The 57,671-nt window shown below is 61.4% G+C and carries 47 protein-coding genes; 23 read left to right on the plus strand and 24 right to left on the minus strand.

The features are described 5' to 3' along the window. The first annotated feature begins 62 nt into the window (after nt 1-62). Both D7241_RS05265 and D7241_RS05270 read left to right on the plus strand, forming a co-directional pair. Complete coding sequence (locus D7241_RS05265; protein WP_408100589.1) at nt 63-2,441, plus strand: TonB-dependent siderophore receptor; 2,379 nt, start codon at nt 63-65, stop codon at nt 2,439-2,441. Nucleotides 2,442-2,446: 5 nt separating this feature from the next. Continuing rightward, the gene (locus D7241_RS05270) at nt 2,447-3,283 is read left to right on the plus strand and encodes an alpha/beta hydrolase (RefSeq protein ID WP_408100590.1); all 837 of its coding nucleotides are present in this window, start codon (nt 2,447-2,449) and stop codon (nt 3,281-3,283) included. Nucleotides 3,284-3,331: 48 nt separating this feature from the next. Here D7241_RS05270 and D7241_RS05275 read toward each other — a convergent pair whose 3' ends face one another. From D7241_RS05275 to D7241_RS05285, 3 genes are read right to left on the minus strand one after another with little or no spacing between them, the layout of a single operon-like run. Further along, on the minus strand, nt 3,332-6,442 hold the full coding sequence (locus tag D7241_RS05275; protein WP_408100591.1) for an efflux RND transporter permease subunit: 3,111 nt from the start codon (nt 6,440-6,442) through the stop codon (nt 3,332-3,334). Beyond that, nucleotides 6,439-7,626, minus strand: coding sequence for an efflux RND transporter periplasmic adaptor subunit (locus D7241_RS05280; protein ID WP_408100592.1), 1,188 nt, complete (start codon nt 7,624-7,626; stop codon nt 6,439-6,441). Before D7241_RS05280 ends, D7241_RS05275 begins: the two co-directional genes overlap by 4 nt. Before the next feature lie 55 nt (nt 7,627-7,681). Beyond that, entirely contained in the window at nt 7,682-9,106 is a 1,425-nt protein-coding gene (locus D7241_RS05285; RefSeq protein ID WP_408100593.1) for an efflux transporter outer membrane subunit, read from the minus strand. 207 nt (nt 9,107-9,313) lie between these two features. On the opposite strand from D7241_RS05285, the gene D7241_RS05290 reads away from it, so the two are divergent. Genes D7241_RS05290 through D7241_RS05300 form a run of 3 tightly spaced genes read left to right on the plus strand, consistent with a single transcriptional unit; the run spans nt 9,314 to nt 12,193 of the window. After that, nucleotides 9,314-10,135, plus strand: coding sequence for a MipA/OmpV family protein (locus tag D7241_RS05290; RefSeq protein ID WP_408100594.1), 822 nt, complete (start codon nt 9,314-9,316; stop codon nt 10,133-10,135). Further along, nucleotides 10,135-10,821, plus strand: a complete 687-nt coding sequence (locus D7241_RS05295; protein ID WP_408100595.1) for a response regulator transcription factor — start codon at nt 10,135-10,137, stop codon at nt 10,819-10,821. The genes D7241_RS05290 and D7241_RS05295 overlap by 1 nt, the downstream gene beginning before the upstream one ends. Further along, a complete protein-coding gene (locus D7241_RS05300) occupies nt 10,790-12,193 on the plus strand; it encodes a sensor histidine kinase (RefSeq protein WP_408100596.1) in 1,404 nt (467 codons plus the stop codon). Before D7241_RS05295 ends, D7241_RS05300 begins: the two co-directional genes overlap by 32 nt. Before the next feature lie 109 nt (nt 12,194-12,302). On the opposite strand, the gene D7241_RS05305 is transcribed toward D7241_RS05300, so the two are convergent. After that, complete coding sequence (locus D7241_RS05305) at nt 12,303-13,709, minus strand: PLP-dependent aminotransferase family protein (RefSeq protein WP_408100597.1); 1,407 nt, start codon at nt 13,707-13,709, stop codon at nt 12,303-12,305. 266 nt (nt 13,710-13,975) lie between these two features. Here D7241_RS05305 and D7241_RS05310 point away from each other — a divergent pair, with 266 nt between their 5' ends. Both D7241_RS05310 and D7241_RS05315 read left to right on the plus strand, forming a co-directional pair. Further along, nucleotides 13,976-14,956 (plus strand): TlpA family protein disulfide reductase, encoded by a 981-nt coding sequence (locus tag D7241_RS05310; protein WP_408100598.1) that lies wholly within the window; start codon nt 13,976-13,978, stop codon nt 14,954-14,956. 79 nt (nt 14,957-15,035) lie between these two features. Continuing rightward, entirely contained in the window at nt 15,036-17,066 is a 2,031-nt protein-coding gene (locus tag D7241_RS05315) for a protein-disulfide reductase DsbD family protein (RefSeq protein ID WP_408100599.1), read from the plus strand. Nucleotides 17,067-17,094: 28 nt separating this feature from the next. Here the strand turns inward: D7241_RS05315 and D7241_RS05320 are convergent, their stop codons facing one another. Together D7241_RS05320 and D7241_RS05325 are read right to left on the minus strand one after the other, a co-directional pair. After that, nucleotides 17,095-17,715, minus strand: a complete 621-nt coding sequence (locus D7241_RS05320; RefSeq protein ID WP_408100600.1) for an FMN-dependent NADH-azoreductase — start codon at nt 17,713-17,715, stop codon at nt 17,095-17,097. Then, nucleotides 17,708-18,166 (minus strand): GNAT family N-acetyltransferase, encoded by a 459-nt coding sequence (locus D7241_RS05325; RefSeq protein ID WP_408100601.1) that lies wholly within the window; start codon nt 18,164-18,166, stop codon nt 17,708-17,710. Before D7241_RS05325 ends, D7241_RS05320 begins: the two co-directional genes overlap by 8 nt. Nucleotides 18,167-18,360: 194 nt before the next feature. On the opposite strand from D7241_RS05325, the gene D7241_RS05330 reads away from it, so the two are divergent. Continuing rightward, nucleotides 18,361-19,767, plus strand: a complete 1,407-nt coding sequence (locus D7241_RS05330; RefSeq protein WP_408100602.1) for a PLP-dependent aminotransferase family protein — start codon at nt 18,361-18,363, stop codon at nt 19,765-19,767. A 75-nt stretch (nt 19,768-19,842) separates the two neighbouring features. On the opposite strand, the gene D7241_RS05335 is transcribed toward D7241_RS05330, so the two are convergent. The 8 genes from D7241_RS05335 to D7241_RS05370 all read right to left on the minus strand — a co-directional run bounded on the left by D7241_RS05335 (nt 19,843) and on the right by D7241_RS05370 (nt 29,201). Continuing rightward, nucleotides 19,843-20,322 carry a carboxymuconolactone decarboxylase family protein gene (locus D7241_RS05335; protein WP_408100603.1) on the minus strand — a complete coding sequence of 160 codons (480 nt, stop codon included), beginning with the start codon at nt 20,320-20,322 and terminating at the stop codon, nt 19,843-19,845. A 184-nt stretch (nt 20,323-20,506) separates the two neighbouring features. After that, nucleotides 20,507-20,986: a VOC family protein gene (locus D7241_RS05340; protein ID WP_408100604.1), complete on the minus strand. Its 480-nt coding sequence runs from the start codon at nt 20,984-20,986 to the stop codon at nt 20,507-20,509. A gap of 168 nt (nt 20,987-21,154) precedes the next feature. After that, nucleotides 21,155-21,814, minus strand: coding sequence for a glutathione S-transferase family protein (locus D7241_RS05345; protein ID WP_408100605.1), 660 nt, complete (start codon nt 21,812-21,814; stop codon nt 21,155-21,157). 383 nt (nt 21,815-22,197) lie between these two features. After that, nucleotides 22,198-22,503, minus strand: a complete 306-nt coding sequence (locus tag D7241_RS05350; protein ID WP_408100606.1) for a DUF2149 domain-containing protein — start codon at nt 22,501-22,503, stop codon at nt 22,198-22,200. Further along, complete coding sequence (locus D7241_RS05355) at nt 22,503-22,979, minus strand: MotA/TolQ/ExbB proton channel family protein (RefSeq protein WP_408100607.1); 477 nt, start codon at nt 22,977-22,979, stop codon at nt 22,503-22,505. Before D7241_RS05355 ends, D7241_RS05350 begins: the two co-directional genes overlap by 1 nt. 22 nt (nt 22,980-23,001) lie before the next feature. Continuing rightward, nucleotides 23,002-26,883, minus strand: coding sequence for a cobaltochelatase subunit CobN (gene cobN / locus D7241_RS05360; RefSeq protein WP_408100608.1), 3,882 nt, complete (start codon nt 26,881-26,883; stop codon nt 23,002-23,004). A 1-nt stretch (nt 26,884) separates the two neighbouring features. After that, a complete protein-coding gene (locus D7241_RS05365) occupies nt 26,885-28,852 on the minus strand; it encodes a TonB-dependent receptor domain-containing protein (protein ID WP_408100609.1) in 1,968 nt (655 codons plus the stop codon). 91 nt (nt 28,853-28,943) lie between these two features. Next, nucleotides 28,944-29,201 carry a type B 50S ribosomal protein L31 gene (locus D7241_RS05370; protein ID WP_408100610.1) on the minus strand — a complete coding sequence of 86 codons (258 nt, stop codon included), beginning with the start codon at nt 29,199-29,201 and terminating at the stop codon, nt 28,944-28,946. A 691-nt stretch (nt 29,202-29,892) separates the two neighbouring features. Here D7241_RS05370 and D7241_RS05375 point away from each other — a divergent pair. Continuing rightward, the gene (locus D7241_RS05375) at nt 29,893-30,414 is read left to right on the plus strand and encodes a hypothetical protein (protein WP_408100611.1); all 522 of its coding nucleotides are present in this window, start codon (nt 29,893-29,895) and stop codon (nt 30,412-30,414) included. Between the two features lie 364 nt (nt 30,415-30,778). Here D7241_RS05375 and D7241_RS05380 read toward each other — a convergent pair whose 3' ends face one another. Beyond that, nucleotides 30,779-31,723: a DMT family transporter gene (locus D7241_RS05380; protein WP_408100612.1), complete on the minus strand. Its 945-nt coding sequence runs from the start codon at nt 31,721-31,723 to the stop codon at nt 30,779-30,781. Nucleotides 31,724-32,031: 308 nt separating this feature from the next. Then, nucleotides 32,032-32,805, minus strand: coding sequence for an IclR family transcriptional regulator (locus D7241_RS05385; RefSeq protein ID WP_408100613.1), 774 nt, complete (start codon nt 32,803-32,805; stop codon nt 32,032-32,034). A gap of 110 nt (nt 32,806-32,915) precedes the next feature. Between D7241_RS05385 and hmgA the strand changes: the two genes are divergently transcribed. Further along, nucleotides 32,916-34,220, plus strand: coding sequence for a homogentisate 1,2-dioxygenase (hmgA, locus tag D7241_RS05390; protein ID WP_408100614.1), 1,305 nt, complete (start codon nt 32,916-32,918; stop codon nt 34,218-34,220). Between the two features lies 1 nt (nt 34,221). Continuing rightward, a complete protein-coding gene (gene fahA / locus D7241_RS05395; RefSeq protein WP_408100615.1) occupies nt 34,222-35,538 on the plus strand; it encodes a fumarylacetoacetase in 1,317 nt (438 codons plus the stop codon). 58 nt (nt 35,539-35,596) lie between these two features. On the opposite strand, the gene D7241_RS05400 is transcribed toward fahA, so the two are convergent. From D7241_RS05400 to D7241_RS05415, 4 genes are read right to left on the minus strand one after another with little or no spacing between them, the layout of a single operon-like run. Then, nucleotides 35,597-36,664 carry a hypothetical protein gene (locus D7241_RS05400; RefSeq protein WP_408100616.1) on the minus strand — a complete coding sequence of 356 codons (1,068 nt, stop codon included), beginning with the start codon at nt 36,662-36,664 and terminating at the stop codon, nt 35,597-35,599. 2 nt (nt 36,665-36,666) lie between these two features. Then, nucleotides 36,667-36,915, minus strand: coding sequence for an acyl carrier protein (locus D7241_RS05405; protein WP_408100617.1), 249 nt, complete (start codon nt 36,913-36,915; stop codon nt 36,667-36,669). Further along, nucleotides 36,912-38,831, minus strand: coding sequence for an HAD-IIIC family phosphatase (locus D7241_RS05410; RefSeq protein ID WP_408100618.1), 1,920 nt, complete (start codon nt 38,829-38,831; stop codon nt 36,912-36,914). The genes D7241_RS05405 and D7241_RS05410 overlap by 4 nt, the downstream gene beginning before the upstream one ends. Before the next feature lie 50 nt (nt 38,832-38,881). Beyond that, nucleotides 38,882-40,420 (minus strand): MBOAT family O-acyltransferase, encoded by a 1,539-nt coding sequence (locus D7241_RS05415; RefSeq protein WP_408100619.1) that lies wholly within the window; start codon nt 40,418-40,420, stop codon nt 38,882-38,884. Nucleotides 40,421-41,056: 636 nt separating this feature from the next. Between D7241_RS05415 and D7241_RS05420 the strand changes: the two genes are divergently transcribed. From D7241_RS05420 to D7241_RS05465, 10 genes are all read left to right on the plus strand, one after another. Continuing rightward, nucleotides 41,057-41,572: a MaoC family dehydratase gene (locus D7241_RS05420; protein ID WP_255983721.1), complete on the plus strand. Its 516-nt coding sequence runs from the start codon at nt 41,057-41,059 to the stop codon at nt 41,570-41,572. Between the two features lie 100 nt (nt 41,573-41,672). Beyond that, nucleotides 41,673-42,674 (plus strand): TRAP transporter substrate-binding protein DctP, encoded by a 1,002-nt coding sequence (gene dctP / locus D7241_RS05425; protein WP_408100620.1) that lies wholly within the window; start codon nt 41,673-41,675, stop codon nt 42,672-42,674. After that, on the plus strand, nt 42,664-43,248 hold the full coding sequence (locus D7241_RS05430; RefSeq protein WP_255983723.1) for a TRAP transporter small permease: 585 nt from the start codon (nt 42,664-42,666) through the stop codon (nt 43,246-43,248). The genes dctP and D7241_RS05430 overlap by 11 nt, the downstream gene beginning before the upstream one ends. A gap of 9 nt (nt 43,249-43,257) precedes the next feature. Continuing rightward, the gene (locus D7241_RS05435) at nt 43,258-44,529 is read left to right on the plus strand and encodes a TRAP transporter large permease (protein ID WP_408100621.1); all 1,272 of its coding nucleotides are present in this window, start codon (nt 43,258-43,260) and stop codon (nt 44,527-44,529) included. Between the two features lie 8 nt (nt 44,530-44,537). Beyond that, nucleotides 44,538-45,947, plus strand: coding sequence for an MmgE/PrpD family protein (locus D7241_RS05440; protein ID WP_408100622.1), 1,410 nt, complete (start codon nt 44,538-44,540; stop codon nt 45,945-45,947). Nucleotides 45,948-45,967: 20 nt separating this feature from the next. Continuing rightward, a complete protein-coding gene (locus D7241_RS05445; RefSeq protein ID WP_408100623.1) occupies nt 45,968-47,119 on the plus strand; it encodes an acyl-CoA dehydrogenase family protein in 1,152 nt (383 codons plus the stop codon). Then, nucleotides 47,116-48,300, plus strand: coding sequence for a CaiB/BaiF CoA transferase family protein (locus D7241_RS05450; RefSeq protein WP_408100624.1), 1,185 nt, complete (start codon nt 47,116-47,118; stop codon nt 48,298-48,300). Before D7241_RS05445 ends, D7241_RS05450 begins: the two co-directional genes overlap by 4 nt. 1 nt (nt 48,301) lies before the next feature. Continuing rightward, complete coding sequence (locus tag D7241_RS05455) at nt 48,302-49,066, plus strand: GntR family transcriptional regulator (RefSeq protein ID WP_408100625.1); 765 nt, start codon at nt 48,302-48,304, stop codon at nt 49,064-49,066. After that, entirely contained in the window at nt 49,066-50,265 is a 1,200-nt protein-coding gene (locus D7241_RS05460) for an MFS transporter (protein WP_408100626.1), read from the plus strand. Before D7241_RS05455 ends, D7241_RS05460 begins: the two co-directional genes overlap by 1 nt. Nucleotides 50,266-50,290: 25 nt before the next feature. Beyond that, complete coding sequence (locus tag D7241_RS05465; protein ID WP_408100627.1) at nt 50,291-51,097, plus strand: HpcH/HpaI aldolase/citrate lyase family protein; 807 nt, start codon at nt 50,291-50,293, stop codon at nt 51,095-51,097. Between the two features lie 167 nt (nt 51,098-51,264). On the opposite strand, the gene D7241_RS05470 is transcribed toward D7241_RS05465, so the two are convergent. The 4 genes from D7241_RS05470 to D7241_RS05485 all read right to left on the minus strand — a co-directional run bounded on the left by D7241_RS05470 (nt 51,265) and on the right by D7241_RS05485 (nt 55,381). Then, nucleotides 51,265-52,605: a short-chain fatty acid transporter gene (locus tag D7241_RS05470; protein WP_408100628.1), complete on the minus strand. Its 1,341-nt coding sequence runs from the start codon at nt 52,603-52,605 to the stop codon at nt 51,265-51,267. Nucleotides 52,606-52,739: 134 nt separating this feature from the next. After that, entirely contained in the window at nt 52,740-53,921 is a 1,182-nt protein-coding gene (locus D7241_RS05475; protein ID WP_408100629.1) for an acetyl-CoA C-acetyltransferase, read from the minus strand. Nucleotides 53,922-53,997: 76 nt separating this feature from the next. Beyond that, nucleotides 53,998-54,657 carry a CoA transferase subunit B gene (locus tag D7241_RS05480; protein WP_408100630.1) on the minus strand — a complete coding sequence of 220 codons (660 nt, stop codon included), beginning with the start codon at nt 54,655-54,657 and terminating at the stop codon, nt 53,998-54,000. A 25-nt stretch (nt 54,658-54,682) separates the two neighbouring features. Continuing rightward, a complete protein-coding gene (locus tag D7241_RS05485; RefSeq protein ID WP_408100631.1) occupies nt 54,683-55,381 on the minus strand; it encodes a CoA transferase subunit A in 699 nt (232 codons plus the stop codon). 160 nt (nt 55,382-55,541) lie between these two features. Between D7241_RS05485 and D7241_RS05490 the strand changes: the two genes are divergently transcribed. After that, the gene (locus D7241_RS05490; protein ID WP_408100632.1) at nt 55,542-56,441 is read left to right on the plus strand and encodes a LysR family transcriptional regulator; all 900 of its coding nucleotides are present in this window, start codon (nt 55,542-55,544) and stop codon (nt 56,439-56,441) included. Nucleotides 56,442-56,671: 230 nt separating this feature from the next. Beyond that, entirely contained in the window at nt 56,672-57,625 is a 954-nt protein-coding gene (locus tag D7241_RS05495; protein ID WP_408100633.1) for an AraC family transcriptional regulator, read from the plus strand. Nucleotides 57,626-57,671 lie beyond the last annotated feature (46 nt).

A 57,671-nucleotide genomic window follows, 5' to 3' on the forward strand; every position in this document is an offset into this window, starting at 1 on the left:
AAGGCTGTCGGACTTTTTCGTCTCATCCGGTTAGGGGGCATATTCCCTTAATGGATACCCTCATGCGCTCTGCCAGATACTTGCCGTTTCAGCTTCAGCCACGCACCTTGTCAGGCGCCATCTGCCTGGCGCTGGCCTTGACCGGTGCCACAGCGAGCCTATCTTTGCAGGCCGCGCCGACGGCTGCCACCGCGGCGGCGCCAAGCATCCCGGCCGGGCCGCTGGAGCAGGCGCTGAATACTTTCGCCGAACAGGCTGGCATCACCTTGTCGTATTCGCCGGACGTGGTACGCGGCCTGAGCAGCCCTGGTCTGGCTGGAGGCGGCTCGCTAGAAGAGGGGCTGGCGACGTTGCTCGGTGGCAGCGGTTTGGCCGCCCACAAGACGCCGTCCGGTTACGTCGTGCTGCCGAGCGAGACCGACGCCAGACTTGAACTCGCCCCCATCAGCATCTACGCCACGGCGGCGCAGAATGCCTTCGCACCGGTCGAAGGCTATTTCGCCAGCAACGCCAGCAGTGCCAGCAAGACGGACAAGCCGATCCTGGAGACCGCGCAGAGCATCAGCGTGGTGACTGCCGAGCAGATCGCCGATCGTAAGGTGAACAGGGTCGAGGACGCCGTCGCCTATGCTGCCGGCGTGCGCGTCGGGGGCTCGGGCCTGGACCCGCGCTTCGACACCATCAACATCCGTGGTTTCGAAACCACGCAGTCCGCCGACTTCCTCGACGGCCTGCGCCAGGCGGGAAGTGGCTGGTTATCGTTACCGTCGCTGGAGGCTTACAGCCTGGAGCGCATCGAAGTGCTCAAGGGGCCGGCTTCCGTGCTCTACGGACAAATCAGCCCCGGCGGCATGGTCAATCGGGTGAGCAAGCGTCCGAGCCTGCTGGCGAAAAACCAGATTGAATTACAGGCCGGCAACTACGACCACAAGCAAGGGCAGTTCGACGTTGGCGGCAAGCTGGATGAAGACGGCGACGTGCTGTTCCGTACCGTCGGCGTCTACCGCGATGCCGAGTACTCCATCGAGCAGATGGACAACAACACGCGCCTGCTGGCGCCTTCATTGAGCTGGCAGATTGACCCCGATACAAGTCTGACGCTGCTGGCCCAGTATCAGGAGCGGCAAACCGCCGGCTCGCCGATGACCTATCAGGACGGCGACCGCCTGACCAACTTCTGGGTGGGTGACGAGCACTTCGACAAGCTCGAACAGCGCAAGTGGACAGTGGGCTATGAGTTCGAGCACACCTTCAACGACACTTTCAGCCTGCAACAAAACCTGCGTTACGGGCAGTTGGACACCACCAACCAGTACCTGAATTTTGCCCTCAGCGGTGATGGCCATACCTTCACTCGCTCGTCCGAGGGCAGCTATGAGGACATGTCGACGCTATCCACGGACACCCGCCTGGTGAGCCGCTTCGCCACCGGAAAACTGCAGCACACCCTAGTCAGCGGCTTCGACTACGCCTGGATCGACACCTCGCTGCTTTACGCCAGCGGCTCGGCGCCCTCCATTGATCGTGACGCGCCGGACTATCACCAACCGATCCCACGTCCGAACGTAATCGCCGTCGACAGGGACGGGCTCGAGTTTCGCAGCGGCGTTTATATGCACGATCAGATCGAACTCGACCGCTGGCGGTTGTCCGCTGGGCTGCGTCGTGATTGGGTACATGTGCGTTCCAATGGCTATGTGTTTGGCGACGACGTCAACGTCGGGACCCGCGATTCGGCCACCACCGGCTCGGTCGGGGCGCTTTATCTGTTCGACAACGGCTTGGCGCCCTATGCGAGCTACGCGACGTCGTTTCTGCCGCAGAGCGCCACTGACCCTTTGGGCAACCCTTACGAACCGACCGAGGGCGAACAGTACGAGGTAGGTCTTAAATATCAGCCGCCGGGCAGCAGCACCATGCTTACGGCCTCGCTCTATCACCTGACGCAAACCCATGTGCTTACCCAGGATTTGTCCAGGCCAGGCTTCAGCCTGGAGACGGGTGAACAGCAATCGCGTGGCCTGGAACTGGAAGCCGTTTCCGACCTGACCGATCGCTTGAGCATGACGGCAAGCTATAGCTTCAACGATCCCGAGGTCACCAAAAGCAACGACGGTAATGAAGGCAAGGAACCGATGAATGTACCGCGTCACCTGGCATCGCTGTGGGTGGACTACCGTCTGCCGTTCGGGCTGGGTCTGGCTGCTGGCGCGCGATACACCGGTACCAACTACGGCGATACCGCTAATACCGTGAAGAATGAGGACTACACCCTCATCGATGCGGGCGTGCACTACGACTTCCGTGGCGATATGGACGGCATACGTCTGGCCCTCAATGCCCGAAACTTGACCGACAAACGCTACATCAACTGCCAGAGCGGCTTCTGCTACCGCGGCGAAGCGCGCAGCGTCATCACCAGCCTGAGCTACAGCTGGTGATCGGCATGAACTGGCTGCGAACGGCAGCGACGCTACTTGGCGCCCTGTGGCTGGGCGCCGCCCAGGCCGAACCGGTAACCCTGGACGGTACCGAGCAATGGATGATGAAGAGTACCGAAGGACGCGACTACCGCATCATGATCAGCCTGCCGGAAGGCGATGTGCCTTATACCGGCGGCTATCCGGTGATCTATGTCGTCGATGGCAATGCCTTGTTTCCGGCCTTCCACGCCGCCAAGCGGGCGCAGGACCGCTTCAAGAAGTCGATCGTGGTCGCCATCGGCTACCCGAGCGACACGCCATACGACTTCAACCGCCGCGCCTTCGACCTTTCGCCACCGCAAACCGCCGAGCGCAACGACCCGCCACAGGGCGGGCAAGACCTGTTCCTCGATTTCATCGAGAAGCGCCTGATGCCCAGGGTCAACGAGCGTTTCAAGGTCGACCAGGACCAACGCAGCCTGGTCGGCTGGTCCTTCGGCGGCATGTTCGGCGTCTACACGCTGTTCACCCGACCGGCGCTATTCCAGCACGTGGTCGCGATCAGCCCGAGCCTGTGGTGGCGTGACCGCTACCTGCTGGAACATGAGCGAACTTTCACCGAACGGGCCCATGCCGGGAAATTGAATCTGACCCACAGCAGTCTGACGATGCTGGTCGGTGATCGCGAAATGCCCCAGGAAATCCAGGATGTGCGCGCCCTGCAAATACGCCTGGAAAACCTCTCGCAGTACGGCCTGCGCAGCGATTTCCAAGTTGAAGCGGGTGAGGATCACATGTCGATACCGTTCCGGGTTCCCGGGCGAGTGCTGAACGAGTTGCTCAGTACCCGGCGTTTCTGACTTCAGACAAGCTCCGGTCCTGCAAGCGGAAGCAGCCAGGGAGGATAGCTAGGAGGACGCGTCCACGGCTCCTTGCTCGAACGGGTGAGCACTGGAGCGGCGGCTGAGTTTGCGTACCCACCGCACAATGTCGTCCACGTAGGTGAATAACACCGGGATGACGAGCAAACTCAGCACGGTAGAGGTAATCAACCCGCCGATCACGACAATGGCCATCGGTGCGCGAAAACTTGGATCGGCGCCCAGGCCGAGAGCAACCGGCAACATCCCCGCGCCCATGGCGATCGTCGTCATGATGATGGGACGGGCGCGCTTGCTGCAGGCGTCGATGATCGCATCCCACCGCGACAGGCCATAGTCGCGGCGCGCGAGGATGATGTAATCGATCAGCAGAATCGAATTTTTGGTGGCGATGCCCATCAGCATGATCAGCCCAATCATCGATGGCATCGACATCGCGGTTCCCGTGACGAACAGGGCCACGAACGCGCCGGGAATTGACAGCATGGGTGCGGCCAGAATGGTCAGCGGCTGCATGAAATCCTTCAGCAGCAGGACCAGCACCATGTAGATACACACCACGCCCGTCAGCATTGCCAACCCGAAACCCATGGCAAGCTCACCCATCGCCTCGGCATCTCCGCTCGATGTCTGTACCACGCCTGCTGGCAGGCTTTGCAGACTGGGCAGCGCCAGCACCGCCTGTTCGATGTCACCCAGCGCTTCACCGTTCAGCTCGATCTCGAAATTGATGTTGCGCATGCGGTCGTAGCGCGTAATTTCTGAAGGGCCGCTGCCGATTTCCAGCGTTGCAACGTTCTCCAGCGGCACCGGGCCGCGCGCGCCGGGGACCGGGAGGCGCTTGAGCATGTCGAAGTCTCCGCGGGCGGCGTCGGTAAGCCGTACGACGACGGGCACCTGCCGCTCGCTGAAGCTCAGCTTGGCCAGTTCCTGATCGTAATCGCCCAGCGTGGCGACGCGCAGGGTGTCGGCGATCGCTGCCGAAGTGACGCCAAGATCGGCCGCGCGGGCGAAATCAGGCCGCACGATCAGCTCGGGGCGAACCAGGCTGGCGGTCGATGTGACGGCGCCCACGCCAGGGATAGTACGCAGCTCGCGCTCCACCTGCTGCGCGTGACGGGTCAGTATTCGACCATCCTCGCCTGCCAGCACCAGCACATAATTTTCCGATCCGCCCATGCCAACGCTGATGCGCACGCCGGGCAATACGGCAAGTGCGTCGCGCAGATGGCTTTCGATGTGCTGCTTGGTCAGCCCCGGGCGGTCATTGCGGTGCGTCATATTTAGTGTCAGCACCGCCTTGCGCACATCCGTGGCGGAGCTTCCGGGCGGTTCGACTGGATCGCCACTGGCCGTGCTTCCGCCGATGCTGGTGTACACCATCTTCACGTGTTGATGTTGCTCAACAAGCCTGCGCGCTCGCTCGGCGAGTACGAGGGTGTCGTCAAGTGTGCTGCCGGGAGCGAGCGTAAGCGTGACCTGGGTCTGCCAATTGTCATCGGGCGGGATGAAGGTACCGGGCAACGACGCCGCGAGTAGCAACCCGCCCACGAAAAATGCCGCCGCAGCCGCGACCGTCAGGATGCGATGGCGTAGGCCCCGTCGCGCCCAGGTCAGATACAGGTTCATCCAGCCAGGCGTTTTTTCCGCGTGCTGCTTCGGCGCTCGCAACAGGTAGGCCGCCATCATCGGCGTGAGCATGCGCGCGACGAGTAGCGAAAAGAACACTGCGATAGCTGCCGTCCAACCGAACTGGACGAAGAATTTGCCGACGGTACCGCTCATGAACGCGGTGGGCAGGAACACCGCGATAAGCGTGAAAGTGGTCGCGACAACCGCCAACCCAATCTCGTCAGCCGCCTCCATCGCCGCCTGGTAGGGCGTCTTGCCCATGCGCATATGGCGCGCGATGTTTTCGATCTCGACAATGGCGTCGTCCACCAGAATGCCGATTACCAGCGACAAGGACAGCAGCGTCACGGTGTTGAGCGTGAAGCCCATCCAGTACATCACCGCGAAGGTCGGGATCGCCGACAGCGGCAGTGCCACGGCGACAACAAAGGTCGCCCGCCAGTCGCGCAGAAAGAGAAACACGACCAGTACGGCAAGAGCTGCCCCTTCATAGAGCAGGTGCATAGAGCCGTCGTAATTCTCCACCACCAGATCAACAGTGTTGAACGCTTCGGTGACGCTGATTTCCGGATGCTTGGCCTTAAGCTCATCGAGCGCCGCGCGCACACCTTCACCGACATCCACTTCACCGGCCCCGCGCGCACGTACGACCTCGAAACCAACCACCGGCTCGCCATTCAAGAATGCGGCCGAGCGTGGCTCCGCTGCCGTGTCGGAGACCGTGGCGACTTGATCGAGCCTGACGCGCCGACCATCGCCAAGCGTGATTTCAAGCGTCGCGATCTCGTCGGCCGACTGTACGGTGGCGATGGTGCGCACCGTCTGTTCGCCACTGCCAATGTAGGCACGACCGCCGGAAGCTTCCTGTTGCACCTGACGCAGTTGGCGCGAGATATCCAGCGCAGTGGTATTCAGGGCGAGCAGTTGCGCCGGGTCCAACGCGATACGCACTTCGCGGGTGACGCCGCCGACCCGGGTGACCGTGCCAACACCGGGAACCGCGAGTAACGCCTTGCTGATGTCGTTATCAACGAACCAGGACAAGGCTTCATCATCCAGGCGCGCCGAGGCGACCGTGTACGTCAGGATCGGCGAGCCGGCGACTTCGAGCTTTTTTATCACTGGGTCGCGCAGGTCGGCAGGCAGGTCGGCACGTACGCGTGCAACCGCATCACGTACGTCATCAAGCGCTTCCTGGGTCGACTTTTCGAGGCGGAACTCGACTGCGATATCCGCGGTGCCGTCAGTCAAGGTGCTCTGGATGTGTTTGACGCCTTGCACCGTAGCGAGCGAGTCCTCGATCTTGCGGACGACATCGTTTTCCAATTGCCCAGGCGAGGCACCCGGCAACTCGGCCGTCACGGTTATTACCGGCAGATCAATGTCGGGAAATTCCTGGATTTTCATCATCCCGAAACCCATCAGGCCGGCGAACGTCAGGAGGATGAACAGCAGGATGGCCGGGACCGGATTGCGGATCGACCAGGACGAGACGTTGAGGCTCATTGCAGGCTCCCGCTCAATTGGTGGCTGGCGGGTGTGGCGTCGTACGTCACCTGGTCATCGCCAAAAGCGGGAGGGTCTTCAACGACGCGAACGAAATCGCCGTCGCCAAGGAAGCCGCCACCCGTCAGAACCACCTCGGCTGCGGCATCGATGCCGTCGGTTATCTCAATGCGCTGCGCTACTCGCCGCCCTACTGCCACCTTGGTTTGTACAACTGTGGAATCCGCCCCGACGCGCAGTACGTAGCTGAAGCCGTCGCGCAGCAGGACCGCACTTTGCGGCAGGGTCATCGCACGAGCGGTGCCGACCTCGAATTCGCCACGGGCGAACATCCCTGCGCGCGCCGGACTGTCCGTGGGCAAGTCGACATAGACCAAGCCGTTGCGGGTTTGCGTATCGACCATCGGGGCGATCATCCGCAGCTGGCCTTCCACCACCTGATCATTGACCAACCGCACCTGAGCCGTCTGGCCGGGTTGCAATCGCGCAAGGTCCGATGCTGCGACCTCGGCGCGCCATTCGAGCCGACGGCCGCGAATCAGGCGGAACAGCTCCTGCCCGGCCGGAAGAACGGCACCCAACGTGGCGCTTCGTGCCGAAATCACACCATCATCCGGCGCCAGTACACGGGTCTGGGCCAGGCGAAGACGCTGCGTTTGTTCGGTCGCTTTAGCAGCCTCAAGGCGGGCCTGCGCGGTGCGTTCTGCTATTACGTACTGATTGATTTGCTGCGCCGATAATGCGCCGGTGGTTTGCAGTTGCCGCGCGCGCTGCGCGTTGGCGTCGGCTTCGGCGAGCGCTGCCTCCGCCTCTGCGGTAGCCGCGCGGCTTTGTGCCAGCGCGGCAGTCACAGTGTCGGACGCAAAGGTGGCGAGCACCTGATTACGCCGCACCACGTCGCCGACATTGACCCTGACCTCGGCGAGACGCAGGCCATCCGCCTCGGTACCGATGCTGGCTTCCTGCCAGGGCATTATGTTGCCGTTCGCCTGTATCCGAATGGGCAGCGTGGTGGGCTGGAGTGTGGTGACGGCGACCGTGAGCGCGGGTTTCGTCGTAGCGACAGGCTCGGCGTTGAGCGGCGCCCGGTCAGGAGTCCACAAAGCCAGGGCTGTGATCACAATGGTAAACGCGGCGACCATCGTCGTGACAATGAAAGCAGTTTGGCGGGTAGTTCGTTTCATGGTGGTCGTATTCCTGGGCAGTGGCGCCGGATGTGCGAATGGCTTTATTGAGGCGTCACACGCCGCCGATTTCCTCCAACCCCGCAGCGGACCAGCCACCGCCGACAGCGCGGTACAGCGTGATCCAGCTGGCTACACGTTCGCGTTGCAATTCGATCAAGGTGACCTGAGCGGCGACCCTGCTGCGGCGCGCATCTTCGAGCTCGAACAAGCTGGCATTGCCAACTTGGTAACGGGATTCAACGGCGCGGTACGAGCGTTCGAAACCGTCGACTGCGCGCCGTGCATCGTCGCTGCGTGTCGCCGTGCTCTGCAGGGAGACGAGTGCCGTCTCCACTTCACGAATGGCATCGCGCAAACGGTCGGCATAAACAACCGTTGCGACCTCATAGCGCACCTGCGCTGCCTTGGCGTTCGCCCGGCGAGTACCGGCGTCGAACAGCGGCAGCGCCACCGCAACCGGGCCAACGCTCCAAACAGTGCCGTTGCTGCTGACGCCACTCTCGTCGGCGGCACGCGTACTGCCGATGTTTCCGCTCAAGGTAACGAGCGGCCAGCGCAGCGCCTGCGCCTGCACCGACTCGGCGCTCGCGACGACCACATCACGAGCGGCCGCATAAATATCGGGGCGCTGAACGAGCACCTGCGCCGGCACGCTCGCAACACGAAATTCGGCAGGCCGTGGCAACCGCGCATTCGCATCGTCAAGTTGGGCGCGCAGCTCCAGCTCGTCTCGTGCGGTCAGGGCGACCAGCGACTTGATCAGGTATTCACACTGCGCGCGCTGCTCGGCCAATGTCACTCGCCCTTGCGCTGCACTGGCGCGAGCAAGTTCCGCCTCGGCGGGCGCCTGAAAGCCGCTGTTCGCCATCAGATCGGTCAATCGCGCCGTTTCACTGCGTGACCGGGCGTCGAATTCGGCTTGTACGATCTGCGCCTCGCAGGCCCGTAGCTCGACGTAAGTCGTCGCGATCTCGGCTGCAATCGAAACGCGCGCGTCATGCCATCCGCCCAAGTCCGCTTCGAGCTGTGCCTGCGCGGCGCTGGCGCCCGCACGATTGGCGCCGAACAGGTCCAGCTCCCAGCTAGCCTGCAGGCTAGCCGATGACAGCGAGGCAACCGGGGCACCAACCTCGGATCGGCCCCGGCTGGCATTGAAGACGGTATCCAGCGAGGGCAGCAAAGCTGCCATACCGCCAACGCGTGCCGCGTGTGCATCGGCAATACGCGCGAATGCCTGAGCAAGCGTCGCGCTGGCGTGCTGCCCGTCGTCGATCAGGTCCAGCATCAGCGGGTCATCGAATTGCGCCCACCAGCGTGTCAGCTCATCGAGTGTGCCGTCATGAGGGAGTGGTGCATGCCACCGTGCAGCGACGGGCGCATCGACGCTGCCTGGCGCTGGTGCCGGCGCGATAGAGGCGCAGCCGGCGAGCACAGCAGCTGCCAGCATGACCCATGGCAGGCTCAATGATGAATTCAAAACGACGCTCTCCCTTTCTTCCGTGAGCAAAGCTGCACGTGATCACGCGACGGAACGGGCCGTCGGTTTTTCGGGAGTCACTATCGGTGGGCAAACCTTTCCAGATCCTTACCGGCCGGCGAAACAAATAATGATCAGCCAGTAAGTGTTCGGTAAGACGAAGCTCCTAAGTATTGGGGCGTCTTCATCCCTGCTCTGGAGAGCCCAATGCATCGTTTCCGCTTAACTGCTCCGAACATATCCAGTGCGCTCGCACGCACCATGGCGGTTTCAATCCTTGTCGTTGGCTTGGGTTCGTCGTTGACGGCCCGCGCGGCCGAACTGGATCCTGACGAAGAATCTTCGTCCTGGGGACTGGGTCTTGGCATAGCGAGTAGCCAGCAGCCCTACACCGATATCGACCGCGATAACGAGGTAATTCCGCTGATCTATTTTGAGAATGACTACGTGCAGATATTCGGCCCCAACGCTGAGATCAAGCTGCCCAGCCTGCATATAAGCGATTCTCAGCAATTCAACTTCAACGTTGTGGCCGAGTACGACTTCAGCGGCTATGAAGAAGGCGATGCGCGGATTCTCGATGGCATGGATGATCGCGACGGCGGCTTCTGGGCCGGAGCGAACGTGGGGTGGCAGAACGAGCTGGTCAACGTCAACGCCGAGTGGCTCGCTGATGTATCGGGCGACAGCGACGGGCAGCGCTTTACCCTGGGCCTGGAAAGAAGCTGGGAGTTCGGAGACCACATGATGCTCGCGCCGCGGCTGGCCGCCATCTGGCAGGACAAGGAATATGTCGACTACTATTTCGGCGTTCGCAGCGACGAAGTCCGTTTCGACCGCGCAGCCTATGAAGGGAAATCCACCATCAACACTGAATTTGGCGTGCGCGGAACCTACATGTTCGATAAACAGCAATCCGTATTTCTTGACGTGGAAGCAGTCCGTTTTGGTAGCGAGATCGAGGACAGCCCGCTGGTAGATACCTCCAGCGAAAACAGCGTGCGCTTCGGTTACCTGTACCGCTTCTGATGAGCCGCATTCTCCTGATCGAGGATCACGAACGGCTGGCGCAGCTGGTCTGCAAGGGCCTGGCAGGCGCCGGCATTGCCGTCGATGTGGTCAGCCGCGTCGATGCCGCGTGGGCAGCCATTCAGCAGCTTTCCTACCAGGCGATGATTCTCGACCGCGGGTTGCCCGATGGAGACGGGCTCATCCTGCTGCAGAAATTGCGCAAGGCGAACCTCGGCTTGCCTTGCCTGGTTTTGACGGCACGCGATGCGTTACATGATCGCGTTGAAGGCCTGGACGCCGGCGCAGACGATTACCTTCCGAAGCCATTCGCCATTGATGAAATGGTGGCGCGCGTGAGGGCGTTGCTTCGTCGCCCCGTGGTGCTCAGCGCGCTCAATCCCAGTCACGGCGATCTGACGTTGCGTCCCGACACCGGGGTTCTTTGGCGAGGGGAAAGAAGCGTCGCCTTATCGCCAGCGGAGATGCAGATCATGCTGTTGCTTCTGCACAATCAGGAGGATGTCGCGCGACGCAGCGCGCTGGAAGCCGCAGCCTGGGGGCTGAGCGAGGCGGTCACGCCGAATGCCCTGGACGTCGCTCTGCATCGTATTCGCCGCAAGCTGATAGCCATTGGTTCGCGCTACAAAATAATCAACGTCAGGGGGCATGGTTATGCGCTTCGCGAGCACGATGGGGCTCAATAGCCTCGCGGCTAAGGTGCTGCTTGCGTACATTGCGGGCGCGGCGCTAACCACCACCCTGGCAGTGCTGGTTGCCCTCGCGATCACGACGTCGGAAGGCGCTCTACTCTCGGGGGCAGAGGTGGCCGATACCACGAAAGGGATGGCCGATGATCTGCTGTTCGACAGCGATGGCATTCCCGTCGGGCTCGACATAAACGACTTCGACGTCGAATGGGTGTTCGACAGCCTGAAGCAGGAAACGGCCTACCGCGTGCTGGACACATCGGGAAAGGTCGTTCTGACCTCTGCCGCCAGTGAGGTCATCTGGCCTGAAAGCGCTGCAGCCGGCCTGCCGCAGTCTGGCAGCTTCACGTTCACCCAGAGGGGCGTGACGATGCATGGTGCCACCGAGGCAGTCGAGCACGATGGGCGAACCTGGTACTTGCAGTTCACTGCCAGTACGCGTTTTTTTCACTTGGTCTACCGGGCGTTCGCGCTGCCATTTACTGGCCTGGGCATCATCCTGTTCAGCCTGGTTCTGCTCTTCATCTTCGGCGCGTGCGTCTACGTGACCCTGAGATATGCCTTCAAGCCGCTGCGAGACATATCGAATGCCGCTGCTGAAATTTCCCCTCGCTCGCTTCACGCTCGCCTGACGACCGATGCGGTTCCAAATGAGATTGCACCGCTGGTGGACAGCTTCAACAAGGTGCTTGAGCGGCTGGAGCATGGCTACCGCGTTCAGCAGGAGTTTCTCGCAACAGCGGCCCATGAGTTGAAGACGCCACTAGCGTTGATCCGCGCTCAGATCGAACTGATGGATCATGGCAATGAGCGCATATCCCTGCTCAACGATGTGGGGCATATGACGCGTCAGGTACACCAATTGCTGCACTTGGCCGAAGCGAGCGAGATACAGAGTTACCGTTTTGAGACCGTGAACGTTCGCGAGGTAGCGAGGGAAGCGGTGAGTTATCTGCAGCGTATGGCAGACACGGCAGAGGTAAGACTGGTGATAGCCGGCGATAGCGAGCCACGGTGGTTGGCTGATCGCGGTGCCCTCTTCACGTTGCTGAAGAACCTGCTGGAAAACGCGATCCAGCATGCACCTCGCGGTAGCGACGTTCATATCGAGGTCGGAAGCAGTACCCTAACGCTACGCGATTGGGGCCCGGGGGTGGTTGAGGAACAGCTGACGCAGCTGTTCGTACGCTTCTGGCGTGGCGCGCACAGAAGAGACCATGGCGCAGGACTTGGCCTGGCCATCTGCCAGGAAATTGCAACGGCCCACAGCTGGACGCTGGCTGCCCAACAGGCGGAACCAGGCCTGCTATTCCGCCTTTCTCGGATGCGCAAGGAGCCTGATTCCTTCAAAGCACCACTTGAGCCATGAGCCACACTATTTGGAAGAAGCGTGAATATTGAATAGCCCCGTTTCCATTCGATATCGGTGGCCAGTGCGTTCGGCCAAGCGACAACCTCGTTCAGACCGAACGCACTCCTTATAAAAAGGCTTTCGTGAGCTCAACCAGGCGTCTGCAGCAATCTTCGACGCCCTCGTCTGGCACGTTGGTTACGCCCAGCAGCAAACCGCTTTGGGCCTGCGCGGCGTCGGCGTACCAGGTAGATAACGGTAACGGCGCCAGTCCGAATGCCAATGCCTGCTGGCTGATGGCGATGTCATCGGTGCCGTGGGGCAAGTGAAGCAGCAAGGCCAGCCCGGCCATCGCCTCGGTCGTGGCTGGAACGGCCAAGGCACGCTGTAAAGCAGCCAATCGGGCAGTATAGGTGCGCTTCATTCTTCGCAGATGGCGCAGGTAGTGACCCTTGCGCATGAACTCCGCGAGCGCCCATTGGCTGGCGATCGACGCAGCGGGTGCCAGCGCAGCCGCGGTATCTGCGACCCGATTTGCCAGGGAGGTCGGCGACACGACAAAGCCCAGACGCAGGCCCGGGTTGATGGTCTTGCTGAAGGTGCCGATGTGAATGACCCGGCCTGAACGATCCTGGGAGGCAAGCGCTGGGGCGGCCCGACCGGCAAGCTGAAGCTCACTCAGGTAGTCATCTTCGATAATCCAGCTCCCGTTCTCGTCCGCCCACTCCAACAACCGAAGACGTCGTGACAGCGAAAGGGTCATGCCAAGTGGCGCCTGCTGGCCCGCCGTCACCACCGCCAACGCCGCATTTGGCGCACGTTCAATTCCTTCTTCGACGTTCAAGCCTTGTGCATCCACGCTGACCGGAACCGTTTCGATCCCTGCCATGGAAAGTGCCGTTCGCGTCATTGGATAGCCTGGGTCCTCCATCCACGCCGTCTGCCCTCGCAAACCGAGCGCATGCAGGATCAGCCCAAGGCCACCAGAGTAGCCCGAGGTGATAACGATTTGCTCTGGCGCACAGATGACGCCTCGCGCCACAGAAAGATAGGCGGCGATCTCGGCCCGCAAGCCCGGCTCCCCGCGAGGGTCCGGATAGCTGACCGGTGCCATTGCCACCTGACGAGCCGCGCCTGCGGTAATGCGTGACCACACCTTGTAGGGGAAAACGTCCTGCGCGGGTATTCCGGCCTGGAAAACCATGGGCGCGTTGCTGAACGGATGCTGATAGAAGTCCGGCAATGGTGCGCGCAGACTGCTGGCGTCAGCCGGCCGGACCGCAGGCAACGGCTGCGCGACGAAGGTACCCGCAGCGCCGCGGGAGACGATCAATTGTTCGTCGATCAATCGCTCATAAGCCGCCCGCACTGTGCCACGCGCAACGCCCAGCTGAACGCTGAGGTCCCGCCAGGACGGCAAGCGAGCGCCAGCGTACAGATGCCCCTCGCCGATCGATCTGCCAATGGCTCCGACGATCTGCTCAACCAGAGAAAGCCCCGCCTCGCGGTTGAGTTCTATACGCAAGTCTTTCATGCAGACTTCACCTGCTGGCATTGACGAAAAACAAAGTCGGTCTGGCGACCCTTGTGGTTGAAAACTAAATCAGGCGCATCGATGGTACAGTCCAATTTGTCGTTCATGGTCCTTTTTCTTGAACCTTTAGCCAATATGATGAAGCGCTCGAATGACCCATCTCACACCCGTGCCGGGTGTAAAGGAGCTCCCTTTTGCAATCACCGTCGCTCATCTCATTCATCAAGCAATTCGCAGCCCTGCTTGTGCTCGGGAGCGTACTCCACGTGGCTCACGCCGATGACAGTCTGGACGACGAGGGTGAGCGGCGAGCACGCAATGCCGGCGCCTCGCTGATCGGCCAGCCTGGACCGGTTGCCGTGCTGGAAACCATCGATGGAGAAAAGATCGACCTGGCTGAGCTGTACGGCAAGACGCCGGTTTACCTGAAATTCTGGGCCACCTGGTGCGTGCCGTGCCGCCAGCAGATGCCCGGTTTCGAGCAGCTGCAACAGACAATGGGCGACAAGGTGCAAGTCATCGCCGTAAACACTGGCTTCAGCGATGACATTGATTCGGTGCGCGCCTACCGCAAGGAGCATCAGCTGACCATGCCGATCGTGATCGATGACGGCAGCCTTGCGGCGGACCTCAACCTGCGGGTCACACCCCAGCATGTGGTGATCGGCCGAGATGGACTGATATCCCATATCGGTCACCTTGATGACCAGGCTTTGCATGCCGCGCTGGAAAGTGCCGTATCAGAGCAAACAGCCTTCGCCAGTCGCTCGGAGACCAGCGCGGCGGCCGAAACGCCGCAGTTCGCCGTGGGCGACACCGTAACCGACCTGAACATCGAGACTCTGGACGGCAATCAGGTGAAGCTGGGCAATGGCGACAACAACAAGCCGCGCGCGCTCGTGTTCTTCGCGCCCTGGTGCGAATCCTATCTTGAAGAAAGCCGGCCAGAGACGTCCCAGGCATGCCTGCGCGTACGTAAGGAAGTAGACAGCCTGATGGGCCAAAGCGAGATGGAGTGGCTGGGCGTTTCTTCAGGCCTGTGGGTCTCGGCCAGCGATTTGCAGGACTACAAAAAAAGCACGCCTACCGCCTTGCCGCTAGCGCTCGACGAACAGGACGAACTCTTTCGCGCCTTTGCCATTCGTGACATTCCGACAGTGGTCCTATTGGATGCGCAAGGCCGTGTCGCCAATATCCTCAAACCGCAGGACACCAATCTTGTAGAGGCAGTCAAGGCGCTGCGCTGAGCCGTTTCGCCCTGCGGTCACGGGAGGCGGCGCCATGATGCCTCCTCCCTTTTACTCACACACCGTCCTCTGGAACCGCATGCCACTGCTATCGCTGAAAAGGCTCCTGTTCTGCCTTTGCCTGTGCGTTATCAATCTGCCTGGCTTCGCAGCCGAGATGCCCGGTCCGGACGATGTTTTGATCGCCTCGTCGCTGATCGCTGCAACCGAGTCGCCTTCATCTGGATCGACCACAACATTGGCGATCTACATGGAACCGCAGGGCGAGTGGCACGGCTACTGGAAGCAGCCGGGCGATGTCGGCCTCCCGGCTACGTTCACCTGGCATCTGCCGGACGGTGTAAGCGTGGGCGATCCCGCCTACCCGTTGCCGCAAACGCTGCTGATTGAAGGCTTGATGAACCATGTCTACGAGCACCCTTACGCGCTGCTCGTAGACCTGACCCTTGACAGCGATTTGCCAGACGGGACCGCATTGCCGATTCGTGTGGATATGCAATATCTGGCCTGTCGGTACGACGCCTGCGTCCCTGAGCGCGCGTCATTGGAAACGACATTGCACGTAGGCGATGGTCACCAGTCGTCGGACGTTACGGCCCGCTTCGCCAGTTGGCGTCAGGCGTTACCTAGGCCGCTGGCGGCGCCGGCCAGTTTTAGCGTAGACGGCGAGCGCCTACGCCTTCGCGTGCCCCTTCCGGCCAGCGTAGCAATCGAAGACCCGCATCTGTTTTCCGCGACCAAGGGGGCGATCGATAATGCCGCCCCCCAGCGCGTCGAGCGACGCGGCGATGAGTTGATCCTGGAAACACGCGTGGGTGATGCAGTACCCGATACTTTCGTCGCCACACTGAAACTGAGCGACAGCCTTGGCCTGGATATTGACGCGAAACGCGGCGGCCCCACGAGCGCAACCGACAATAATTTGAGCGTCATCCTGATTGCCCTTGCCGGCGCGGTAGCCGGTGGGCTGTTGCTGAACCTGATGCCGTGCGTCTTTCCCATTCTGAGTCTCAAAGCCATGAGCCTGGCACGCTCTGGGGTCAGCCCTGCCATAGCGCGTCGCGACGCAGTGGCCTACACCTGCGGCGTGGTGCTGGTGTGCGTCTTGCTGGGAGCCGTTTTGCTCGTTCTGCGTGCCGGTGGCGCCCAAGTTGGCTGGGCCTTCCAGTTGCAGAACGCGGGAGTGATTCTGGCCCTGATGTTGGTTACCACCGCCATCGCCTTCAATCTGGCCGGGCTGTTCGAGCTGGCATCAATCGATGCCGGTGCCAAGCTAACCACTCAAAGCGGCGCTGCGGGTGCCTTCTGGACCGGCGTGCTCGCCGCCTTCATCGCCACGCCTTGCTCCGGACCTTTCATGGCCGCCGCCCTGGGCGCAGCGCTGGTACTACCGTCAGCCGCGGCCATGCTGGTATTCGCCGGTCTTGGCCTGGGCATCGCCTTGCCTTTTCTACTGCTGGGGTTCATTCCCGCGCTACAGCGGCGCCTGCCCAAACCTGGCCCCTGGATGGCAACCCTGCGCCGTCTCCTCGCGGTGCCGATGTTCCTCACCGCACTTGCCCTCCTGTGGGTGCTTAGCCAGCAGGTCCTGGCCAGCACGCTCGTCGCATCCCTGGGCTGCGCCATGCTGCTTGCATTCGGGCTCTGGATGACCGGCCTCCGGCAGCAGAAGCTGAAACCCAAGGCTTGGCTACCCGCTTCACTGGCATTGATATTGGCGCTCGGGCTGGGCTGGAGCCAGGTGTCGGGGCAAACCGCGCCGACTTCGGACGTGCAGCAGCGCGCATTCAACGAGCAACAGCTAGCCCAACTGCGCGCCGATAAGGTACCGGTGTTTCTCTACTTCACCGCCGACTGGTGCATCACTTGCAAGGTGAACGAGCAAGTCGCCATCAACCGTGAGGCAACCGCACAGGCCTTTGCTGCCGCCAAGGTCGAAATGATGCGGGGCGATTGGACCAACGGCGATCCTGTCATCACCTCATTCCTCGAACGCCACGGTCGCTCAGGTGTTCCGCTGTACCTGTGGTACGGAGTGGGCGAAGCCGAACCACGGTTGCTGCCCCAGATCCTCGGACCGGACTCGCTGCTCGAACTGGTGCAACAGTAATTCCGACGCATCTATCACGCCCTTGCCGTCAGGCCGACGCAAGCCTCGCAAACAGTGGCTCCATGGATAATCTTTGGCGCGCGGCCTCGCATTCGGACTTTACTGTTTCCTCGCCTGTGACCAGCCCTTCGAGGTACACGAAGTGCACGTCGAACAAGCCGATAGTGCTCAGCACATGGCGCAGATATGCCGTCAGGAAATCAGGCTGACGGGCTCGAGCACCGCGATGGAAACCACCGGAACTGACGATCACATAAACGGGACGGTCTGCCAGCAGCCCGACTTTGCCATCGGGTGTCGCCGCGAAGGTGCGACCGATCCGGACGACGTGATCGATCCAGAGTTTGAGCGCCGCCGGTAACGTGAAGTTGTGCATGGGCGTGGCAATCAGCAGCGCGTCGCTGCGCTCGAGTTCGCCAATCAGGCTTTCTGACAACGCGAAGACCGGGTCGGTATCCGGAGTTCGACGGGTAAGCGCGTCGGCGTAGGACTCACTCAGGGGTGCGAGCGCGACGCTTCCAAGATCCCGCCGCGTCACTCTCAGATCGGGACGGCGGATGAGCACGACATCGATCAGTTCGTTTGCCAGCTCGTATCCAACGGACGCATCCGGGCGAGGGCTCGCGTTGATCAACAGAATCTCACGCATGGCGCGGCCCCTCGTTTTGCAATGGCTGAACGAAGTGCATCCCTTTGGCAAGCAGGCCTTCACGAAAGTAGAACCGCTGCGCGAGCGGCATATGCAGGCCGGTATCGAGCACCAGATGCGCATATCCATCGCGTGTTGCCTCGCGTCGCACGGCGTCCAGTAGCTGCGCCCCTACGCCGTTCTGACGTTGTGACAGTGCGACCACCAGATCGTCCACATAGACGAACCGGCCATAGAGCAGGTTCTCCAGCGCACGGAAGCCCGCCAGACCGACCAGTTCGGTGCCGAGCCATGCCCCTAGCAACCGATAGTGCTGCTCGAACTGGCGTGCCATCTGAGCGAGGAATGCCACATCGTCCAACAGATGGGGTCGTAACTCGCGCATTAATTCGAAGGCTCGGCGCAGATCGGTCTCCTCGCTCAGATAACTAAAGGTCGGCGCAGTCTTCATGGTCGGTTCCTCAACGAAATGGGCCCTTACCATAGGTCGACGACCGCCCTGATCACAGGGCCAAGAACGACCGGGATGCATGGGGCATCGCTGTGCGCGACGGTTCGTTACGAGGAAACAAATCGGTCACCACGAGCCGCCGACCGATACACCCGCGTGCGCTACTATTCGGCAGCCATCTCCAGGAGGTCTCGATGCCAGGTCGCGAAATGCCGGATCGCGCAAACACCGTTCCCGTTTTCCGCCAACTGTACGTCCGCTACCGCGACGCCATCAGCACGGGCCAGTTGAAGCCGGGCGATCGGGTTCCATCGGTGCGGGCGTTGGCGTCCGAGCTGAATCTGGCACGGGGCACGGTGGAGGCGGCGTATCAGTTGTTGATCGGGGAGGGTTACCTGGAGACTCGAGGTCCGGCGGGTACGATCGTGTGCCCACAGTTGTCGCCAACACCGTCCAGCATCACGCCGGCTCCGCCTGCGCCAACTGCATACGAGGGAATCCATACTGGCCGCGCGCCGCTACCTTTACAGATGGGCCTGCCGGCGCTCGATGCATTCCCGCGCAAGACCTGGACGCGCCTCGCCAGTCGCACCATTCAACAAGGCGGCCTGGATGGCATGATCTACCCCAACCCGCAAGGTGATGAAGCGCTGCGCATCGCACTTGTCCGCTACCTCGCCATATCCCGCGGCATCGTCTGCACGCCTGATCAAGTGTTCATTTGCGCGGGCTATCGTGCCTGTCTGGAGCTGATCTCACGCTGCGTGTTAAAGGCAGGTGACTGCGGCTGGTTCGAAGACCCAGGCTATTTTCTCGCGAGGCGATTTTTTGAAGAAACGAACACGCAACTCGTTCCTGTTCCGGTGGATGAACATGGGCTGCGCGTAGATGTCGGTATCGAGCGCGCGCCCGACGCGCGCTTTGCGGTCGTCACCCCGTCGCACCAGAGCCCCTTGGGCGTCTCCCTGTCGCTGCCCCGTCGGCAGGCGCTATTGGCTTGGGCAAACGAGCAGCGCAGCTGGATCATCGAGGACGACTATGACAGCGAGTATCGTTACGTCGGACGACCGTTGCCTGCCCTGAAGAGCCTCGACACCCAAGGGCGCGTGCTCTACACGGGCACATTCAGCAAAGTGCTGATACCCGGTCTTCGCCTGGCCTATCTCGTGGTGCCGAATGAGCAGGTCGCACAGTTCGTACGAATGGCCGACACCTTGCACAACCATTGTCCTCAGTTGCTGCAACGCACCACCGCGACGTTCATCGAAGAAGGCCATTTCTCCCGCCACTTGAAAAAGATGCGCAGCCTGTACGCACACCGTAGAGCATTGCTGTGCGAAGCACTGACTGCAAGGCTCGGCGAGCGCATGCATCTGGAGTTGAGAGCCGGTGGCATGCATGTGCGTGCCTGCTTGGCCGACGGGCTGGATGACCGCGCCATTGCCGCACGCGCACCGCGCGCCGGTCTGGCATTGCAGGCGCTGTCGGACTGGTATCAGGACGCGCCTGCACGTCAGGGGTTGCTGATGGGGTTCACCAATGTGAAGGATGCGGCCTCGGCGGCGGACATCGCCGAGCGCATCGCCGGACTGCTTGACTGATACCTGCCTGCCGTATGGAGAACAAGTCGGACGCTTCGCATGTGTTCGGTCCGCGGCGTCCGTTCGGTTCGACCTTCAGTGAAGGTCGGCCTTGTCCAGTCCATAGAGCTTGTCCGCCGCCCCTGGGACCGCCTGAAACGCCACGCTTAGCCGATTCCAACCGTTGATGGAAATTACCAGGAACGACAAATCAACGAGCTCCGCATCAGACAGTTGTTCGCGCACGCTGTCGTAGATCTCGTCAGGCACACCGTGCGACCCAAGGCGGGTTAATGCTTCAGTCCATTCCAGCGCGGCACGCTCGCGAGCCGAGAACAGCGTCGACTCACGCCAGACCGTCACGTGGTGCAAACGCAATTCACGCTCACCGTGAATCTTGGCTTCCTTGACATGCATGTCCACGCAGAACGCACAACCATTGATCTGCGACGCCCTAAGCGTGACGAGATGCCCCACCTCGGTGAGAAACGGCTTCTTGCTCAATAGCTGGGTTAATTCGATGTACTTGCCGGCGGCGTCAGGGGATAGCTTGAAGTAGTCAAGACGTTGGGACATGGCGTTCGTTCCTATGAGAGTGGGTTGCACCGGTGCCGTAACGCAGGCGGTAAACACACTTTATCGCTGCCACGTCCTAGCCTACAGGGCCAAAAAAAAGGTTCGCGACTAGGCCATCAAGGCCAAGGAAAGCGCCGTGATTGACGGCGCCAATTTGGCTGGCCGTGCGGAATCTAAATGCCGATTAACCCTTGAACGCCGCTTCGATAACCGCAACATCGATCTTCTGCATGCCCATCATCGCTTCGAATGCGCGCTTGGCCGCTGCTCGATCAGGGCTGGTATACGCGGCCGTCAATACGCGTGGCGTGATTTGCCACGACAGGCCCCATTTGTCCTTACACCAGCCGCATTCGCTTTCCTGGCCGCCGTTACTGACAATCGCATTCCATAAGCGGTCCGTCTCGGCTTGGTCGTCGGTCGCCACCTGGAACGAGAACGCCTCGTTATGTTTGAACGCCGGGCCCCCGTTAAGTCCGAGGCAAGGGATGCCCATTACCGTGAACTCGACGGTCAGGACATCTCCCTGCTTGCCCGACGGATAGTCACCCGGCGCGCGATGGACAGCATTCACTGCGCTGTCCGGAAAGGTCTCGGCATAGAAGGTTGCAGCCTCGAGTGCGGTGCCGTCATACCAGAGGCAGATGGTGTTTTTGCTGGTCATTTTGGTCTCCATGATTGGCTGATAGATGAAGCTAGCCGCGCAGGTAGGGTGAAGCGACGGCAGGACACTACTTATTCCTCCTCTCGTTCGCTTCGAAGCTGTCGATTGCTAACGCTCGCAATCGACTGGAAACAGTCGTTGCCAGTCCGCTTGGCGCCATCCGCGGATCTACCCAGCCACCACCGCATCCCCGACAACTGCCTGGCTTTCAAGCGCCGCGAATGCCTCTGCGATGGTTGGAGGAGCCTTGGGACGGGCGTACATCGACTTCAGGTACGCTTTCAACCTCGGTGCGTCATCGAGCATCTTCTCTTCGTTCGCCCAGTCCAACGTATAAGCGGCGTTGAAGTCGGCTACGCTGACCCGGTCGGCAACCAAGAATTCGCGTTCCTGCATGTGTCGCTCGAGCACCGCCACCATCTCCAAGCAATCCTGCCTCGCCAGGTCGATATCCTGAGGCAACCGCTTCTCTTCCGGGTAAAGGAACGTGTGACGCACGATGCGCCACAGGGGCTGCTCGATCTCGGTCATCAGAAAGAAAATCCAGCGATACATCTGGGCCCGATCTTCCACCGACTCCGGGATGAAATTCGCCTGGGGATTTTTCTCGGCCAGGTAGAGCTGAATCGCGGCCGATTCGGTTACCACTAGGCTTTCGTCGACCAGCACCGGGACTTTGGCGGCGGGGTTGAGTGCTAGAAAGTCTGGTTGTCGGTTTTCACCTTCAAGGATACTCACCGGGAGCATTTCGTAATCCAGGTCTAGTTCGTTGAGTAACCAGATAACGCGCAAAGCGCGGGTAGGGGGTGTTCCGTACAGTTTGATCATGGCCAACTCCGTCGGTTTGTAGATACCGCAATTTCGGTAATTGCTGATCTAGTCGTACGGGACCATGTGAAATCGACAACCCCCTCAATTTATCGCGCCCGGTTTAGCCGACGGTGCACGACGCTTTGCTGCCTCGCTGGCGAGTACGTGCAGCTTCCGGAGATTTTGCTGCGCTGCAGGAGCTGGTGTCTTACTGCTTGAAGCGCTAGCGCGCCTGCGAGCCTCGTAAGCATTTGAGCGTGGTCTGGCCGATCATGGCGGGCTCTTCGATCTGGTGGCCCAGATCAAGCGCTGACGTGGGTTCGTCGAGCAGCAAAACGGGCGTGCCCTGAGCGATGGCAGGCAGCAGTCATAAGGGCTAACTTACGAACAAGGCAACCGATTTACTCCGGTACATAAATCATCCGCCCGTCGTTCAAGCGATAAGTGATACCGGCTTTGGCGCCTTGCCCTTCGCCAATCTCCCCGTTCGACTCGTATTGCTTCAGTTCCTTGCCTTCCTGCACGAGCATACGCATCCCCGATTCGCCCGGGTTCTCAATGACCACGACGTTGTCTTGGCTGAACGGGTTGAGCGGATTCTGGACGATGACGATGAGTAAAATGCCGATAACCACTAAAAACAGGTCAATGAGGTTGACCACCGACAAAAGGGGATCATCGTCGTCGTCATGGTCGAGAAACCGCATCAGTGCTGTACCTCGGCGCGCTCGATGGCACGCAATTCTTGCAGCAACCAGCGACGACGTACGGTAAGAATGAAGAAGGTGATGCTTGATGCAATCAACGCAAGGATGACCGCGGAAAAGGCGACCACCAGATTCTCTCCTATCCCTTTCGCATCGCTTTGCGTTAGCGCCAGCAGCGCGGGGCCCATGGGGATCATGGTGGCGACCAGCCCAAGCATTGGCGCGCTGCGTGAGGTCACACGTAGCCATTCCAGGCGTTGCATGATCCAAAGTTCTAGATCATCGCTAGTGCCGCCGCTTGTCGCCTGATGCTCGGCCAATACGGAGCGGTAGCGGCCATTGCGGCGTTGCCAGGCTTCCATCGCAAAGCTGCCCAGTGCGAGGAAGGCATACGCCAGCGCAGCGAGAATCAGTAATAAAACGGGCACAAGGAAGATGTGGGTAAGTTCGTAAAGACTGGTTTCAAGTGCGTTCATAGGTTTCGTTTTCTATATGAGTTCAAGAAATTGGATAGGCGCGGCGGTTGGCGAGGCCCTGTCGCAAGGCGCCGAACAGCAGGCATGACGCCAGCGCTGTGATGCCGAGCAAGAGTCGCCAAGGGCTCGGCGTCTCGACGGGCTGATCGGCCACTTCCTGCATGATCTGGCCACGTACCGTCTGGCCAGTAGCTGTGCTGCTTGAGAGCGGGGGCGTTGCGGCATCCGGTACTGCGTTCGGCGCCAGACCAAAACCGGCGACCATCTGTTCGATGAACTCACGAGTAATCGGCCCGCCCGCATCTGCCCCGTGCTCGGTGGTGAGTGCTTGCCAGCGCTCGGCCAATTCGCGGCGGGTCTCGTTTGAAGCGTCCCAATAGCCCTTGCGGATCGCCTCGGCCATGCGTTCGATGAGTTGCGCCTGTGCCGTGGGGTTATGCGCTTCGAACCATTGATTAATGCCGAGCTCGCGCTGGTCCATGACGAAGGTGTCATGCAGGGCTTGCCACTGATCAGCGCGAACCATGCTTTGATCGGCGGCTTGCCAGCCCCAGAGGTTGTTGGCGACATTCAAAACCTCCAGCGTTCCGGCGTAACCCTCCTGCTGCATCGCACCGATCCATTGCGGGTTGAGGTAGCGGCTGCGCAGCTCAGTGGCGAGATAAGTCGCCGCTCCCGTTGTGCGCGGCTCTGTTTTGCGCAGGTCGGAAATGTAAAGCGACGGACTGGTGCCGTCGAGATGGCGAACCGCCAGGGAAAGGCCGCCTAGGAACTCGAATGGATGGTCCGTCGACAGTACGCCGTTGAGTTCGCTGGAACGGGCCATGATCGCAGCCTGGACGCCTTTGAGCTGCTCGGCGAAAAGGTTCTGGCCGTCTATCTTTTCGCCCCAACTACCATTGCCGTAGCCGTATTGCAGCCGAGATAAGAATTGCTCAGCGAGGGCCGAGTCGTTCTCCCAGCGTGTCGAATCCAGGGTCAGCTGGGAGACGCCGGTCCCATAGTCGCCGGGCTCGTTGCCGAAAATCCGCAGGTAGGACAAGTGCTGCGCGCGGCCGGCATCCATCCCCTCATCGCGAAGCCGCTGGGCCAGTCGGCGGCTGTTGATCGCTAACGCATTGCCTGGCTCGTCCAGAGCGGCTAGGCGCTCCACAGCATCCGCCAACTGACGCATGAAGGCATCGAATTGATCGCGGTAAACGCTGGTGACCTGGACCACGACGTCGATGCGTGGTCGACCGAGTTCAGCTGCTGGGATAATTTCCAGTGATCGAACCTGACCGCCTTCGTCCCACACCGGGCGTACGCCGATCGCTTGCAACACCTGGCTTTCAAGGATGCCCAGGTGACGCATGGCTTCGGAGGACCACAGGCTGAACGCGAGTTTTTCCGGCAATGCGCCGCCGTGTTCGTCACGGTAGCTCTCGATCAGCTGGTTCAATGCTTTGCCACCCGCTTCATAGGCCGCACGGGTCGGCAACTTGTTCGCCTCGAAGGCATACAGGTTGCGGCCGCTGGGTACGTCCGGATTGCGCACCGGGTCGCCTCCGGGCCCCGGTGCGACGAAACCGCCAGCAAGACCCGTTAGCAGCGCTTCGATTTCGCCGGTATCACTTAGATGCGCATCGAGCACGCGGGCTCGCTCGATCTGTTCTCGAAGGTCAGCATTGACGATGGAGTCGAGGCTTTCACCGTCGCGTAGATAGCGCTTCAGCGTGCGATAGGGAACAGTCGTCTGAAGGCCAGCGAAATCCTCGGCAATGGAGTCGTCCTTGGTCACGTCTAGCGCATGCAAGTAGGGATCTCCCAACTGCTGCAGCACGGTAGCGAGGCGGTGTTTACCCTGAGCAGGTTCACCAAAGGTGTGCAGACCGAGCGGCATATTCGCCTGCGCCATCTCGTGCAGCTGGTCATGCATAGCCTGCAGAAACTCGTCGGTGCTGGCCCGCATGCGTGCTTCGTCCCAGCCCATGTCCGCCAGCAGATTGCGCTCCACGGCCGCCTGGCGAATGCGCTCGGCGGTGCTTTCGCGTACTGCGCCTTCATCAAGCTGCTGATATTCGTGAATCAGCGCGTGCAGGTCGCGCAGCTCGTCATACAGCCCAGCGGGCGCGAAGGGCGGAGTCTGGTGGCTGATGATGACTGCTCGACCGCGCCGGCGAGCTTGAATGGCTTCTCCGATGTTGTCCTGGATATAGGGATAAAACACCGGCATGTCGCCGAGCGCCAGAAAGGGGTAGTCGCTTGCAGCCAGACCGCGGCTCTTGCCGGGCAGCCATTCCTGCGTACCGTGAGTACCAAAATGGATCACTGCATCGGCCTTGAACCCCTCTCGCAGGGCTTGATAAGCCGCTAGGTAAAGGTGGTCTGGCGGGATTTTGCTGTCGTGATAAGCCTCGCCCGGCCTTCCGGCACGTGGTGGTTGCGGTAGCAGCAACAACTTGCCCAGGCGCGTGGCAGGGATGACGAAGTGGGCATGGCCGTCGATCTCGCGCAATGCCCAGTGCTCAGCAGGCTCGCCCCAGCGTTCGATCAACTGGACGCGATTATGCTCCGGCAGGTCTGCCAGCCAGCGTTCGTAAGCCGAAAGCGGCAGTGTCACGGCGAGGCCGTCGGCCAGCAGACTGTCCAGCGTTTGGGGGCGGTAGTAACCGCCGAGCAGGCGCTGTGCCATATCGATCAGCGTTACCTCCGCCGTTGCAGGCACGTCATATCCAGCCTGCTGCAATTCGGTAAAGAGGTGTGCGAGGCTGCGAGGCACGTTGAGGTTCGACGCGGACACATTCTTTTCGCCATCCGGATGATTCCAGAACATCAACGCCAGCTTCTTTTCGTTAGGCGCGAGCCGCCGTAGCCGGGTGAGGCTGTCGACCTTGGCGAGCAGCGCCTCGACCTGTTCCGGGATCGCTGTTGGCTCACCGTCTTCTATGGCGGCAATGACCATCGGATCGGTCATGCCCCAGGTTTCCGGCACGGTCAGCATGGTGGCCGCGGTGCGCGCCGAAATGCCGGTATTGGAAGCCAGCCAATGCGCTGGGCTTCCTTCACGCCAGGTAAGCGTGGAGAGCACGGGGATGCCAAGCGCGAGGAATTCGGCCTGGCGCGCCGGGCCGTTCTGCATGTGCTGCAGGTTGATCAGCACGTCGGCGCGAGCCGGAACCAGTACCTTGCTCAGTGCCTGTGGATCCTTGTCATCCATCCAGAACACGATCGGTACCTGCCCACGCGACTCGCTGAGGCTTATAAGCTCATCAATCAGCCGCAGCTGGCCATCGACGATGGCGCCACGATGAATGGCAAAGGCCACACGCGGTGCGTCAGCGGGCCAGCGGTCAGCGCCCCATGCGAGGTACTCGTCGAGTGCTCCAAAGGGGGCGGGTGCGTCGGAATGATAGAAGCCCGTGTTGCCCAGCTCCACAGGGGCGGGTATCGAATCTGTGGGCGCGCCGTCGCGCCATGTGTGCAGGTAACTGAAAAAATGCCGCAGGTTCTGCTCGCCGCCGTTGGCGTAATAGCCGATTAGTCGCCTGGCGACAGGTGCTGGCAGGTTGGCGAAGGCCGGCGGCCCACCGCCCACACGTATCCACGGCTTGTCGCCTGCTATCAGCTGGTCGAATTGTTGCTGTACCGCCGCCAGGTCAACAGGGCGCGGCGTGTCCAATATCAGCAGGTCCGCGTCGGCGGCGCTGGATTGCGGTTCGGTTGACGAGGATGCACGCGCAGAGCCCAGCGTGACACCTGAGTCGTCTGCCCAGCCCTCGAGGCGATCGAGCTTGCCTTGCAACACGAAGTCGGTGGTTAACACCTGAACGTGGAGATCATGACGGGCCGGCTCGGCGAGCGCAGACGCCCCCGGTCCGGCCAGCGCGAGGAGCGCCAAGCCGGTTTGGATCAATCTGCGCATCTTAGAAGCTCAAACTCAAACCGACGTGATAGGAACGGCCTGGTTCGGCAAAGGTGAAGTTATCAGCGCTATCACTGAAATCCTCGTCGGTCAGGTTTTCGATGCTGCCGCGGATACTGAGTGACTCGGTGATTCGCTGGGTCAATTCCAGATGCCAAAGGGCGTAGGCCGGCACGGTGAGGGCGGTATTACGAGAATAGGTCAGCTGGCTGCCGACGTACTCGCCACGCAATTGTCCAGAAAAGTTCGCGTTTGGCGTCCATTGCAGCTGCGTATTGGCCAGATGGCGGGCGCGATCACCCAGGCGCTGGTCGGCGCTGCGATCGATGGCGTCGAGGTAGGTGTAGTTAAGCTCCCAGCGCAGGTTGGAGGGTAGATCCAATCCACCACCGAGCTCGAGCCCGCGGATGCGCGCCTTGTCGACATTGTCGTAGTTGCGAACTTCGCGGCCGCGTAGGCCGCAGCTCGACACACAGATCGTTTGGATCAGGCCGCGCACGTTGTTCTGAAACACACCCGCGTTCAGCGACCAGCCGTTTGCCTGGAAGTCCGCACTGATTTCGTACGTGGTGTTGATCTCGGGCTCGAGGTCTGGATTCCCATAAATGGTGAACTGGCCGCCGCCGCCAACAGCCGAGTAGCCTGGCGAGAGTTGCTTGAGTGTCGGCGCCTTGAACCCGCGGCCACCACCGCCTTTGATCGTCAGCGCATCGTTTACATGGTGGACCAGGTAGGCGCGGGGGCTGTTATGCCAACCATACTGTTCGTGCCGATCGAAACGATTGCCCAGCACCAGCGACCAAGCAGCATCGAATTCGATCTCGTCCTGAAGAAACAGAGCGTGGTGGGTGGACTGCGCGTCGCCGGCCGTAAAACCGCCATCCTCGAGTTGCTCCTTGCGCCATTCCCCGCCGAAGGTGAACAGGTGCATATCGGCGACCGGAAGGCTGACGCTGCCATCGACAATATCGTCGGTCAGTTCCTGGTGCGGAGAGGAGGGCACGACGCCGTTGGTATAACGGTTGGTGCGCTCGAGCGTGTTGCGATAGGCACGCAAGCTGCTGTTGCCCCACGCCCATTCGCCTCGGTGGGAAACCGAATACCGCTCGCGCTCGATGCGGTCGCTGGATTCGTACTCCACGGGCCGACCGCCCGCGCTGCGTGTGTTGCGCCAGCGATCTTCCAAGCCGGTTCCGTAGCTGAAGTCGATACGTTGCGCGCTATCGGGTGTCCAGCTCAGCGTGACGTCGCCGCTCTCTGCGTCGCGGCCTTCTATTTCGGATACCGCGGCGTCGTTGTGAAAGGGCGTTTCCTGCTGCCGTCGCGTTTCACCGCTGAAGGAAAGTCCAAGCAGGCCGGGAACGAGCGGGCCGCCGGCGTAGATGCCGAACTGGTGCGTCTGTCCACCGCGACCATCCTCTCGGACACCGCCATTGATCTGCGCCGCGCCATGCCACGTATCCGTACTGCTGCGCGTAATCACGTTCACTACGCCCCCCAGCGCCTCGGAGCCGTAAAGCGAAGACATCGGGCCACGTATCACCTCGATTCGCTCAATGGCTTCCACCGGCACCCAGCCAAGATCGAAGTCAGCGTGAGCGACCGCGCCTGCGGCCGTATTGATGCGCTGCCCATTCACCAATACCAGTGTGTGCTCACTGCTCATCCCGCGAATGCTGACGCCGCGACGGGTCATGCCGATTCCCGTGAACTGCAGGCCTGGCGTGCCGCGTAAAGCGTCTTCGAGATCCTGAACGGGCCGCATACTCAGCGCCTCGCGGCTAATCACGGTAACGCTCGCGGGCGCGTCGCTCAGCTGACGTACCGTGGAGGTGGCAGTGATAACTGTGGGTTCGAGATCCAGGGCTCCGTCTGCACCGAGCGCTGCGAAGGGGAGCAGAGCAAAGGTAGAAAAAATCTGGGCAAACGTGCGGACTGGACGTGCGGGGAGACGAGTACTGCAGGACATCGAGCGTTTTCCATAACTGGGCGCGCAAGCTGGCGCAAATAAACGATCCGCTCAGAATCGATCGGATCGCTGGTTGTTCAGGAGCGAGGCGTCACTTCTTTGCGGTGAATCCTGCAAAGCGCTTGTTGAAGCCTGCGATGCGTCCTTCAGACGTCGTTTTGCGTTGCTGGCCGGTATAGACGGGGTGCGATGCGCTGGACACATCGAGCGTTACGTAAGGGTAGGTATTCCCATCGGTGTGTTGGTGCGTACGGCTGGTATCAACTGTCGAGCCAATCAAGAAGTAAACGTCTGCTGCCGTGTCATGGAACAGAACGGGGCGATAGTCGGGATGGATGCCTGGTTTCATAAGCCGCTCCTTAATGGGTTGTTTATGGTTGATGGCGATAATAATGTTATACCGTAACATAAGGGTCAAGACGAGGCTTTGAAAAAAATCGTCCCTAAGTCCAACCAATAAACTGAAGATCGTCTTTCAGCCCACCGCTGCAGCGTAGGTGAGCGGTAGCGGGCATTGTTTATGTGAATAGCTACTGGCCGAGCGCTGCGAGCTGCAGAGGCGGATGCCGAACGAGCCAGATGGCTGCACGTGCCTGAGCCGTGGCGATCGCGCGAATAATCGGCAATACGGAGGAGGAGCGTGTATCGGTAGCGCCTTGGCCTCGATGCGGTAACGGCACGATGCTGACCTTACTGATCACGACATCGACCTGACTGCTGACCAAACACTGGCCGAGACGATATTCAGCCAATCTGGTTTAAGGCCGTCACTGCCATCCTAGAACCGTCCCGACAGGCTGCTTCTGGCCGCTAGCAGCCTCACACGAATGACCGCAACCGACCCGAAACTGCCGGTGACGAGAGGCAGAAAACGGTTCAAATCAGCCCGTCATGATTGGCAGGACACGATCCAAGCAGCCTAAGCGGCAAAGATTTCATGCGACATGTCGCTGCTCGGGTTCAGGCGATCCGTATCATTTAGCCTCACCTAGCGCGCATGCGTCTGATACTCAACAGGCAAAGAGATCAAGGAGTGGTTTATGGATGGGATGAACAGGCTTGGTTGGGCCAGTGCAATGTTGGCTGCCACCATAATGTTGAGCAGTTGCAGTTCGTTAATGCAGGGCGATCAGTACGTGTTTCCGCTGGCCGATGAGCCCTCTGCCACCTTACGCACACAATATAAAGCAGGCACTGATCTGCATCTTATGAACCTTAATGACAAAGGTTGTTACGCGGGCTATACCCCATTGCCCTACATCAACGGAGTCATCGAGTCGCCTGTAGCAGTAGAGAAGGAGTTGGTGGTTACCTATCGCCGCGAATCCGTCGGGAAGGTATGCCAGATAACCTTTTCGTTCATTCCGGAAAAAAGCGCAACCTACACCGTGACAGCAGGCTCCTGGAGCGAAACTAAGAAGGGCATTGTCCCTTGGCTCACCGCTGAGCAGCAGTTCTGCGGCGTCGCGATGGTTAAAGAAATCGGTGGGACCGAGACTATCGAGCCCGTTCAAAAGCTGCGCATTGATGCGGGAATTACCTGCCATAAGTTTGTTAAGTGAGGGCGGAAGAGCCATCACGTCAAAAACTTGAGAATTTAGGTTGCGTAGGACGCCTCATGGTCTGCTGTTAACTGAAGTTAGCCGCCCGGTTATGACCCCTATTGGCCAAATAGCGACGTACCAGTTTTGGCCGTCGCTATCCATGGTCAGAAGCAGTCGACGACCCACGCATACGACCGGTTTTTCGCGATCAGCTCGACCGCCAAACTGGACCACACCCTTTTCGTATTAGTTGGGCCATCAAACCTGTTGATCAACTTCGCCACGACGTCCCGGACAACTTGTTCGGCTGACTGCCGCGTCTCGAAATCAATGAATGGTACCGCTTCGAGTGACCAGTACTATCCGGTTGCGCTCGGTCGCCTCAGTCAGACGATTTTGCCGACATCCTTGTGCGCTGCGACTCCAGGTATTGCTCGCCTAGCAAGACAACCAACCCGCTCAGCACGATGATGATGGTGCCGATGCAGCTCCACAGATTTGGCAACTCGGAAAAAATCAGGTAGCCCAACAAGCTCGCGCCGACGATTTGTAGATACGTGAACGGTGCGACAAACGGTGCAGGGGCCACTTCGAAGGCACGGACCAAGCAGTAGTGCCCGCAACCGCCAAGAACACCCATGCTGATCAACAACCCAAGATGTACCAAGTTGTCCGGTGACTGCCAGAAGAATGGAAGCATCAGGCTCGTCAACACGAACCCCGCGGCGGCCATGTAGGTATTGGACGTTTCCGGTGTGTCGTGGCTGGCGAGCTTGCGCGACAGAATTTGCGTGAGCGCTGAGGTACAGGCACTCAAGAGCACCAGCAACACGGCGGGATGAAAGGCATCGCCACCCGGCTGGATGACCACCAGCGCCCCAACGAACCCACAGATTACCGCGAATGTTTTCAGCAGACTTACCTTCTCGCCCAGCATGAAGGGTGCCAGTACCAGCACCACCATAGGCGCCGTGAAACTCACCGCTGCGGCGGTCGCCACCGGCACGTACTGGAGCGCACAGAACATCAGAAAGGAGGTAAGGCAGAACAGCAACGACCGCACGATTTGCAACCAAGGGCGCTGAGAGCGAAACAGCGCCGGCCCTTTGCGTGGCGCGAACACTACCAGCATGAACACCACATGGCCGAAGTAGCGGCACCAGAGCAACTGAATGACAGGGTAGAACACGCCGAGGTACTTAACTTCCGCGTTCAGTAGCGGAATCAAAATCGCCGCAGCCAGCATGAAAGCCACCGCCGTCACGAACGGGCTGCGCTTCAGCTCCACCTGATTTTCCAGGGCTTCATCTTCCCGTGCCGCCAGCATGAGGCGCTCCGTTGATCAGCTTGTTCTTGTGTTGTTGTCCGCCAAGTTCCGCATCGAAGTCAACAGTCACTTCGCTCGTTCCTGCAAAGGACTATCAACGCAGGCTCGACGGTCGAACGGAGGTAGGATGGCCGACTGACCGAGGTGTACCGCCGCTTACTAGGCGACTTTGAAATCACCCTATCAGTAGCCACAGCTCAATCGGAGAACGTGTTCCCTTTGACCAGTAGCGTCACTATTTACAATCGGCCCAAACCGTGTAAAAGCCAAAGGAGGCTGGGCGTCCAAGGAAGACATAGTCAGTACCATTACGCCCCCATCCTTGCACTGATCTTGCGCGCCGCCTCCAGCAATCGCTGCGCCGCTTCGCCATCCGCTTCGGCCATGAAGCCGGGTTCGGCACCGACTACCGTGATGACGCCCGCCAATCGCTGATCGCCGCTGAATAGCGGAGCGGACAGCGCGTTGACGCCGGCCATCAGCAGACCGTGCACGTGTTGAATGTGGGTGCGCTGCAGTTCTTTCATGGTCGCGGCGAGCGCTGCGGAGGAGGGTGCCGACGGCAGTTGCAGTTCTTCTTCGCGCAGCTGGACAGTTTCCGCGTTTGGCATGAAGGCGTTGAACACCAGTCCGGTGGACGAGCCCAGCAACGGCAGCACCGACCCGACCTGCGTCACCAGCGTGACGGCGCGCACCGCCTGCTCGACATGCACGACGGCTGGGCCACGGTTGCCCCATACGGCGAGAAAGCAGGTTTCGTTGAGATCGTCGCGCAGTTGCGCCAGGTGCGGCGTCGCCAGCTTGACCACGTCCAGCCGGCCCAGCGCCGCCAGACCAACAAACAAGGCGGCGCGGCCTAATCCATAGTGGTTGGTCAGCGGGTCCTGTTCGGCGAAGCCGCTGGCCATCAGGGCCTGCAAATAACGATGAACCTTGCTGGCGGGCATGCCGACGTGTTCGGCCAGGCGCGACAGCGACGTCGCTGGGGCCAGTTCGGCCAGGGCCGTGAGGATGTCCGTGCCCACCTCGGCGGCCTGCACTTTCTGTCGGCGAGGCGCCGTGTCCGCGTTGCTGTCTACCATGAATGCCTATCTTTGTACTGCCTGCTATGGAGGCGCTGTTTATAGCTTGACGCCTGGATGAGTTCAAATTACTTTTTGCGTAAATGCATTACGCTAAATGAGAGACAGCTATGCAACCACAACAACTATCTGGCGAAACCTCTCGATGCCTGTCCGGCTTCGGCAATGAATTCAGCAGCGAGGCCTTGCCGGGTGCGCTGCCGGTCGGGCAGAACTCACCGCAGAAGGTGCCGTACGGGCTCTATACCGAATTGCTCTCCGGCACGGCCTTCACTGTGCCGCGCAGTGAAGCGCGGCGCACTTGGCTGTACCGCATCCACCCGTCTGCCAATCACGGCCAATACCAGCGTATGGACCGGCAGCTCGGTAGCGAACTGGGGCCGGTTACGCCCAATCGACTGCGCTGGAATCCAGAACCTTTCCCCGAGGGCGCGACCGACTTCCTCGATGGCCTGAAGTGCGTGGCGGCCAATGCCGAGCCCGGCCAGCCGGCGGGCGCGAGCATCTACCGTTACGCGGCGAACGTATCGATGGAACGGGTGTTCTTCGACGCCGATGGTGAACTGCTGCTAGTGCCGCAGCAGGGCGCATTGAAGCTGGTCACCGAGTTGGGCGTGCTTGAAGTGGCGCCGCTGGAAATCGCGGTGATCCCGCGCGGCATGCGCTTTCGCGTCGAGTTGCTGGACGCAACCGCCCGCGGCTACGTGTGCGAGAACCATGGCTGCGCGCTGCGTCTGCCGGATCTGGGCCCGATTGGCAGTAACGGCCTGGCCAATCCGCGTGACTTCCTCGCGCCGGTCGCGCACTTCGAAGAGCGCGACGAGCCGGTGCAACTGGTGCAGAAATTCCTCGGTGAGCTCTGGTCGACCGAGCTGGATCACTCGCCCATGGACGTGGTCGCCTGGCACGGCAACAACGTGCCCTACAAGTACGACCTACGCCGCTTCAACACCATCGGCACGGTCAGCTTCGACCACCCCGACCCGTCCATCTTCACGGTGCTGACCTCGCCGAGCGCAATCCACGGCATGGCCAACATCGACTTCGTGATCTTCCCGCCGCGCTGGATGGTGGCGGAAAACACGTTCCGCCCGCCGTGGTTCCATCGCAATCTGATGAACGAGTTCATGGGCCTGATCAACGGCGCCTACGATGCCAAGGCCGACGGTTTCTCGCCCGGCGGCGCTTCGCTGCACAACAGCATGAGCGCCCACGGCCCGGATCATGTTTCGACTGAACAGGCGATCAAGGCTGAACTCAAACCGCACAAGATCGAGAACACCATGGCCTTCATGTTCGAGACCGGCCAAGTGCTACGCCCCACACGCCAGGCGCTGGAAAGCCCGCAGCTGCAGAGCGACTACGACAGCTGCTGGGCCGGCCTGGCCAAAACCTTCGACAAGAACGAGAAATGACATGACTGCACCGACAGAACTTCTCAGCTGGGTCGAGTCCGCCAACGGCCATTCAGACTTTTCCCTCACCAACCTGCCCCTGGGCGTGTTCAGCCGTGACGGCGACGAACCACGCGGTGGTGTCGCCATTGGCGACTCCATTCTTGACTTGGGCGCGGCCTGCAATGCTGGCCTGTTCGACGGCCAAGCGCTGGAGGCAGCCAAAGCGGCCAGCGGCAGCAGCCTCAACGCCTTCTTCGCCCTTGGCGCATCGGCTCGCAAGGCATTGCGCGGCGCGTTGCAGGATTTGCTCGGAGAGGGCAATGCGCAGCGTGAGCGCCTGCAGGGCATGGGCGGATCGCTGCTGTTGCCGATGAGCCAATGCCAGATGCATCTGCCGGCCAAGGTGGGCGACTACACCGATTTCTACGTCGGCATTCACCACGCCAACAACGTCGGCAAGCTGTTCCGCCCGGACAACCCCTTGCTGCCGAACTACAAGTACGTGCCCATCGGCTATCACGGCCGTGCCTCGACCATCGATGTCTCAGGCGCGACGGTGAGGCGGCCCAATGGCCAGACCATGCCGCCGGGCGCCAGCGAACCGAGTTTCGGTCCCAGCAAGCGGCTCGATTACGAGCTGGAACTGGGTATCTGGATCGGCCAGGGCAATGCGCGAGGTGAGTCGATTGCCATTGGTGAGGCGGGCAGCCATGTCGCGGGCTTCTGCCTGCTCAACGACTGGTCCGCGCGCGATCTACAAGCCTGGGAATACCAGCCGCTGGGGCCGTTCCTGTCGAAGAGTTTCGCCACCAGCGTGTCGCCCTGGGTGGTAACGCCGGAAGCGCTGGAGCCGTTCCGCTGCGCCCAGCCGGCGCGGCCTGAAGGCGATCCACAGCCGTTGCCGTATCTGTACGACGAACAGGATCAGCAGCAGGGCGCGCTGGATATCGAACTGGAAGTGCTGCTGCTGACCGCGGCCATGCGCGACAAGCGTCAGCCTGCACAGCGCATCGCCCTGAGCAGCACCAAAAACATGTACTGGACCGTGGCGCAGATGGTCGCGCATCACAGCGTCAACGGCTGCAGCCTGCAGCCGGGCGACTTGTTCGGCTCCGGCACCTTGTCCGGCAGCAGCCCTGACAGCCTGGGCAGCCTGTTGGAGATCACCCAGGGCGGCAAACAGGCACTCGAATTACCCAGCGGCGAGACGCGCACTTTTCTGGAGGACGGCGACGAAATCATCCTCAAGGCGCGTTGCCGTGGTGAGGGTCATGCCTCGATCGGCTTCGGCGAATGTCGTGGTCGCGTGATGCCGGCTTCGCACTCAGTCTGCTGATCGAAAAAAGCCCGGGCTTGTACAGACAGCCGGGCTTCTTCATTTTTAGAACAGCGAATCAAGGCACCTTGACGGTTTCCAGCGCTTGTGGCGGCACAAGCCCGACTGCTGCGTTGCGTATCTGCTCGGCAAGCGCACCGGAGAATTGCTGCGCGGCCGACCAGCGCAGGTGAACCGCATCGACAAATGAAGTCACCGGCGTACTCCAGTCCTTGTCGGCGTTCCAGTAAGTCCCGCCGGTAGCGCTCAGGGTATCCAGGATGCGCTTGTCGAAGTCGGCTAGAAATTTACCGTCCGGGTCGTATTTTTCCTTCCATTGCGGATTCAGGGGCGTGGAGACAACCATCAGCTGACGGCCTTCCTGTGCCAGGCGCGCGCCCATGTCGTGCAGTGCGTGGAAACAGCTGGGGTCCAATGGTTCCGAGCGGCCATACAGCAGCTCACGGGTATTAGTGGTATCCAAAGGACCATCACCGAAGCGGTTGAAGACCAGCGGGTCCCATTCGATTTGTCCGGCGCGCTGAGCCTTTACCGTCAAGGCGTTACGCGCCAGCGACTTCGGCGAGAAATAACGCATGTAGTGGCCCCAGGGTGAAGCGTTTTCGTAGACGTAGGCGTCTACGTGCTCACGGTTGAAGACCGCTGTCGGCACCCGCCAACAGCCGGCGAAATCCTGCGGATCGGCAATCATCACCACACTGCGGATGCTCGGTTCGCGGTCAAGCAGCCAATGCCCTACATAGGTGGACTGGTTGGCGAAAAGCCCGCAGAAAGCGCCGTTCATAGGGCGAACTTCTGGCAATGCCTGGATCAGCACGTTGCCGTCCACGTGACGCCAGGCCACGGAAGAACCAATTATCAGCAGGTTCGGAGATTCGATCGGGTTGCCGCGCATGAAGCTGAGCTTCTCGTCGGCGCACGAAATATTGGAAAACGCGGGCGGTGGCAGGTTACCGGTTTGGTCCAGCGCGAACAGCGTCAGGCAGAACAGCGCCAGTGCGCCAGACAGCCCGGCAAACAACGACAGCAGATATCGCGAACGCACCTGGCCCGGCGCGCTGGCCGTGCTGACTGTTCCCTGTTCGGCGCTGTTCCCGTCCCTGGGCACATCTGCTGTCCGAATCATGATTATCTTCCCTCGAGCTTGGTGCTGATGACCTGGGCGAAGTGGCCGACGTTGCGCAGTGATTCCAGCTCCGCCGTTCGGAACTTGATACCGAAGCGTTGCTCCGCGGCTACGGTGAGCATCACGTGGGTCTGGCTGTCCCAGCCTTCGATGTCATTGGCCGTCATTTCTGGCGATAGCACGATGCTGTCGTCATCGAACACGTCGTGAAAGACCGGCGTAAGTGTCTGAATTACCTCTGCTTCGGTCATGCCTTTACCTCGATAAAGTGACGGGGGGAACGGGAAGAATCGAGCTCATAGCGCCAGAAAGTCGCCTCGCTGGCAGCATTAATGAGTGCCGGGTATTGAGCGAAACCCAATCGCGGAAAGTGTTCGGCGACCATGCCGTTGCGCTCGGTCGGGCGGTACTCGCCAATCAATGCTTTGTAGCCGGCAGCGATGGCTGCCTTGGCGAGCACGTCGAGTACGGCTTCTTCGACTTGTCGGCCCAGTACCCGACAGCTCATCAGCCAGCTATCGATCAACAGTTCATCGCTTCCAAGGGCCGCATCGGGACGTGCCAGCACCACGCTGATCAGGCCGTTGTCGCCGAACTTGTCGGCCAGCCGCAACGCTAGCGCGACCGAGCGTGGGTCGCTGGCGATCCGCTCGACTTCCGCCTCGCTGTAGCGGCGAGTGGTGAGGTTGAATTGGTTGGTCTTGTTGATCAGCTGAGTACTACGGGTGAGTTCCTCCGCGCCGATCGGCGTCGCGGTCAGCACCATCTCAAGGCCGCGCAAATAACCTTCCATGTCCGATGCCTGGCTCATGGCCGCCTTGCGCTCGGCATTGAGTGCGTAATTGCGTCCGCGGCTGGCGTCGTCGGAAGTGAAGGACACCGCCTCGAAGTAGCCGGCCGCCGCGACACGGGCTGGATAATCGGCCACATCGTCGGGCAGCTCCGGGACGGCGACTTCGGGTAGCTCGCGACGCACAATGTCGCGCTCGGCTGGGTTGTCATCGACGAAGACCAGGCTGTCCAGCCCTATATCCAACATCGAGGCGATATTGCGCAAGTTGCTGGCCTTGTCTTCCCAGTTCGCCACGAAGGTCGCGATGTCGCTGCGCTTGAGCGCCATTTCCGGATGGTTGAACGCCGCTTCGGCGATGCTCAGATCGTTCTTGCTGCAGACGGCAAGGATGACACCGCGGCGTGCCAGCAGGGCCGCGTAGCGTTGGAAGGCGAGAAAGGCTTCACCGCTGGGCGAACCCTGGCCGAGATGAATGCCGTCGACCCCATCGTCACCGACCACGCCGCCCCACAGCGTGTTGTCCAGGTCCAATACCAGGCACTTGCGCGACAGACCGACGCTCGCCGCGGCGATGCGTGCCAGCTGGTCGCCGTACAGCGGCGCCAGGTTCGGGCTGACCAGTTGCTTGGCCTGATGCCAGCGCACCGGCTCGGCGAGGCCATCGCCATAACCGCCGCGCGCTGCCTCCCAAGCGAGGTCCATAAGCAACACGCCGTCTTCACGTGCGGCGGTGCGGATGGCTGCGTTGAGGCGATCGATCAGCGCGTAGGGCGAGGCCGGGACCAGCGCTTCGAACGAACCGAAGATCGGTGGGTCGGCCGGCACGATAGTTTGCTGCACGATCCGTGCGGCATAGCGCTCCCGCGCACGCCGCCATAGCAGGCGCAGCTCGTTGACCCGTTCGGTGACTGCGGCATCGACTTCTTCCTGCGAGGCTTCGAGCGGCAACTGCAATGGCGCATCTCTGGAATCCAGCGCCAGGACGATCAGCTGTGGGGCAAAGCTGACGAGCTCAGCGTCGTCCATCAGCAGCGCCTGGCGGTACATGCCATAAGGCGCGACGTGAACCGAGAGGGCCAGCCGCCGTTGCAATCCGGCCACGCGGATCGCCGGAACCAGATGATCTACCGTATGCGAGGAGAGCAGGGCGATGCGCAAAGGACGCAGGCCCGACACGGACGCCTCGCCGTTGGCAACTGCCTGCAAGCCTTCGCTTGCCAACCTGTCCAGGCGAGCCGTCAGGGTGAAGTCCCGCCGATAGCCTGCAAGTCGCGCAGCTGCTGCGAGCCGTGCGAGCGGCTCGGTCTCACGTTTGGCTTCGCCAATGGCGGCACCAAGATCGGGGTGTCGAGCAAGCCAGAGAAGCTGATCCATTAGCGTTAACTCCTTTGAGAGTCAGAACTGGGTGCTCAGAACTGAAATGCTCAGAACTGGAAGTACAGGAACTCGGTAGGGGCCACGGAGAACGCCACCGCCAGGGCGAAGAAACCCAGCACGCCAATGGCCACGCCAATTACTGGCGACGGGCTCCACATGGCGATTGGAAACCAGCGCAGCAGCCAGTTCTCGCGCGGCTGGGCGTCCAGGGCGGTGCGAAAGCGCGACATCCACTGCTGCACGTTGGGCATGATCCATACAAAGGCGAGCAGCACGGCGACGGTGAGGTAATTGGACTTGTCGAAGTCGGTGGTGAACTCGCTCAAGCCAGCCATGCCCGACAGCATCGCCATCGCCGCGGTCACGCTGTTGGCACGGAAGAACACCATCGCCACGACCACACAAAGGAAGGTCAACAGGACGGCGCCGGTGCGGTGCCAGAGCTTGTCGCTGTCGAGCGGCAGGCCGTGGCGTGCCTTGTAGGCACGGAAACCGTGGGCAACAACCAGGTAGAAGCCGTGCAACAGACCGAACATCACGAACTGCCAGCCGGCGCCGTGCCAGACGCCAGAGATGAACATGGTCAGCACGGTGGGGTAGGCGATCAGCACGACAAAGGTTCCGAGGCTCATCTTGCCTCGCCGTGGCAACGGCTTACCGGCGGCCATCCGCGAACGGGTGATACGGATGACGATGGGGTTGTAGATATAGGCGGTCAGGAAGCGCGTGAGGGTCATGTGCCAGCGCGACCAGTAGTCGATGACGTTGCGTGCCTTGAACGGGCTGTTGAAATTCACCGGCAAGCGCAGGCCGAATAGCAGGCCCAGGCCGATGGCCATGTCGCTGTAGCCGGAAAAGTCGAAGTAGATCTGCAGCGTATAGCTGAGCGCGCCGTACCAGGCGTCATATAACGAAGGCACCGTGCCATCCGCGGCAACCGCGAAAATCGGCGAGGCGTTTTCCCCCAATGGGTCGGCAAGGATCACCTTCTTGAACAGGCCGAGCAGGAACACGGTGATGCCCAGCGAAATGTTGTCCAGCCGTGGGCGAAAGGTGGTGCCGTCATTGAATTGCTTGAGCATCTCCCCGTGGTGGGTGATGGGGCCGGCAATCAGCTGCGGAAAGAAGGTGATGAACAGGGCGTAGTTGACGAAGTCGTGCTCGGCCACTTCGCCGTCGTGGGCATCGACCAGATAGGCAATCTGCTGGAAGGTATAGAACGAGATCGCCAGCGGCAGGATGATGTCACCCACCGACCAGCCCAGGCCGAAGGCGTCGTCGAGCGTACTGAACAAAAAGCCTGTGTATTTGTAGTAACCGAGCAGCGCGACGTTGGCGGCGACGCCAAGCACCAGAACAATCCGCGACGGCTGCCGCATCAGGTAGCCGCCGATCAGGTAATTGGCCACCATGCTGCCGACGAGCAGCGGCACGTAGGCTGGGTTCCACCAACCGTAGAACACCAGCGACGCCAGCGTCAGCCAGATGGCTGCGTAGCGCTGTCTGCCGCTACCTGCAAGAACAATGAAGCCTAGAAGAACCACCGGAAGGAACCCGGCGATGAACACCATGGAATTGAAGAGCATCGTCCTTTTCCCTATCGCTGAAACTCCAATGCCGTCCCTTCAGATCAGGCCGGCGTAGCACGGTGAGCCATCCCGCACCGATGATTGCCATCGACGCGTCCGCCGGATGCTCACTATTCCCATGGAGGCCACCTAAAAGTGGCTCTTACAGGCGGGACTTATTCCGTGTCGCTACCACGGTGTTGGGGTCCCAGTCTGTTAACTGCGACTCGAGTTTGTAAGGAAAAGTTGCATTAGTCATCTGCTCCGATATTCGAGCAGACGAGTGGATATTTCCTACAAATGAAGCGAAACGGTGGTTCTAGAGCGTTTTCTGTCTTTGAACCCTCGCCGAAAAAGGGTGACGGGATGCCTCAGCGGTAAAAATAAATCGCAAGGGCGGAACGGCAGCTAAACCTCTGCGCTGAGGCCTTGGGCTCAGGGCTGGCACGCTGCAGGCCAAGTCGCGGCAACGCTGACGGCCGCTTGTTGATATGGCGGTGAACGAGGCGGCGCATCTGCCAGCCGGTGTACCACGGCTGGCCATTAAAACCTTCGTTTGAATTTTCACCCTTGACGGCCCAAGACATCGCTACCATAGTTTGTCCGGACAACATGACATCCATACAATTTACACACAACAAGAAGGAGCGCTGCATGGGCGTCAAGCAAGTGGGCGAAAATCGTTATCGCGGGCAAATCGGCCGGTATTTCGAGGATTTCCAGGTGGGCGACGTCTACGAGCACCGGCCCGGGCGGACCCTTACCGATGCCGACAACATCCATTTCTCGCTGCTGACCATGAATTACCACCCGATGCACTGCGACGCGGCGTATGCCGAGAAGAGCGAGTTCGGGAAGCTGTTGATCAATAGCGGGCTGACGGTAGCCATCGTGCTAGGCATGACGGTGGCGGATGTCAGCGGCAAGGCCATCGCCAACCTCGGCTGGACCGATATCAAACTCACCGCGCCGGTTTTCGCGGGCGACACGATTTATGCCGAATCCGAAGTGCTGGACAAGCGTGAGTCCAAGTCGCGCCCCAACCAAGGCATCGTCAAAGTGCGCACGGTAGGCAAGAAGGCCGACGGCACCGTGTTCATGATTTTCGACCGCACGGCACTCATCCAGAAACGCGAGGGCAACACGCTCGACGAGGCGGCCAACTACTGACCCTCCGCAATCGGCCGACAGCCGTCCGCCGGCCACGCAAGCAAACGCTGTAGCTGTAAGAACCATCCTCAACAAAAACAATTTCGAGGAGACACCTTTAATGAAGCTCAAGCGCCTTATCGCGGCTGCGGTCGCATGTTCCTCCCTGTCCCTGCTGCCTCCGCACCTGTTCGCCGATGAACTGGTACTGCCCAGCGAAGTGGCGGCCAGCCACTGGAAGACCCGCTACATGAACGAGTTCGCCGAGGGTGTGGATAAGCGCACCGATGGTGAACTGGAAGTGAAAGTGTTTCCCGCGGCGCAGTTGTACAACGACCAGGACGCGCTGGCCGCGTTGGGTACCGGCGCGGTGCACATGGTCTGGCCGGTGTCGGTGCGGATGGAGTCGATCGACCCGCGGGTCGGCATCATCAATTTGCCGTTCGCGTTGGACGCCGAGAGCATGGCCAACCGTTGTTACGCTGACGGCCTGACCGACTTGCTCTCGTCCTATGTCGAACCGCGGCAATTGAAAATTCTCGGTCTGCTGCGCACCGCCGACCTGTTCTTCATCTTCGGCGACCGTGAGGTCGACAGCATCGAGGACCTCGCCGGCACCAAGATTCGCGTGACCGGTGGCAAGGTGTTCCTCGACACCATTCGTAGCGTCGATGCCAGCCCGGTCTCGATGTCCGCGTCGGAGATGAGCACGGCGCTTGCGCAGGGCGCGATCGACGGCGTGTTCACCTCGGCGGCCGGCTGGGCCGAAATGATCGGCATGACCGGCAAACACGCCTATTACGTGCCCAATCTGTCGCTTAGCACCTATGCGGTGGCAGTCGATCGCGGCTGGTTCGAGGGGTTGCCCGAGGCGCAGCAGCAGGCGATCAACGAAACACTCGACGGCATCATCGCCAAACAGTGGAAAGAGGTCGCGGTCGAGGATCAGAAGCTGATCGACGAGATGGTCGAGAAGGGCGCTCAGTTCCATACCGCCTCGGCGGACGACATCGCGCGCTGGAAGGAGCTGTCGGCCAGCAGCAGCCAGCGGTTCGCCGAAGAATACCCGCAGGTCCAACCGGAGATCGACGCGCTCGCGAAGAGGTGTGGCAATGGGAATTGACTACGTTCCGATGAAAAAGGCCCCGGCATCCCTGCATCAACACGCGCTAGTACGCCCACGTCGCAACTGGCGGAGGCTGGGCGGCAGGCTGCTGCACAACGTTGCCACCTGTCTGTTCGTCGCCTCGATCGGGGTGATGTTGTTCGAAGGTCTGTCGCGGGCAATCTTCGATCGCAGCTGGTTCTGGGCCGAGGAAAGCGTGCGGTACCTGATGGTCTGGGCCTTCTTTTTAACCCTTGGAGTCGCCGGCAGCGCCGGTCACCACATCCGTACCGAGCTGTTGGTCGATCACCTTGGTCCGCGCTTGCGCAAGACCTGCCATGTGCTGGCCAGCCTGGTTGGGGTTCTGTTCTGCGGCCTGCTGTTCTACGCCTCGCTGCCGCAGGTTCACCGCTACTACACGATGGGGATGATGACCGAGTCGAACCTCGATCTGCCGGTGTGGCTGCTGTTCCTGATCATGCCGCTGGGGGCGCTGCTGTACCTCGCCTACTACCTGCGCTGCGTGATGCGTGCCTGGCGCGGCGAGGACCCGTTCACCAACCCCGACAAGCCCGAGGGCTCGCTTCTCTAGGAGAGTGTGATGCTGATAGTGATTGCTCTGGTGACGATGCTGCTGTTCCTGGCCATCGGCACCCATGTAGCGGTGGCGCTCGGGCTGGTGACCACAGGGCTGATTCTCGTCGCCGCTGGCGTGCCCACCACCGTGATTGCGCAAACCGCGTTCAAGTCGATCAACAGCTACCCGCTGATGGCGATCCCGATGTTCGTGCTCGCCGGCAACCTGATGATGAAGGGCAACATCGCCGAGTTGCTGATTCAGTTGGTCGGCAGCGTGGTGCGTGCGATACGCGGCGGCCTGGCGCTGACGGCGATGATTTCCAGCGTGTTCTTCGCCGCGGTGTCCGGCTCCAGCGTCGGTTCGGCGGCCGCCATTGGCGCCTCGACCGTCGCCGGGCTGGACCGGGAAAACTACCCGCGGCGCTTTTCCGCGGCGATCGTCGCGGTGGGCGGCACCCTGGGACTGATGATTCCGCCGTCGCTCGGCTTCATCCTTATCGGTTCGATTGTCGGTCTGCCGGTCGACCAGCTGTTCATCGCCGGCGTGCTCCCGGGGCTGATGGAAGCGGCACTGCTGATGATCGCGGTGATGTTCTTCTCCCGTCGCGGCGGTTACGGCGGTGTGGTGCAAAAGGCCGACTGGGGCGCGTTCTCGCGCAAACTGCCGGGTGCCGGGGCGGCGCTGCTGATGCCTGTGCTGATCCTCGGCAGCATCTATACCGGCTACCTGACGCCAACAGAAGTGTCCGCCTTTGCCGCTGCCTATGCAGTGATTCTCTGCCTGCTGGTGTATCGCAGCGTCACTATCGGCGGCGTCTGGGGCGTGGCCAAGGACTCATTGCTGCAGACCACCATGATCTTCGCCGTGGTGATGGGTGGCAGCCTGGTCGGCTTCGCCCTGGCGCGCATGGGGGTTTCCGCCAGTCTTGTGTCCTTCATCACCGAGATGGACATCCAGCCCTGGCAGTTCCTGCTGCTGGCCAACCTGTTGCTGCTGGTGCTGGGGATGTTCCTCGATGGTGTGGCGATGATCGTGCTCACCGCGCCGCTGCTGTTCCCGGTGGCCACTCACCTGGGCATCAACCCCATGCACTTCGCCGTAATTATGGTCGCCAACGTGGAGATCGCCACGCTGACCCCGCCTATCGGGCTCAACCTGTTCGTCATGAGCGGCATCACCAAGCAGCCGGTGCATGAGGTCGCTCGCGGCGTGATGCCTTTCTATCTGGTCCGGTTGATCGGCTTGACGCTGATCACCTTCGTTCCTGCCATCTCACTCGCCCTGATCAGCTGAGGTATTTGATGAACATCGCAATCGATACGTCCAACGCAACGCAACTCATCGCCGGAGCCTTGGCCGAATTCGCTGTCAATCTGCGTTACGAGGACATTCCGGCCGACATCCGTGAGCGCGCCAAGCACCTGATGCTCGACGGCGTCGGCATCGCCCATGCCTCGACCCACTACGATTTCGCCCACCGCTCGCTGGCCGCAGTCACCGAGTTGGGGCAGGGCGACAGCCACGTCATCGGGCTGTCGGCGAAGCTGAGCTTGCGCGACGCCGTACTGATGAACGGCATCCTGGTCCATGGTCTGGATTTCGACGACACCCACGGCCCCGGCATCATCCACGCCACCGCCAGCTGCCTGCCAACCGCGCTGGGGGTCGCCGCGCACCTCGGCCTGAGCGGCCGCGAGCTGCTGACCGCTTACGTGCTGGGTATGGAGGTCGGCACCCGGCTGGGCTCGGTGGCCAAGGGCGGCTTCCATCAGGTCGGTTTCCACCCGACCGGGCTGGTCGGCGCCTTCGCCTGCGCGTTGATCGCCGGTCGTTTGCAGGGCCAGAACGCCGCGCAGCTGGCGATGGCGCAGGGCATTGCGCTGAGCACCGCCAGCGGCAGCATGGAGTTTCTCCAGGACGGCGCCTGGACCAAACGCATGCACCCGGGCTGGGCCGGCGTTGCCGGAATCACTTCGGCAACCCTGGCGCGGCATGGCTTCATCGGCCCGAAGGCGGTGTACGAAGGGCGTTTCGGCCTGTTCAAGAGCCATCTCGGGCCGCTCGAAGAAGTCTGCGATTACACCCTCGCCACCGAAGGGCTGGGCCAGCGCTGGGAGATCGAGAACGTCTCGGTCAAGCCTCTGCCGGCCTGCCACTTCACACATGCTTGCGCCGACGCAGCCATGCTGATCCGCCAGCAGCCCGGCTTCGATCCGCAGCAGATCGCCCACATCAAGGCGCTGGTCCCGGCCGGGGTGATCAAGACGGTGTGCGAGCCGGAGCAGTTCAAGCGCCAGCCGCAGAACACCTACGACGCGCAATTCAGCATTCCTTATGCAGTGGCCAGCGGCCTGGTGCGCGGGCGCTTCGGGCTGGCCGAGATCGATCCGTCGGCCATCGGCGACAAGGAGGTGCTACGCGTCGCCAATCTCGTTGAATACGCCGCCGACCCGGATTCCACCTTCCCGCGCCATTACACCGGCGAAGTGATCGTCACGATGCGCGACGGCACCGTGCTGCGCCATCGTGAAGCGTTCAACCGCGGTGGCTGCGACCGCCCGCTGAGCAACGAGGACATCGTCGCCAAGTTCCGCGAAAACCTTGCACTGGTCGCATCCGATCAGCGCGCCAACACCGTCCTGCAGGCCGTTCTGCAGCTCGACAACGCTTCATCCAGGGACGTCTCCCACGCCCTGGCGGCCCGTGCCTGAATCTAAAGGAGAGCGAACAGATGAGCGATTACAACGAACAAGAAGGCATGATTCTGGCTGCTCTGGATCGGTTTCTGGAAACCGACGTCCAACCACACGTACATCGGCTTGAGCACGACGATATCTATCCCGAAGAGATCGTCGAGAAGATGAAGGAACTGGGCCTGTTCGGCTGCATCATCGCGCCCGAATATGGCGGCCTGGGGCTGAGTACCTCCACCTATGCCAAGGTCGTCGAGCGCATTTCGCGCACCTGGATGTCGCTGTCGGGCATCATCAATTCCCATCTGATCATGGCCTCGGCCATCCAGCGCCACGGCACCGACGCACAGAAGGATCGCTTCCTGCCGCGCATGGCAGCCGGCGAGCTGCGCGGCGGGGTCGGGCTTACCGAGCCGGATGCCGGCACCGATCTGCAAGCCATCCGCACCGTTGCCCGTCGCGACGGCGATCACTATGTGGTCAACGGCGCCAAGACCTGGATCACCAACAGCCTGCACGGCAATTGCCTGGCGCTGCTGGTCAAGACCGATCCCACCGCCGAGCCGCGGCACAAGGGCATGAGCTTGCTGATCGCCGAGAAGGGCCCAGGCTTCACCGTCGCACGCAAGCTGGAGAAGCTTGGCTACCGCGGCATCGATACCTGCGAACTGGTGTTCGAGGACTATCGGGTGCCGGTCGACTGCCTGATCGGCGGCGTCGAGGGCGTCGGGCTCAAGCAGGTGTTGTCGGGCCTCGAGCTCGGCCGTATCAACGTCGCTGCACGTGGCGTCGGCGTGGCCCGCGCTGCATTGGACGAGTCTTCCAACTACGCGCAGATCCGCAAGACCTTCGGCAAGCCGATCTGCGAGCACCAGGCGATCCAGCTGATGCTGGGCGAAATGGCCACCCGCGTGGAGGCTTCGCGCCTGCTGGTCGAGTCGGCCGCGCAGGCGTTCGACAAGGGTGAGCGTTGCGACATGGAGGCCGGCATGGCCAAGTACTTCGCCACCGAAGCTGCATTGCGCAACGCAACCGACGCTCTGCGCATTCATGGCGGCTATGGCTATTCCAAGGAATACAACGTCGAGCGGCTCTACCGCGACGCGCCGCTGCTGACCATCGGCGAAGGTACCAACGAAATGCAGCGCATCATCATCGCCAAGCAGTTGATCCAGAGGAATCCGGTATGACGTTACCTCTTGAAGGCGTGCGCATCATCGCCGTCGAACAGTATGGGGCCGGCCCGTTCGGCACCCAGCATCTGGCTGACCTCGGCGCCGAAGTGATCAAGGTAGAAAACCCGGCGGAGGGTGGGGAAGTCGGCCGCAGTGTCGGTCCGTATTTCTTCGAGAAAGGCGATAGCCACTTCTATCAGTCGTTCAACCGCAACAAGAAGAGCATCACGCTGGACTTGAAAAACCCGCACGACAAGGGCGTGCTGATCGACCTGATCAAAGATGCCGACGCGCTGTTCGACAATCTGCGCGGCGATCTTCCGGCCAAGCTGGGGCTGACTTACGAGCAGTTGAAGGAGCACAATCCCAAGCTTGTCTGCGCGCACCTGTCGGCCTATGGGCGTGAGGGTTCGCGCAAGGCGTGGCCGGGCTACGACTACCTGATGCAGGCCGAGGCCGGTTACCTGTCGCTCACCGGCGAGCCTGACGGTCCGCCGGCGCGCTTCGGTATTTCGATCATCGACATGATGACCGGCACCACGGCGGCGCTGGCGCTGGTCTCGGCGCTGGTCGGTGCGCGCGCCAGCGGAATAGGGCGGGATGTCGACGTAAGCCTTTATGATGTCGCGATGCACAACCTCAGCTATCTGGCGACCTGGTACCTCAACGAGGGCGTGATGACCGAGCGGGCGCCCCGTTCGGCACACCCCTCGCTGACGCCGAGCCAGCTTTACCGTACGGCCGATGGCTGGATATTCCTGATGTGCAACAAGGAAAAGTTCTGGACCGTGCTGGCGAACCTGATCGGCAAGCCGGAATGGGCGACCGATCCGCGCTATTGCGATTTCAAGACACGTCTGGCAAATCGCGAGCAACTGACCGAAGAACTCGATGCCGTACTGATGACGGCCAGCACCGAGCAATGGCTGCAACGTTTCGGTGGCCAGGTGCCGGCGGCGCCGGTCAATGACGTTGCCCAGGCGCTGGATAATTCCTTTGCCAAGGAGCAGGGGCTGATCGTCGAGATGCAGCATCCGGTACGCGGCCCGGTCAAAACCGTGGCCTGTCCGATTCGCTGTCCCGGCGAGACGCTACCTACAAAACCCGCGCCCCGGCTCGGTGCCGACACCGAAGCGCTGCTTGCGGAGTTGGATCGTGCGAAGGGGCGCTTCGAACCTCTTATAGGAGCCAAATGATATGAACCAGGGTCTGCCTTCCCTGCTGTCCGGCGGACAACCGCGCTACCTCGTTCTCGCCCAGGCGCTGATCGACGATATCAAGGCGGGGCGCTACCCGGTGGATAGCCTGTTACCGACCGAACATGAGCTGTGCCAGCAGTTCAGCGTCAGTCGGCATACGGTGCGGGAGGCGATCCGTCGTTTGAGTGAGCTGGGCCTGATCAGCCGCCAGCAAGGCGTGGGCACGCGGGTCAAGGCCACTCAGGTGGCCTCCCGTTACGTGCAGGCCAGCGAAGGGATCGCCGACCTTCATCAGTATGTTCGGGATGTGCGTCTGGAAATCGAGTCGATCGAAGACGTGACGCTCGACGACGCGCTCGCCGAGCTGCTGGAAGCCAAACCCGGGCAAAGCTGGCTGCATGTCAGCGGCCTGCGTCATCGCGAAGGCGATACCGAGCCGCTGGCCCGCTCGGACGTGTATATCAACCGCGCCTACCGCGGCATCGCCGAGGATCTGGGCGACGGCACGCAGCCCATCTATGCGCTGATCGAGCGGCGTTACGGGGTGCATGTGGTCGAGGTCAGCCAGCATCTTAGTGCGGTCAACATCGGCGAAGCCGACGCTCGATTGCTGAAGGTCGAGCCGGGAGCGGCCGGGCTGCTGGTGGTACGCAAGTATTTCGGTGCCAACCAGGACCTGCTCGAAGTCGCGATCAGCCTGCATCCGGGTTCACGTTTCAGCTATTCGATCACTCAGCATCTGCGTTTTCAGGGAGAGGCCTGATGGGCGGAGGCTTTCTCCCGTTGGTGGTGACGCTGGCGATCCAGGCGCTCGCCTCGATGGCCTCGTTCACCGTGCCGGTCCTGGCACCGGCCGCTGCTCGCGACCTGGCCGGGCCGGTCGCGCTGGTCGGTGTCTATGTCGCGCTGATCTACCTCAGTGCGATGGTGACCAGTCTGCTCAGTGGGGGTTGGGTGGTCCGTTATGGCGCCATCCGTATCAGTCAGGTCTGCCTGCTGCTGTGCACTGCCGGCCTGCTTTGCGCCGCCAGCGGCACGCTGTTGGGGATGGCCTTGAGTGCGTTGCTTATCGGCGCCGGCTACGGGCCGGTGACACCGGCCAGCTCGCACATCCTGGCGCGTACCACGCCGCCGCATCTGATGGGCTTCATGTTTTCGCTGAAGCAGACCGGCGTGCCGCTGGGCGGCGTGCTCGCCGGGGCGCTGGTGCCGAGTCTGGTCGCCACGGTGAGCTGGCAGGGCGCTGCGATCGCGGTGGCGCTGGCATGTGCCACGATGGTGCTGGTCGCACAACCGTTCCGCGCCGCTCTGGACGATGACCGCCAGCCGGGCCACGCCGGCCCGCGCGATCCGTTTCGGCCGCTGGTGCGGGTGTTTCAGCACCGGCCGATCCGTGACCTGGCCCTGTGCTCGTTCTGCTTCGGTGCCATGCAGCTGTGCCTGACTACCTATCTGGTCACCTACCTGACCCACGAATACGGCTTGCCGCTGACCACCGCCGGGCTGGTGCTGGCCATCACCCAGGGTGCCGGGATGGTGGGGCGGTTGTTCTGGGGCTGGATCGCCGATCGCTGGCTGTCGCCTCGTCGGCTGTTGCCGCTGCTGGCGTTGGCAATGGCCCTGGCGGCCGGCCTGACCGCCGCGTTCGACCCGGATTGGCCGCTGCTTGCGGTGATGCTGGTCAGCGCACTGTTCGGCGCCACGGCGATCGGCTGGAACGGCGTTTACCTGTCCGAAGTCGCCCGTCTGGCGCCGCCGGGCACGGCGGGCCTGTACACCGGCGGCACGCTGTTCTTCACCTATTTCGGCGTGGTCGCCGGCCCACCATTGTTCGCCCTGATCGCAGAGGCGAGTGGTTCGATGGCCAGCGGCTACGCCACCTTCGGTGCGTTGCTGCTGGCCATCGGCCTGTTGCTCGGGCACTTCGCCCGGCGCCCGGCAACTGCTACCGGCTCGGTCTGAGCCCGACTCGTCCCACGGAGGAAGTATGTCCGCACGGTCCTATCTGTTCGTTCCCGGCGATCGCCCCGAGCGCTTCGACAAAGCCTGCGCCAGCGGCACCGATGTGGTGATCCTCGATCTCGAGGACGCCGTTACCCCCGAGCGCAAGGGCGAAGCACGTGAGGCCATTCGTGATTGGCTGACCCAAGGTGGCCGCGGCTGGGTGCGCCTGAATGGCACCGACACGGCCTGGTATGAAGACGATTGCAGCCTGCTCAACACGCCGGGTTTGCTCGGTGTGTCGTTGCCCAAGGCGGAAACCGCCGAACAGCTAAGCCGGCTTGCCGAGCGCCTTCCCGAGCCGCTGCGCATACTGCCGATCGTCGAGACCGCTCGCGGCATCTGGAATGCGGGCGAGCTAGCGGCGGCGCCGAAGGTGGAGCGATTGGCGTTCGGCTCGGTGGATTTCCAGGTGGACACCGGCATCGTTGGTGACGCACACGAGCTGCTGTATGCCCGCTCGCGGCTGGTCCTCGCCTCGGCGATGGCGCGTATCGCCGCGCCGGTCGATGGCGTGACCGTGCAACTCGATGATCTCGCGCGGCTCGAGGCCGATGTGCTCGATGCGCGACGCATGGGGTTTGGCGGCAAGCTCTGCGTGCACCCGCGTCAGGTCCAGCCGATAAACCAGGGCCTTCTACCGGCGGCGGAGGAGGTGACCTGGGCGAGCGAGGTCATGGCTATTGTCGAGGCGCACGAAGGCGTCGGTGCCATCAGCCTGAACGGCAAGCTCATCGACTTGCCGGTGATTCTTCGCGCTCGACGTATCCTCGACAGCGCCGCAGCGGCCTGAGCCCCGATGGCTCAGTACGCTTTACCGATCAACAAATCGTTCGGCTGAACCGCGCGCCCCGCTCAAGCAGGCGGCCGAGCGGCTGTTGCCGAACGTGACGGGCTGTTCGAGCAGCGGGGACGGGATGCGCCTGAGTCGTTCGCATCCCGTCGCCGATCGGTAGCGATTCAGCCGAGGAAATAGAAGCAGCCAGAAATGACCAGGCCTGAGTACACCAGGATTAACAGGCAATAACCCATGATGTCGCGCGCGCCGAGGCCGACGATGCCGAGAATCGGCAGCGCCCAGAACGGCTGGATCATATTGGTCCAGGCATCGCCCCAGGCGATCGCCATCGCCGTGACCGCCGGGCTCACGCCGAGTGCCTGGCCTGCGGGCAGCATGACGGGACCTTGAACCGCCCATTGGCCGCCACCGGACGGTACGAAAACGTTAACCAGACCGGCGCTAAGGAAGGCCAGCATCGGGAATGTATCGGCCGATGATGCGGCGATGAACGACTCGGTGATCTGCTTGCCTAGCGACAGGCCGTCGGCGTTGGCACCGACCATCATGCCCATGATCCCTGCGTAGAACGGGAACTGGATGACGATGCCGCTGATCCCGCCGATGCCATCCTGCACCGCACGCATGTAGCGTTCCGGCGAACCGTGCAACAGCAGGCCGATGAACAGGAACAGGCCGATGACGATATTGAGCGTCAGGGCGAAGCCGTTCTCGGCGAAGTAGTAAACGAAATACACCGCACCCAGTGCGACGATGATCAGGTTGAGAATGCGGCTGTCGTCCATGCGCTGGGCCAGCGTCTCGCGCGGCAGCGGCTGATGTTCCGGCTCTAGCAGCAGCGCGGGATCGGCGACTTTCGGCTGCTTGGGGTGCATGGCCCAGTTGAGGACGGGCAGACCGATGACCAGCAGCGCGATGATGGTCAGGTTGAGCGTGGTGAACAGTGTGTCGCCGACGCCGATGGCACTGGTGATCACCCCACCGGTCATGCGCTCCAGATCCGCGCCGCCAGTGGCCAATGACAGCGGAACCGAGCCGGACAGGCCGCCATGCCAGATGAGAAAGCCGGAATACGCCGCCGCTACCAGCAGCGGATAGTCGACGCCTTTGACCTCACGGGCCAGCGCGCGGGCGAACACTGCGCCGATCACCAGGCCGAAGCCCCAGTTGATCCAGGAGCCGGCCAGCCCCACCAACGTGACCAGCACGATGGCGCGGCCTGGGGTGCGTGCGATGCGGGCTAGGCTCGCGAGTGCGCGGTGAATCGTTGGTGCGCTGGCAAGCGCGTGGCCGGTGACGAGAATGAGCGCCATCTGCATGGCGAATGTCAGCAGCGTCCAGAAGCCCGTGCCCCAGTGCTTCGCCATCGCAGGGACACCCTGGCCGGTGACGAGCATGCTGGCCGCCAGCACGATGAGGCTGAGGATAATGGCGAAAACGAAGGGTGAGGGTAGGTATCGCTGTACGAGCTTTACGCTCAGAGCGGTAATGGAGCCAAGCATGGTTGTGATCCTGTGTTGTTTTCTTTGTTATGAGCGGCGCGCGTGCGTGGCGCGCGCCGTTACTTCATCGATGTATTTCAGGCGGTTTTCAGAAGTAGCGTGTGGAATCCTCCCTGTGATCTGGCGAGAGTCGTTCAGTTGCGTTCGATCGCCAACGCAACACCCTGACCCCCACCGATGCACAGCGTGGCGAGCCCCTTCTTCGCGTCGCGTCGGATCATCTCGTGCAGCAGCGTGACCAGGATCCGGCAGCCCGAGGCACCGATGGGATGGCCCAGCGCGATAGCGCCGCCATTGACGTTGACCTTGCTCGCGTCCCAGTCCAGTTCCTGGCCGACCGACAGCGCCTGGGCCGCGAAGGCTTCGTTGGCTTCGATCAGATCAAGCTCGTCCAGTGACCAGCCGGCCTTGTCCAGGCAACGACGGGTCGCCGAAACCGGCGCGATGCCCATGATCGCGGGGTCCACGCCGGCATTGGCGTAAGCCTTGATCCGAGCCAGTACTGGCAGGCCGAGTGCGTTCGCTTTATCCGCGCTCATCAGCAGCACCGCCGCGGCGCCGTCGTTGAGGCTGGAGGCATTGCCGGCGGTGACCGAGCCTTCCTTTTTGAAGGCGGGCTTGAGTTTGGCCAGCGACTCGGCGGTAGTGCCGGCACGTGGTTGCTCGTCGGTATCGAAGCGCAGCGGTTCGCCCTTGCGCTGGGGAATCTCGATCGGGGTGATTTCGTCGGTGAAGCGTCCCCCCTCGATAGCGGCGACGGCTTTCTGCTGCGATGAAGCGGCGAAGGCATCCTGCGCCTCGCGGCTGATGCCGTACTTGTCCACCAGATTCTCGGCGGTGATGCCCATATGGAAGTCGTTGAAGGCATCCCACAGGCCGTCGCTGATCATCGAATCGACCAGCTCGGCGTGGCCCATGCGCAGGCCTGTACGAGCCTTCGGCAATACGTAAGGCGCCAGGCTCATGTTTTCCTGGCCGCCAGCGATGATGACTTCGGCATCGCCGCAACGGATGGCCTGGGTCGCCAGGTGCAGTGCCTTGAGACCGGAACCGCAAACCTTGTTCAGCGTAAAGGAGGGCACTTCGTGCGGCAGGCCGGCCTTGACCGAGGCCTGGCGCGCCGGATTCTGACCGGCGCCGGCGGTCAGTATCTGTCCGAGGATGACTTCATCGACCTCGGCGGGGTTCAGCCCGGTTTGTTCGAGCAGGCGTTTGATCACGGCGGCGCCCAGGTCCGGCGCAGCGATATTGGCCAGTGCGCCCTGGAACGAGCCGATGGCGGTACGGGTGGCAGCAACGATGACGACGTCTTGCATGGCAGTTTTCCTCTCAACTCAAACGGGAAAAGCCTCGCGTGCATTTCTGCACCGCGAGGCCTTTATCGGCGCTGAATCAGCCGAAGGTCATTTCCGGTACATGGTCCGGTACCACCAGTTCACCAGCGGTCTTGGCGACGATTTCCTCGACGCTTACGCCCGGCGCGCGCTCCTTGAGCACGAAGGCGCCGTTCTCGATTTCCAGATAGGCCAGATCGGTCAGCACGCGCTTGATGCATCCCGCACCGGTGAGCGGCAGCGTGCATTTGGACAGCAACTTGGACTCGCCGTCCTTCGACGCATGGGTCATTAGCACGATGATGTTCTCGGCGCCAGCGACCAGGTCCATCGCGCCGCCCATGCCCTTGACCAGCTTGCCGGGGATCATCCACGAGGCGATGTTGCCCTGCACGTCGACCTCGAAAGCGCCGAGTACGGTGAGGTCGATGTGGCCGCCGCGAATCATCGCGAAGGATTCGGCGGAGTTGAAAATAGAGGCACCGACGCGCGCGGTAACGGTCTGCTTGCCGGCGTTGATCATGTCGGCGTCAAGCTCTTGCTCGGTGGGGAATGCACCCATGCCGAGCAGGCCGTTTTCCGATTGGAGCATCACTTCCATGCCCTCGGGCACGTAGTTGGCGACCAGCGTCGGAATTCCAATGCCGAGGTTTACGTAGTAGCCGTCCTGCAATTCGCGGGCGACGCGCTGGGCCATCTGTTCGCGGGTTAAAGCCATGGTCTTGACCTCTTCTTATTTGTAGTCAGCTGCGGACGGTGCGCTTTTCGATGCGCTTCTCGAAGGTGCCGCAGATGATGCGGTCGACATATATGCCGGGCGTGTGGATCTGGGTGGGGTCGATCTCGCCGGGCTCGACGATTTCTTCGACCTCGACCACGGTGATCTTCCCAGCGGCTGCGGCCAGCGGATTGAAGTTCTGCGCGGTGTGGCGGTAGATGACGTTGCCGTAGCGGTCAGCCTTCCAACCCTTGACGATGGCGAAGTCGCCGATGATGGCGTGTTCGAGAATGTGCGGGCGACCGTTGAAGTCGCGCACGTCCTTGCCCTCGGCGATAGGCGTGCCGTAGCCAGTGGCGGTGTAGAACGCGGGAATGCCGGCGCCGCCAGCGCGCATCTTCTCGGCCAGCGTGCCCTGGGGCGTCAGCTCGACTTCCAGCTCGCCATTGAGCAGCTGCTTTTCGAACAGGGCGTTCTCACCCACGTAGGAGGCGATCATCTTGCTGATCTGCCGGTCTTCCAGCAGTACGCCGAGACCGAAGCCGTCGACGCCACAGTTGTTGGAAACCACCGTCAGGTCGCGGGTGCCCTTGCGCTTGATCTCGGCGATGAGATTTTCCGGGATGCCACACAGACCGAAGCCGCCGGCCAGGACGGTCATGCCATCCTGGAGCCCGTCGAGGGCTTCGGCATAGGTGCTGACGCGCTTGTCGAAACCAGCCATAAACCATTCCTTCTTGTTGTTGGAGACGCATGAATCGTTGCGTTCGAGTGTTCCCGGTGAGAAGTAATTTGTTAAGTTGATTTTTAAGCGTTATTAATTGACTAAACGAAACAAAGCGCTGACAACGGTGCTTGTCTCGCCTCCAACCGGATGGAATTCAATGACCGTTAAACAGTTACGCGCTTTTCTCGCGGTAGCGCACACCCTGAGTTTTGCCCAGGCGTGCGAGCGCCTGCATCTTTCTCAATCGGCGCTGAGCCTGACCATCAAGGCGCTGGAAGATGGACTCGGCGGACGCCTGTTCAGCCGCACCACCCGTGCCGTGAGCCTGACGCCGGAAGGCGAGGCGCTGCTGCCGCTGGCGCGGCGCTTGCTCGCCGATTGGGAAAACGCCGAGGACGAGCTGCGCCAGCGCTTCACCTTGAAGCAGGGACGGGTGGCGCTGGCGTCGATGCCGTCGTTCGCTGGCAATCTGTTGCCCTCGGTGCTGCAAACGTTTCGCCAGCAATACCCATCGATCAGCGTCACGGTGCATGACGTGATCAATGAACAGGTGATGGAAATGGTCCGCGATCGGCAAGTGGAGCTGGGCATCGCCTTCGAGCCCGAATCGACCACACTGTTGACTTTCACCCCACTCTATATCGACCGATTCGTGGCAGTGGTCCCCGCCGATTCGCCGTTGGCCGACCATAGAGAAATCGCCTGGCAACAGTTGCTGGCGCAGCCTTTCATTGCCTTGCAGCGACCTTCGAATGTGCGTTTCATGCTTGAAGACCACCTACGCCAACGTGGACGCAGCCTGCCGGTGCAGTTCGAAAGTCATCAGTTGGTAACGGTCGGGCGCATGGTCGCCAGCGGGCTGGGCGTCAGCGCGGTGCCCGCATTGTGCCGCGAGCAGATGCTCGAACTTGGCGCCCGTTGTGTTGCGCTAAACGACCCGGTGATCGAAAAGCCGGTGGGTATCCTGACCAAGCCCGGTCACGAACTCTCGGTCGCGGCCCAGGCCATCGCCGACACCTTGCGCGCATCGACGGGTTATCCCGGTGCGCCGGGCTGATACGCCGAACAGCGTGGCGCGCAGAGCGTTCCGCTGGTCGGTTGGCGACAAAAGCGTGCGGTTACCGGACGGGCTGGATGTTGGCCCTTGGTCGAATCTCTTAAGCTTTCGCTCAGTTATATGCTGCTCACGCATGCGGAACGGGCCATTGCCGCGATCCGCATGACGACAGGCTTGGTGTCGCTTCGCAACGACGCTGACCACTATAAAAAAGATAAGAGTGCCTTGTGATGGATAGTCTGCTGAATGCAAGAAGCAGGATCTTCGAACGTGCCGATCCCCACGCGGTATCGGAGTACGTCAATCAGCATGTCGGCGCACACTGCATTCAGCTACCGCGTACCGGCAACCCGCAAGCCAGCCTGAGCCACTGCAAGTTCGGCAAACTCGACCTGTGCCGGCTGAGCTATGGCGGCAGCGTTCATGTCACCTCACCTGCGCTGGAAACCATCTATCACCTGCAACTGCTGCAGCGCGGCCATTGCCTCTGGCGGGGCCGCGGTCAGGAGCATTACTTCACGCCGGGTGAGCTCCTGCTGATCAACCCCGACGATCCGGTCGACCTGACCTATTCCGATGACTGCGAGAAATTCATCGTCAAGCTGCCGGCCTCTTTTCTGGAAAGGGCCTGTGCCGAAAATCAGTGGCGCGCACCGGGCGAGGGCATTCGCTTCACAGCCAGCCGCTACGACCTCAAGCAGCTGGAAGGAATCGAAAGCCTGCTCGGGCTGATCTGCCAGGAAGCCGAAGCCGAACATTGCGTCCCGCAGTTGCAGGAACAATACAGCCGCATCATCGCCTCCAAGCTGTTATGCACCCTGGCCAACAACATCTACCGCGAGCCGCTGAGCGAAAGTTGCCCTTCGTTCGGGCGTATTACCGACTATATCGATGAGCATCTGAAGAAGGACATCTCGGTCGAACAACTGGCGCAGCTGGCCAACATGAGCCCGCGTTCGCTGTACATGCTTTTCGAACGCAAAGTCGGCACCACGCCGAAGTCCTACATTCGTCAGCGCAAGCTGGAGCAGATCCACGGCCGTCTGAGCGATCCTTCCGGCAACGTCCGCAACATCACCGAGATCGCCATGGACTATGGCTTCCTCCACTTGGGGCGCTTCTCGGAAACGTACAAGAGCGCTTTCGGCGAGCTGCCGTCCGACACGCTGCGCAAACATCACTAGCTCAGTCGTTAAGCGCCTGCGTTATCGCCGGTTGTCCAGCGGCTTG

The organism is Stutzerimonas sp. VN223-3, from assembly GCF_045999685.1.
GTDB classification, from domain to species: domain Bacteria; phylum Pseudomonadota; class Gammaproteobacteria; order Pseudomonadales; family Pseudomonadaceae; genus Stutzerimonas; species Stutzerimonas stutzeri_AR.

Excerpts from the sequence above, each read along its gene's own strand:
- D7241_RS05320 (WP_408100600.1), bottom strand. The coding sequence starts at position 17,715 with ATGCGTGAGATTCTGTTGATCAACGCGAGCCCTCGCCCGGATGCGTCC.
- D7241_RS05405 (WP_408100617.1), bottom strand. The coding sequence starts at position 36,915 with ATGACCGAAGCAGAGGTAATTCAGACACTTACGCCGGTCTTTCACGAC.
- D7241_RS05325 (WP_408100601.1), bottom strand. The coding sequence starts at position 18,166 with ATGAAGACTGCGCCGACCTTTAGTTATCTGAGCGAGGAGACCGATCTG.
- D7241_RS05455 (WP_408100625.1), top strand. The coding sequence starts at position 48,302 with ATGAACCAGGGTCTGCCTTCCCTGCTGTCCGGCGGACAACCGCGCTAC.
- D7241_RS05465 (WP_408100627.1), top strand. The coding sequence starts at position 50,291 with ATGTCCGCACGGTCCTATCTGTTCGTTCCCGGCGATCGCCCCGAGCGC.
- D7241_RS05350 (WP_408100606.1), bottom strand. The coding sequence starts at position 22,503 with ATGCGGTTTCTCGACCATGACGACGACGATGATCCCCTTTTGTCGGTG.
- D7241_RS05280 (WP_408100592.1), bottom strand. The coding sequence starts at position 7,626 with ATGAAACGAACTACCCGCCAAACTGCTTTCATTGTCACGACGATGGTC.
- D7241_RS05410 (WP_408100618.1), bottom strand. The coding sequence starts at position 38,831 with ATGGATCAGCTTCTCTGGCTTGCTCGACACCCCGATCTTGGTGCCGCC.
- D7241_RS05415 (WP_408100619.1), bottom strand. The coding sequence starts at position 40,420 with ATGCTCTTCAATTCCATGGTGTTCATCGCCGGGTTCCTTCCGGTGGTT.
- D7241_RS05430 (WP_255983723.1), top strand. The coding sequence starts at position 42,664 with ATGGGAATTGACTACGTTCCGATGAAAAAGGCCCCGGCATCCCTGCAT.
- D7241_RS05370 (WP_408100610.1), bottom strand. The coding sequence starts at position 29,201 with ATGAAACCAGGCATCCATCCCGACTATCGCCCCGTTCTGTTCCATGAC.
- D7241_RS05270 (WP_408100590.1), top strand. The coding sequence starts at position 2,447 with ATGAACTGGCTGCGAACGGCAGCGACGCTACTTGGCGCCCTGTGGCTG.
- D7241_RS05365 (WP_408100609.1), bottom strand. The coding sequence starts at position 28,852 with ATGTCCTGCAGTACTCGTCTCCCCGCACGTCCAGTCCGCACGTTTGCC.
- D7241_RS05450 (WP_408100624.1), top strand. The coding sequence starts at position 47,116 with ATGACGTTACCTCTTGAAGGCGTGCGCATCATCGCCGTCGAACAGTAT.
- D7241_RS05295 (WP_408100595.1), top strand. The coding sequence starts at position 10,135 with ATGAGCCGCATTCTCCTGATCGAGGATCACGAACGGCTGGCGCAGCTG.
- D7241_RS05460 (WP_408100626.1), top strand. The coding sequence starts at position 49,066 with ATGGGCGGAGGCTTTCTCCCGTTGGTGGTGACGCTGGCGATCCAGGCG.
- D7241_RS05490 (WP_408100632.1), top strand. The coding sequence starts at position 55,542 with ATGACCGTTAAACAGTTACGCGCTTTTCTCGCGGTAGCGCACACCCTG.
- D7241_RS05315 (WP_408100599.1), top strand. The coding sequence starts at position 15,036 with ATGCCACTGCTATCGCTGAAAAGGCTCCTGTTCTGCCTTTGCCTGTGC.
- D7241_RS05335 (WP_408100603.1), bottom strand. The coding sequence starts at position 20,322 with ATGTCCCAACGTCTTGACTACTTCAAGCTATCCCCTGACGCCGCCGGC.
- D7241_RS05495 (WP_408100633.1), top strand. The coding sequence starts at position 56,672 with ATGGATAGTCTGCTGAATGCAAGAAGCAGGATCTTCGAACGTGCCGAT.
- D7241_RS05440 (WP_408100622.1), top strand. The coding sequence starts at position 44,538 with ATGAACATCGCAATCGATACGTCCAACGCAACGCAACTCATCGCCGGA.
- D7241_RS05445 (WP_408100623.1), top strand. The coding sequence starts at position 45,968 with ATGAGCGATTACAACGAACAAGAAGGCATGATTCTGGCTGCTCTGGAT.
- D7241_RS05475 (WP_408100629.1), bottom strand. The coding sequence starts at position 53,921 with ATGCAAGACGTCGTCATCGTTGCTGCCACCCGTACCGCCATCGGCTCG.
- dctP (WP_408100620.1), top strand. The coding sequence starts at position 41,673 with ATGAAGCTCAAGCGCCTTATCGCGGCTGCGGTCGCATGTTCCTCCCTG.
- D7241_RS05305 (WP_408100597.1), bottom strand. The coding sequence starts at position 13,709 with ATGAAAGACTTGCGTATAGAACTCAACCGCGAGGCGGGGCTTTCTCTG.
- cobN (WP_408100608.1), bottom strand. The coding sequence starts at position 26,883 with ATGCGCAGATTGATCCAAACCGGCTTGGCGCTCCTCGCGCTGGCCGGA.
- D7241_RS05340 (WP_408100604.1), bottom strand. The coding sequence starts at position 20,986 with ATGACCAGCAAAAACACCATCTGCCTCTGGTATGACGGCACCGCACTC.
- fahA (WP_408100615.1), top strand. The coding sequence starts at position 34,222 with ATGACTGCACCGACAGAACTTCTCAGCTGGGTCGAGTCCGCCAACGGC.
- D7241_RS05345 (WP_408100605.1), bottom strand. The coding sequence starts at position 21,814 with ATGATCAAACTGTACGGAACACCCCCTACCCGCGCTTTGCGCGTTATC.
- D7241_RS05355 (WP_408100607.1), bottom strand. The coding sequence starts at position 22,979 with ATGAACGCACTTGAAACCAGTCTTTACGAACTTACCCACATCTTCCTT.
- D7241_RS05290 (WP_408100594.1), top strand. The coding sequence starts at position 9,314 with ATGCATCGTTTCCGCTTAACTGCTCCGAACATATCCAGTGCGCTCGCA.
- D7241_RS05330 (WP_408100602.1), top strand. The coding sequence starts at position 18,361 with ATGCCAGGTCGCGAAATGCCGGATCGCGCAAACACCGTTCCCGTTTTC.
- D7241_RS05375 (WP_408100611.1), top strand. The coding sequence starts at position 29,893 with ATGGATGGGATGAACAGGCTTGGTTGGGCCAGTGCAATGTTGGCTGCC.
- D7241_RS05380 (WP_408100612.1), bottom strand. The coding sequence starts at position 31,723 with ATGCTGGCGGCACGGGAAGATGAAGCCCTGGAAAATCAGGTGGAGCTG.
- D7241_RS05275 (WP_408100591.1), bottom strand. The coding sequence starts at position 6,442 with ATGAGCCTCAACGTCTCGTCCTGGTCGATCCGCAATCCGGTCCCGGCC.
- D7241_RS05300 (WP_408100596.1), top strand. The coding sequence starts at position 10,790 with ATGCGCTTCGCGAGCACGATGGGGCTCAATAGCCTCGCGGCTAAGGTG.
- D7241_RS05470 (WP_408100628.1), bottom strand. The coding sequence starts at position 52,605 with ATGCTTGGCTCCATTACCGCTCTGAGCGTAAAGCTCGTACAGCGATAC.
- D7241_RS05400 (WP_408100616.1), bottom strand. The coding sequence starts at position 36,664 with ATGATTCGGACAGCAGATGTGCCCAGGGACGGGAACAGCGCCGAACAG.
- hmgA (WP_408100614.1), top strand. The coding sequence starts at position 32,916 with ATGCAACCACAACAACTATCTGGCGAAACCTCTCGATGCCTGTCCGGC.
- D7241_RS05485 (WP_408100631.1), bottom strand. The coding sequence starts at position 55,381 with ATGGCTGGTTTCGACAAGCGCGTCAGCACCTATGCCGAAGCCCTCGAC.
- D7241_RS05480 (WP_408100630.1), bottom strand. The coding sequence starts at position 54,657 with ATGGCTTTAACCCGCGAACAGATGGCCCAGCGCGTCGCCCGCGAATTG.
- D7241_RS05385 (WP_408100613.1), bottom strand. The coding sequence starts at position 32,805 with ATGGTAGACAGCAACGCGGACACGGCGCCTCGCCGACAGAAAGTGCAG.
- D7241_RS05420 (WP_255983721.1), top strand. The coding sequence starts at position 41,057 with ATGGGCGTCAAGCAAGTGGGCGAAAATCGTTATCGCGGGCAAATCGGC.
- D7241_RS05265 (WP_408100589.1), top strand. The coding sequence starts at position 63 with ATGCGCTCTGCCAGATACTTGCCGTTTCAGCTTCAGCCACGCACCTTG.
- D7241_RS05435 (WP_408100621.1), top strand. The coding sequence starts at position 43,258 with ATGCTGATAGTGATTGCTCTGGTGACGATGCTGCTGTTCCTGGCCATC.